Here is a 56689-nt window from a genome sequence, read left to right as displayed (position 1 = left end):
CTGCTCGGCCACCGCCCGGTAGGTGGGTAACGCGCCGAACAGTGTCAGCGCGACCAGCAGCAACGTGGCCACGGGACTGAGCGCGCCGGCGGCCAGGGCGGCGATGCCGGGCTGGTAGCCGAGGGTGGAGAAGTAGTCCACGCCCGTCAGGCACATCACCTGCCACCACGCGTGGCGATGGCCTGGGGTCTCCTCCCGCTGCGGATGGCTCATGAGGCCCTCGGGGCGTTGCAGGCCCTTCAGCAGCCACTGTCGAAGGGCTCCCGGCGCCGCCGCACGCCGGTCCACGTCGGCCACCGGGGCCACCTCCGTCAAAGAGAACATCAAGACGAGTGAACCCTAGTTAGGCATGCGCTCCGGTTACGTGATCATGCCGTCAAGAAAACGTCAATATTTCGACCGCCCGGGCCGGCCGCCGGCGGTCGTGCCGGCGGCGCCCGCCGGGCTGGAATGTGCCGGGAGGCGTGTTTGTGGCGCCGCTGCCAATGAGAGGCATTCTGGACAAACGGGGCAAAAGTTCCTTACCGGCCCTCAGTGACTGTTGTTCGTAAACATCAAAATCGTGGCTGAATAACACCTTTAGGTTTTGACAGGTTGTTTGGGCTTAAGGAGGTAGCTGAGACTATCTGTAGGGGTACGTCTGCTTCTGTCTGAGTGTCCGCAGAAATGGCGGATACCGGATTCCGAGCCGATCTATCCATGAACGGAAACGAGAGCACGTGAATACAGAGAATCGGCGAACGTCACGCCATGGGCGGTTCGCGGCACTAGCTCTTGCCGGCGTGGTCGCCGGTGGCATGTTCCTTCCACTCGCCCAGGGGATCGCCGGCGCGAGCGCCGGGTTCCCCGCCGTCCAGGCCGGTGGGCCGCCGGCGCCGAAGCCGGCACCGCGCGTGGTGCACGTCCCGCAGCCGGTCGTGAAGCACCACGTCAAGCGCCCCTGCGTCCGGTGCGTCCGCCCGCGCCACTTCAACCGCGAGGACGTCCAACTCAACGTCCACAACTTCAACCACAACTTCAACCGCGACGACCAACGGCGCCGTCACTTCGAACGCCACCACGACCACGACTTCTGGCGTGGCGATTTCAAGCAGGAGGAAGAAGATCACCAGAAGTGGTGGTGGCCGACTGGTGACGACGCAGAAGAGTGACACCCACGCCAGATGACAGCTTGGGAAACGGGGCCGTGAGAGCGCCCATCACCAATACCGCGGTCGGCACCGGGTGAAATCGCCCGCGTCTAACCAGTGATGGGGATGGTCGGCACTTCACTGCCTCACCTGGCGGGCGGCCGCCGCGTGCGAACGCGCAGCAGGCGGAGCGACCAGCGGACGCGCGGCTCGCGCCAGCGCCCGGCTGGCGTCCCGGCCTGGCCTGCCGACGGTCTGGGACACGCTGTTACGGCTGGTACGCGAGGCACCCGAACACACCTTTCCGGCGGGCTCGGGTGCCTCGCCGTCGACATCGGCCCGGCCTCCGGCGCGGGGCGGTCTCCGGCGCGGGGCGGTCTCCGGCGCGGGGCGGTCTCCGGCGCGGGGCGGTCTCCGGCGCGGGGCGGTCTCCGGCGCGGGGCGGTCTCCGGCTCAGTGCTCCACTCCCAGCATCATGTCCGACGCCTTGACCATGGCGACCACCTCGCTGCCCTCCCGCAGCCCGAGCTCGTCCGCGGCCTCCACCGTGATGGCCGCCACCAGCCGCACCCCGGCGGCATCCAGTTCCACGTTCGCCGTCGCCTCTCCCCTGGTGATCCCCACCACTCTGGCCGGAATCCTGTTGCGCGTGCTCACCAGCATCGCCGTCTCCTCCTTCGCCGTGGGGGCCCATCCACCCTCCTGCCCATCCCCGCCCGGTCCAAAGGCGATCCGGGCGACGGTTCCCGGCGTGCGGATGCGGGCCACGTACGTTGTGCTCCCCGGGCGTTCCTCACGATGGTGGATGGTCAATGCCGCATCGTTAGCAGGGTGAGCGCGGGTGCCGCCGCCACGATGGCCATCACGAGCACGGCCGGGCCGAGCATCCCCGCTGCGAGCAGGGGCGTGACAATGGCGGCGCCGATGGGAGGCGTTGCCTGCATGAGCGTCCTGAGGATGGCGAAGCCCCTGCCGCGCAGCGGTGCCGGGATGCGCGCCATGCGCAGTGACTGCGCCCAGATGGTCATCGGCGCGCTGAACATGCCGATGACGAAGAAGCCCGCGGCGACCCCCAGCGTGTACGGGACGCTGAGGAGCGCCAGGAACCCGGCGCCGGCGATGAGCTGGACCACGGCGATGGCCCGCACCGGGCGGCCCTGCGGGGACCGGGCACCGGCCGCCGCCGCGCCGGCCAGTTCGCCCGCGGACAGGGCGGCCATCAGCAGGCCCAGAATCTGCGGTCCGCCGCCGAGCTGGGTCTTGGCCAGCCAGGGCGCGACGACGATCAGCATGCCCATGGCGATGTTGAAGGCCATGAACGAGAGCGTGGTCATGACCAGCACGCGATCCTTGAGCAGTGTCAGAACCTTGCTCCTGGTGCCATCGCCCGGAACGTGGCTCGGCCCGGTCTCGTCCGCCGGCGCCTGGGGCGTGAGGGGGCGGCGGATGGCGAGAGCGGCCAGGGCGAACAGCGCGTACGAGAGCGCGTCGAAGGCGAGCACGGCCTCGCTGCCGAACTGCGCGATCAGGAGCCCGCCGAACGCGGGCCCGATCATCCCGGCGAGGCTGAAGCTCAGGCTCTCCAGCGCGTTGGCCGCGTCCCTGTCCTCCTCGGGGACCAGATCGGGGATCGCCGCCGGGAAGCCGGCCAGCGGCACCATCTTGAACAGCCCGTACACGACGGCCACGACGAACGGGAGCGCCTGGGGCACCTCCCCCACGGCCGACATGATCGGGATGGCCGCCATCGCCACCCCGCGGACCGCGCTGTCGACGGCCAGTACGTGCCGCTTGTCGAACCGGTCCAGGATCGGACCGGTCAGCAGCCCGCCCACGAACACCGGCAGCGTGTAGCAGACGGTCAGCAACCCCACCCGCTCGACGCCGCCCGGCTGGGACAGCACCAGCCACGTCAGGGCGACGAGCGTCATCCCGTCCCCCACCAGCGAGACGGATGAGCCGAGCCAGAGCAGGCGGAAGTCCCGCCGGGACAGCGCCCGGCGATAGGTGGCCGATCGGCCTTGAGCGAGTTGGTTGACCATCATGCGGCAAGCCTGGCCGCCGCCCGCGGCCGGCGCTGGCGGGCATCGGTCGGCAACGTCACCACCAGACACCCGCGCCGGGAGGCGGCGGCCGGGAAGGTCGGCGTCCGATGCCCGCCAGTCCGGGCCCGGGCCCGAGCGGCAGAATGTGCAGGGTGATCGAGGACGAGGTCGCGTTCGCGGCCATGGAGAGCCGTGACCCGCGCTTTGACGGGTGGTTCTACGTCGCCGTCACCACGACCGGCATCTACTGCCGCCCGAGCTGTCCTGCCGTCATGCCGAAGCCGGAGAACGTCCGGTTGTTCCCGAGCGCGGCGGCGGCGCAGGTGCACGGATTCCGGGCGTGCAAGCGCTGCCGCCCCGACGCCGCGCCGGGCTCGCCGGAGTGGAACACCCGCACGGACCTGGTCGGCAGGGCGATGCGGCTGATCGCGGAGGGCATCGTCGACCGCGAGGGCGTGGCCGGGCTGGCCGCGCGCCTCGGCTACAGCCAGCGCCAGGTGCACCGCCAGCTCGTCGCCGAGGTCGGCGCCGGACCGCAGGCCCTGGCCAGGACGCAGCGGGCGCAGACCGCCCGGATGCTGCTGGAGGCCGGCTCGCTGCCGGTCAGCGACGTGGCCTTCGCCGCCGGGTTCGCCAGTATCAGGCAGTTCAACGACACCATCAGGCAGGTGTACGCGACCACGCCGAGCCGGCTGCGCGGGGCCGTACGCGACGCCCACGTGCCAGGTGCCATCACCTTGCGGCTCGCCTACCGGCCGCCCATGGACGTCGCCGCCTCATTGGACTACCTCGGCGCCCGGGCCGTGCCCGGCATCGAGGACTATCGCGCGGGCGCCTACAGCCGGTCGCTGGCGCTGCCGCACGGCGCCGGCGTCGTCACGTTGCGGCCCGGGGCCGCCCATGTCTCGTGCGAGCTCCGGCTGGAGGATCTCAGGGACCTGGCGGTGGCCGTGCAGCGCTGCCGGCGGCTGCTCGACCTGGACGCCGATCAGCAGGCGATCGACGCCTTCCTCGGCGCGGATCCGCGGCTCGGGCCTCTGGTCGCGCGCCGTCCCGGCCTGCGGGTGCCCGGTTGCGCCGATCCCGGCGAGCTGGCGATCCGGGCCGTGCTCGGCCGCCGTGCGCGGGCCGGGGAGGTGCGCGACCGGCTCGCCGGTCTGGTCGCCACCCACGGCAGGCCGCTCGCCAGGCCCTTCGGGCCGATCACGCACCTGTTCCCCGACATGGCCGCCCTCGCCGGGGCCGCGGGCTGCCGTACGCAACTCGAACTCGCCCGCGCCCTCGCCGAGGGATCCATCAGCCTGGACGTCGGCTGCGACCCGCAGCACGTACGCAAGCAACTGCTCGACCTGCCGGGCATGAGCCAGTGGGCGGTCTCCTGCATCCGGATGAGAGCCCTCGGCGACCCCGACGTCCTCCTGCCGGACCCGTCCGTACGGCGCGCCGCCCACCTCCTGAGCGCCCAGCCCGGCCACTGGCGCCCCTGGCGCTCCTACGCCACCCAGCACCTGGTGCGAATGGACCGCACGGTCCCATGAGCCCACGGCCTCGCGGACCACCGCCCGCGTTCGCTGATCGCTTGTCTGCTTCGCCGGCGGCATCGCCTCGGTGATGGGGCCGAGGGCATCACCGCGGTCGCCCAGCCGGCGGCAGACCCGAACCCCGTCACCCGGGCGGCTGAGCGGCCCGCAGCCACGGCTTGAGCGCCACGTCGGTCGCCCGGCGGACGGCCGCCCGCACGGCGGCGGGGTCGCCGATCTGGTCGGGGTCGGCGAGCAGCACCTGCAGCGCGCCCGCCACCGCCCCGACGAACGCCCCGGTCAGCGCGACCGCGCTCACCTCGTCGAGCTCCTCGGGAAACGCGGCGGCCAACCGCCTGCCGATCTCGTGCTGCGCCTCGAACTGGATCTGCAGCGCCCGCCCGCGCACCGCCGGCACGGTCCGTATGAGACGCAGCCGCAGCGCCGCGAGCCGGCTCGCCATCTCGTCGCTGTCGTCACCGACCCTGCGCAGCGCGCGCAGGAGCACCTCGGCCGGCCCTTCGTCCGGACCGCGGGAGGCGATGGCGTCGAGCGCCGCCCGCACGCGCGCGTCGCTCTCGGGGAACAGCAACTCTTCCTTGCTGGCGAAATGGCCGAAGAACGTGCGCGTGCCGATCTCCGCCGCGGCGGCGATGTCGGCGATGGTCGTCTCGTCGTAGCCGTCGCGCTCGAACAACTCGGTGGCGGCGTCGATGAGGGCCTGGCGGGTGCGGGCCCGCTTGCGGTCACGTAGGGAAGGCACGCGGCCAGCATACCGGCAGTCGGCGCAAACAAGCAGTTGAGGCGATACGGCACCCTGAACATATTGGCACTTATGGCTAAATGGCACTGGGTGCGATTATGGTGGTGGCATGACCTCTCGGAGCGTCCTGATCTCCGGCGCCGGCGTGGCCGGCCCCACACTCGCCTACTGGCTGGCCCGCCACGGGTTCCAGCCCACCGTCGTGGAGCGGTCCCGGGACCTGCGCTCCAGTGGCAACCCCGTCGACGTACGCGGCCCGGCGCTGCCCGTGGCCGAGGAGATGGGCGTCATGCCCCGGCTGCGCGACGCCGCCACCCAGGCGACCGCGCTGCGCGTCGTCGATGCCTCCGGCCGGCAGGTCGCCCGCGTCAGCATGCCCGCCGCCCGCGGCACCGCCGGCTACCGGGAGGTCGAGCTCCCGCGCGGCGACCTGGCCATCGCCCTCCACGAGGCCGCTCGCGACGGCGCCGAGTTCCTGTTCGACGACACGATCGCGACGCTGCGGCAGGACGCGGACGGCGTGGACGTGACGTTCGAGCGCGCCGAGGCCCGCCGCTTCGACCTGGTGATCGGCACCGACGGGCTGCACTCCACGGTGCGGCGGCTGGCGTTCGGCCCGGAGAGCGACTTCGTGACGCACATGGGCCTCTACGTCGCGACCCTGCCGCTCGACGGCCCGGCCGATCCCCCGCACGACGTGGTCCTCTACAACTCCCCCGGCAGGCTGGTCGCCCTGCACCCGTCGCGGGGTCAGGCGGGGGCCGCCTTCATCTTCCGCAGCCCGGCGATCGCCGGCTTCGACCACCGCGACACCGGGCAGCACAAGCGGATCGTCACCGAGGCGTACGCGGGTGCGGGCTGGCGGGTGCCGGAGCTGCTGGAGCGGTTGGGCGAGGCCGGGGACCTGTATTTCGACTCGGTCAGCAGGGTCCGCCTGCCCGCCTGGGCGCGCGGCCGGATCGCGCTGCTCGGCGACGCGGCGTCGTGCGTGTCCCTGTTCGGCGACGGGTCCAGCCTCGCCATGGCCGGCGCCCGGACCCTCGCCAGGGCGCTCGCCGAGGAGTCCGGCCACGCCGGGGCGTTCCGCCGCTATGAGAGCGAGCACCGCGCCCTGGCCGGCCCGAAGCAGCGCAACGCCGGGCGGAGCACCGCGCTGCTCGTCCCCAGGACACGGCTCGGGATAGCCGCCCGCAACCTCGCGGCGCGACTCTGGCCCAGCGGGCAGGCCGGATGAGCCGGTAGAAGGGGGCGCCGCCACCTCTCCGCCGGGGAGCCGCGGGACGTGGGCGAACACCGACAGGTCGATCACCCACCGGCTCAGCGCCAGCTCCTCGCCGAGCGCGAGGCCGACCACGGCGAAGCAGGGGTCAACGCGGAGCCCGCGAACGCCGTCCTCACGGCAGGACGGACCCGGCCGAGTCGGTCGGCGGCTACGCGCTGTCGGAGTGATCAATCCTGGCCCACGAACCGTTCCGGGGGATGATGGGATTGGGTAAAGGGTGCGTCGAGCGGGGGTAAGGTCTCGGCCATTTCTTGGTGCCGCATTGGGCCATACGCGTACCGTGCCTTATTTGGCCATTACCTTCGGAAGGAGAGCTGACCTGGACTTTTACCGGAGGGACGAGTCGCCGTGGGGGGCGGACGGGCATCACGACTTCCGCAGTCGCTCCGCGCCCGCACCACGCTGGCCGTCGGGGCGCTGGCTCTGATCTTCCTGTCCCTGATCGGGACCGCCGTCAACTACCTGGTCCTCGACCGGGTCCAGCAGCACCTCTCCCAGGAGTCGCTGCGAGCCGCCGCCGTCTACATGCAGTCCCTCCAGCCCGGCCGCCCGCAGCCGCCGGCCCCGACGACGCGGATCGACCTGCTCCAGCTCGTCGACTCCCGGGGCCGGGTGGTGGCGGCCAGCGCCGCGGCGGCGGGCAGGCCGGCTCTGACCACGATGAAGCCCCCGGCCGACGACCCCGAGCAAGATCGCGTCGAGTGCTCCGCGCGGGACGGGTGCGTCATGGTGACCGCCCTCCGGGTCCCGTCGCTGGTGACGGCGCAGCTCTGGCAGGGCGAGCCGCACTTCGTCTATGCCGGGATGGTGGAGCCGGCCGTCCTGGCCACCGACAACCTGGAGCTCTTCACCGCCGCCGGAATCGTGGCCATCACCGGTCTCGTGGCGTGGGGGAACTGGTGGGTGGCGGGCCGGACGCTGCGTCCGATGGCGACCATAAGGGAGCGGATGTCGGAGATCACCGTGAGCGATCTGAGCCTGCGGGTCCCCACCCCGCCGGGGCGCACCGAGTACGCGCTGCTCGTCGGCACCATCAACCGGACGCTGGCCCGGCTGGAGGAGGCCGTACGGCAGCAACGCCGGTTCGCGGCCACCACCTCTCACGAGCTCAGGACGCCGATCGCGGGACTGCGTACGAGCCTGGAGGAGGCGGTGCTCTACCCCGACGACGTCGATCCCCGCCAGACCATCCGCGAGGCGCTGTCCACCACCCAGCGCCTGGAAATGATCGTCGACGACCTGCTGGTGCTGGCCCGCCTGCGGGCCGGCGAGCACGCGGTGCGCGAGCGGATCGACCTCGGCGCGCTCGTCCGGGAGGAGGCGGCGAACCGGTCCGGCCGGGTGCCGATCCGCGTGCGCGCCGCCCAGGACGTGCGCGTTCTGGGGAGCCGGATCCAGCTCATCCGGGTGCTGGACAACCTGCTGGCCAACGCCCTGCGCCATGCCGACCACGAGGTCGTGGTCACCGCCGAGCGGATCGGCGGCCTGGCCGTCGTCACGGTGACCGACGACGGTGACGGCATCGCGCCGCCGGACCGCGAGCGGGTCTTCGAGCGCTTCGTCCGCCTGGAGGCCGGCCGGCGCCGCGAGCAGGGCGGCAGCGGGCTCGGCCTGACCATCTCCCGGGACATCGCGCACGCCCACGACGGCACCCTGCTGATCGAGGACTCGCCGCGCGGCGCGCGGTTCGTGCTCCGGCTCCCGGGCGTGCACGATCTGCAGGGGGAGCCGAGCCCGAGCCAGCGATCGGCCGCCCCGAAGGCCCCGCCCTCGCGCCCTCAGGCGCCTGCGCGGCACGGCGCCAAGGCCCCGCGCCGCGACCAGGCCCGTGTCAGGTGCAAGAACCCCCCGGCCGACGGGGAGTAGAGCCGCCCCGCCGCCTCGGGTCACGACCGCTGTGGTTGACGACGATCACCGAGGGGCGCGAGCAGGCCCGGCGGTTCCCCGACGCCCACCGAGCTCGGGCCCGCCCCCGCCTGGTATGTGCCCGGCGACGGCGCCACCTGGGTCGTCGCCGTTCACGGGCAGAACGGGCGGCGCAAGGCGGAGCTGAAGATCCTGCCCGTCGTGCACGAGCTCGGGCTGCCCTTCCCGGACATCAGCCACCGCAACGACGAGGGGGCGCCGCCCGAGGTCAGGCCGCCCCTCCTGCTGATCCACACCGAGCCCGACGCCGAGCACCACATCCAGGAGGCACGCGACCTCGCCACCGCCGGCGCCCGGCTCGGGTGGAAGATCCGGTTCGAGTCGTTCGCACGGGGCGAGCACACGGAGGCGTGGAACGTGGACCGCGCCCGCTACGACCGGCTCGTACGCGACTTCCTGGCCGCGGACGATCGTTCCGGCTAGCCGCCGAAGGCGAGGCCGGCGTCGCTCGCCCGGCCAGGACCCGCCCGGCGACCTGGACGATGCCGCCGGCCGGCGATGACTTACGCCCCCGTCGCTGATTTTGGTCGTCCCCATATGTCAGGATGATCGTCATAAGCAGAGAGTGGGAGCGCTCCCATATGGCACGGTGCCCGCTGGTGACCGCGCGGGGCCGGATCTCCCGGCTCGGGAGACCCCCGCCCTCCCGCACGGACAGAAAGGGAGACTTTGTCCCCACGCCGTCACCACCGCCTCCTGGCGGGTTTATCCGGCCTCGCCCTCGCCCTCACCACCGGCGTCGCCCCCGGCCACGCCGCCCAGACCAGTGGCGACGCGACCCCCGCCGGCGCGACCCCCACCGGCGCGCCCCCCGCCAGTGCGACCGCGGAACCCCGGCAGGCCGGCTCCACGACCGTCACGCTCATCACCGGCGACGTCGTCGACTACCGGCCGACCGGCGGCGGCCCGCCCTCGCTCGGCATCCGCCCCGCGCCCCGGCCCGGCAACGCGCCCGTCACGTTCGCCACCCTCCCGGACGCGGACGGCGGCTACCTGGTCATGCCGTCGGACGCGGCCGGCCTGGTCTCCGCCGGGACCCTCGACGACGAGCTGTTCGACGTCGAGACCCTGGTACGCGAGCAGCGCACCGAGACGATCCCGCTCATCGTCACCTACTCGGGTAAGCGGCCCCTGGCGCAGACCGCGGACGCCCTGCCCGCCACCGAGGACGCCCGCCCGCTGAACGCCGTCAACGGCGCGGCCGTCAGGGTCGAGGCGGGCGGCACGGCCGCGTTCTGGGCCGGCCTCCAGCAGGACCGGCGGACACTCGGCAGGTCCGCGACCGGCATCGCCAAGATCTGGCTGGACCGCAAGGTCACGATGTCGCTCGACCAGAGCGTCCCGCTCATCGGCGCCCCCACCGGCTGGGAACGCGGCCTCGACGGCACGGGCACCAAGGTCGCCGTGCTCGACACCGGCATCGACCCGAAGCACCCCGACTTCGCCGGCCGCATCATCGCCGCCGAGAACTTCACGAACACCGAGAGCGTGATCGACCGGAAGGGCCACGGCACCCACGTGGCCTCCACGATCGCGGGCTCTGGCGCCGCCTCCGGCGGCAAGTACAAGGGCGTCGCCCCCGGCGCCTCGCTGATGATCGGCAAGGTGCTCGACGACAGTGGCAACGGCGAGTGGTCGTGGACCATCACCGGCATGGAATGGGCCGCCCAGCAGGGCGCCGACGTGGTCAACATGAGCCTCGGCGGCACCCTCAGCGACGGCACCGACCCGCAGAGCCAGGCCCTCAACACCCTCAGCAAGCAGTACGGCACCCTCTTCGTGGCGGCCGCGGGCAACGGGGGCGACCCGCTCGAGATCGAGTCCCCCGGCGCGGCGGACGAGGCGCTCGCCGTGGGCGCGGTCGACAAGGTCACCGGCACGACCCTGGCCGACTTCTCCAGCCGGGGCCCGCGCGCCAACGACGCGGCGGTCAAACCGAACATCGTCGCCCCCGGTGTCGACATCGTCGCCGCCCGCGCGGCCGGCTCCGGTCTCACGCCGGCCCCGGACAACGACCAGTACACCGCCGAGAGCGGCACCTCCATGGCGACACCGCACGTGGCGGGGGCGGCCGCGATCCTGGCCCAGCAGCATCCCGGCTGGAACGCGACCGAGCTGCGCGACGCCCTGGTCTCGACGTCCCGGCGCGACGACGAGCACAACTGGTTCGAGCAGGGCGGCGGCCGGGTGGACGTCGCCAGGGCCGTCACCCAGCAGGTGTTCGCGACCTCGGTCGTCGACTTCCACCTGCTCGATGGGAAGGCCGTCACCAGGCAGGTCACCTACCGCAACACCGGGACGGCGGACGTGACGCTCGACGTCGCGACCGTCACCCGCGGCTGGAGCGGCAGGCCCGCGCCAGAGGGCGCGATCAGGCTCGGCGCCGGCACCGTCACCGTCCCGGCGGGCGGCACCGCCGCGGTCGACCTGACGGTGGACCCGTCCGTGGGGGACGTCGGCGCCTACGGCGGCTGGGTCACCGCGGCCGCGGGCGACGTCCGGCTCGTGACCCCGTTCAGCTACTACACGGGCCCGGCGGCGCACCAGCTCAAGATCTCGATGAACAACTCCTACGGCACCAAGGAGTTCTACCACGGCTACCACGCCGAGCCGCTGGTCTACATGATTCCGCTGCGCCGGGGCAACAGCCCGGAGGACCCGTTCAACCCCGCCGGCTACTACACCGTGCACACCGACTACTCCGGCGACGCGGAGGTCACCCTCCCCGCCGGCGACTACGAGGTGATCGGGCTGCCCAACGACAGCCGGGTCAGCAACCGCAGCGGCATCGTGGTCGAGAACGTGCACCTGGACGGGGACCGGACGGTCACGCTGGACGCGCGGAAGACCGTACCGGTCAATCCGGTCGCCCCCGAGGCCGCCCAGGGGCGCGGCGACCTCTACTACGTGCGGACGTTCTCCGACCGGGAGAACCCCATCGGCATCTGGCGCTCCGTCGTGGACGGCGGGGAGCTCTACGTCACCCCCGGCGCGCCGGAGGCGGGCGAGCTGCGCCTGACGCACCAGTGGGAGCTGGAGCAGCCCGCGGTGGCCACCGCCACGGCCGGCCGGCTCCGGCTGCATCCCGTCTACTCGATCGAGGAGATGCGCGCGTTCCTGACGGCGCCCCAGAGCCATCCCGTCGTCTCGGTGGGGCGGGGCCGGGCCGAGGACTTCGACGGCATCGACGTGACGGGCAGGTTCGTGCTGGCCGGGATCCCGGTCGGCGGCGGCGAGAGCCCCTATCTCGACGCGGTGCGCGCGATGGACGAGGCGGGCAGGCTCGCGGCCGAGCGCGGCGCGGCGGGCATGCTCGGCTACCTCGACGTCGAGCACGGCATGGCGCGGATTCCCGCGCTCGACGACCCGCGCTTCCCCGGGCTCGGGCTGACCGCCGCCGAGGGGCGGGACCTTCGCTCCGCGCTCGACCGGGGGCCGGTCACGCTGCGGCTGGAGCCGTACGGGCAGCGGCCCTTCGTCTACCACCTGCGCTACGACCGGAAGGGCCGGGTGCCCGGCAAGCCGGAGAAGGTGGACAGGCGGGAGCTGGCGCGGATCGACGCCGACTACCACGCCGCCCTGCCCGACACGGCGGGCCGCGTGTACGGGGAGTCCAGCACCGGTGAGGAGCCGGGCGGCCACATCACGTTCGGCGGGCCGGTACGGATGCCGGTCTCCAGGACCGAGTACTACGGGCCGGTCAGCGACCGGGTGGTCTGGTCGCGCACGGTGGACGACGGCGACCTGCTGCTGCACGCCGACGACCGGTTCACCCGGCACGACCGCACCCGGTCCGAGCAGTGGTTCAAGGCTCCCGTGGTGCCGGGTGCCGCCGATCTGCCGGACGGGCAGCCCGTCCCCATCCCGTGCGCGCTGTGCCGGGACGGCTCCGAGTTCGTCCCCGCGGCCCAGTGGCGTGACTCCGATCCCGGTCACTACGGCACGCTGATCAATCCGGTGAGCTCCTCCACGCCGGTGCTGTCGGTGGACGGCGCCCCGGTGCCGCCGAACGGCAGGTCGCTGCAGACCTTCACCGTCCCCGCGGACGGGAAGGACTACCGGCTGGACACCGTGGACCACCGGCAGCGTCCGCTGTCGCCGCAGGTGGTCACCTCTTCGCGGTTCACCTCCGCGCCGCCGTCGTCGGGGACGCCCGAGGGGTACGCCTGCTCGTTCGGGCCGCCCTGCGCCTTCCAGCCGGCCCTCCAGGTCACCTACGACCTGCCGCTCGACCTGCTCAACCGGGCGCGGGCCGGGCACCGGTTCGCCTTCGACCTGCGGGCGGCCCCGCACTCCGGCCTCCGGCGGGCGCCCGAGGTGCGGGATCTCCGGGTGGAGTACTCGGTGGACGACGGCACCACGTGGCGCGCGGCCTCCCGGGTCAAGCGGCAGGGCGAAGGCCGGTTCCAGGCCGAGGTGTCGCACCCGCCGCTCGACCGGACCAGCGGGTACGTCTCGCTGCGGGTCACCGCGACGGACACCGAGGGCGGCTCGGTCACCCAGACCGTCACCCGCGCCTACGCCCTGAAGTGATCGAGGCGGCCACGGGACGCCCAGTCCCGTGGCCGCCACGAGAAAGCCACCGCCACAAGAACACGCCCGCCGCACAGGCGTGTGCCCCGGGGGCGGTCAGGGGAGGCTGGGCCCCGGGCTTGGCTGGCGTGGGCCGTGCCCGGGGCGGGGGCCTGGTCCGGCCGGGGGGCGCCATTCCCGCCGGCCAGGCCGTGGCCCGCGGCCCTTTCCTTTCAGGGCCGCCGTCCGAGTGGCAGGACTCGAACCTGCGGTGCTCCTGCTCCCAACGCAGGCGGGCTGACCAATCTGCCCCACACTCGGTCCTGCCGGGGGACGGAGAAGGCGCCGCGCACATACCCCGGACGGTTTCCGGGAAATGCCGCGCGAAATCAACCGCTAATGCCGTCACCCTGCTTTTTTCGTGGTCGGACGCTGTCCACGGTAAACCCCGGATATCCGCGGGTGCCACTTTATTTCGGCGGCTGCGCGCGGGATTCCGGGGTCTCGACACGGAATCGGGGCAGGGCCTCCGGGTGCTTCTCCCGGACGTAGTCGACCAGGAACTCGCGCACGTCGCACTTGAGGTCCCAGGCGGACGGCGAGTCGGCGGCGCTCATGAGGGCGCGCAGCTCGACCAGGCCGTTCGGCAGCACGTCGGTCACCTGGAGAATCCAGTCCTTCTGGTCCCACAGCGGATTTCCCTGCAGGAACTCGTAGAGGGCCTGGCGTATTTGGTGGACCGGGACCGACCAGTCCACCCGGAGAAACACGGCGGCGACCACCTGGCTGCCGTGCCGGGTCCAGTTCTCGAACGGATTCTGCGTGAAATAGGAGACGGGCAGCACCAGGCGGCGTTCGTCCCAGAGCCGGAGCACCACGTACGTGAGGGTGAGTTCTTCGATGCGGCCCCATTCGTCCTCCACCACGACGACGTCGTCGAGGCGGAGGGCGTCGCTGAAGGCGAGTTGCAGCCCGGCGAGGGCGTTGCCGATGGTCGGCTGGGCGGCGATACCGACGATGGCGCCCACGATGCCCGCCGAGGCGAGCAGCCCGGCACCGAGCGCCCGGACCTGCGGGAAGGAGAAGAGCATCGCCCCGATCGCGAGCAGGATGATGACCGCGGCGGCGACTCGGCGGACCAGCCCGATCTGCGTCATGATCCGCCGCGCGCGGCGGTTGCGGTCGCCCTCGACCAGCACCAGCCGGTCGTGGGCGACGTCCGTCAGCGCGTACGCGGCCTGAATGATCAGCCAGGTGACGACGCCGATCGTCACCAGGCCGAGCACCCGCTCCACCGAGGCCGCCACGGCCCGCTCGCCCGGCGAGTCGCCGAACATTCCCGGCCCGAACACCAGGTGGAAGGCGACCACGGCGGCCGTCGCGAACGCGGGCCACGTGCAGTGCTCCACCAGGTGCCGGGCGAACGCGTACTTGCGCCCCGCCCTGTTCAGCGCCCGCCGGGCCAGCTCCACCAGAAGAATGGCACCGACCACCGAGATCACGAGAACCGGCCAGTTCGCCGGAGACTGCACGCCTATACCCCCTTATGAGCTAAAAGGTCTCGTCAAAGGTCACACTGCCCTCTACCGCCACTTGGTAAGCGGACACACGCCGTTCGAAGAAGTTGGCCAACTCCTGTACATCCTGCAACTCCATGAACGCGAACGGGTTCGCCGAGCCGTACCGTCTGGGCAGCCCGAGCCGGACCAGCCGCTGGTCCGCGACATACTCCAGATACCGGCGCATCTGCTCGGCCCCCATGCCGGGCATGCCCTCGCCGCACAGGTCCTCGGCGAAGGCCAGTTCGGCCGCCACGGCCTCCTCCATCATGAGGGTGACCTGCTTGCCCAGGTCGTCGTCGAACAGCGCGGGCTCCTCGGCCCGGACTGTGTCCACCACGCTGAACGCGAACTCCATGTGCATGGACTCGTCCCTGAAAACCCAGTTCGTCCCGGTGGCCAGGCCACCGAGCAGGCCGCGGGAGCGGAACCAGTACACGTAGGCGAAGGCGCCGTAGAAGAACAGGCCCTCGATGCAGGCGGCGAAGCAGATGAGGTTGAGCAGGAACTGGCGGCGTTCCCCGGCCGTCTCCAGCCGTCGCAGGCCGCCGATGGAGTCGATCCACTTGAAGCAGAACTCCGCCTTGTCGCGGATCGAGGGGATGTGCTCGATCGCGGCGAAGGCCTTGACCCGCTCGTCGGGGTCGGGCAGGTAGGTGTCCAGCAGGGTCAGGTAGAACTGCACGTGCACGGCCTCCTCGAAGAGCTGCCTGCTCAGGTACAGGCGCGCCTCGGGGGCGTTGACGTGCTGGTAGAGGTTGAGTACGAGGTTGTTGGCCACGATGGAGTCGCCGGTGGCGAAGAAGGCCACCAGGCGGTTGATCAGGTGGCGCTCCTGCGCCGTCATCTTGCCCAGGTCGGCGAGGTCGGTGTGCAGGTCCACCTCCTCGACCGTCCACGTGTTGCGGATGGCGGCGCGGAAGCGGTCGTAGAAGTCCGGATAGCGCATCGGACGCAGGGTGAGGTCCATGCCGGGGTCGAGCAGCATCGGGCGGGGGCTCCTTACTGGCAGGCTTCGCAGATCTCGGGGTTCTCCAGCGAGCAGGCGACCGCCGCCTCGACGGGCACGTCCTGCGCGGGGACGGCCGCCGCCGGGGGCCCGGCCACGGTGGTCTGGGCGATCCGGGTGGCGGGGCGGGAGCGCAGGTAGTAGGTGGTCTTCAGGCCCCGCTTCCACGCGTAGGCGTACATCGAGGAGAGCTTGCCGATCGTGGGGGCGGCCATGAAGAGGTTCAGGGACTGCGACTGGTCGATGTACGGCTGGCGCGCGGCCGCCAGGTCGATGAGCGCCTTCTGCGGCAGCTCCCAGGCCGTGCGGTAGAGGGCCTTGAGGTCGTCCGGGATGCCGGGGACCGCCTGGACCGAGCCGTCGGCGCGCTTGACGTCGTCGCGCATCTGCCGCGTCCACAGCCCGCGCTCCTGCAGGTCGGCCACCAGATAGCGGTTGACCTGCAAGAACTCGCCCGACAGCGTCTCACGCTTGAACACGTTGGACACCTGCGGCTCGATGCACTCGTAGCAGCCGGCGATGGAGGCGATCGTCGCGGTCGGCGCGATGGCGATCATGAGCGAGTTGCGCAGGCCGGTGCCCGCGATCTTCTCCCGCAGGGCGTCCCAGCGAGGCGTGCCCGGCAGGTAGTGGTCGGGGTGCAGCACTCCCCCGGCGGCCCGGGTGTCGGCGAACGACGGATGCCTGCCACGCTCGGCGGCCAGGTCGGCCGAGGTGTCGTAGGCGGCCAGGGCGATCTCCTCGGCGATCCGGGTGGACAGCTCCAGCGCCCGCGGCGAGTCGAACGGCAGCCGCAGCGAGAAGAACACGTCGGCCAGCCCCATCACGCCGAGCCCGATCGGCCGCCAGCGCTTGTTGGCCGCCTCGGCCTCGGCCGTCGGGTAGAAGCCGAGGTCGATGGTGCGGTCCAGGAAGCGCACGGCGGTGCGGACGGTGCCGCGCAGCCGCTCCCAGTCCATGTCCCCATCCACCAGGTGCGCGGCCAGGTTGATCGAGCCGAGGTTGCAGACCGCGGTCTCGCCGTCGCTGGTGACCTCGAGGATCTCGGTGCACAGGTTGGACAGGTGGATGACGTTCTCGGGGCGGGCGGTCTGGTTGGAGGCGCGGTTGGCGGCGTCCTTGAACGTCATCCAGCCGTTGCCGGTCTGCGCGAGCGTGCGCATCATCCGGCCGTACAGGGTCCTGGCGGGAATCTGGCGGACGAACCGCCCCGCCGCCTCGTGGGCCCGGTACGCGGCCGTGAACGCATCCCCGTACAGGTCCGGCAGATCGGGCACCTCCTTCGGGTCGAACAGCGACCAGACCTCGTCCGCCTCCACCCGGCGCATGAACTCGTCCGGCACCCAGTTCGCCAGGTTCAGGTTGTGGGTGCGGCGGGCGTCCTCGCCGGTGTTGTCCCGCAGCTCCAGGAACTCCTCGATGTCGGCGTGCCAGGTCTCCAGGTAGACGCAGGCCGCCCCCTTGCGCCGCCCGCCCTGGTTGACCGCCGCCACGGAGGAGTCGAGCGTACGCAGCCAGGGCACGATGCCGTTGGAGTGGCCGTTCGTGCCCCTGATGAGGGAGCCGCGCGAGCGCACCCGGGTCCAGGAGATGCCGATGCCGCCGGCGTACTTCGACAGCCGCGCCACCTGCCCGTACCTGTCGTAGATCGACTCCAGCTCGTCGCGCGGCGAGTCGAGCAGGAAGCACGAGGAGAGCTGCGGCCGGCGCGCGCCCGCGTTGAACAGCGTGGGTGAGCTGGGCAGATACGACAGCGTGCACATCAGGCCGTAGAGCTCGGCCGCCTCCGCGACCGACTCGGCCACACCGCACGCCACGCGCAGGAAGAAATGCTGCGGTCGCTCCAGGACCGCCCGGGTCTCGGGATGGCGCAACAAGTAACGGTCGTAAACGGTTCTCAAGCCGAAGTACTCGAACCTGTCGTCCGCGTCGTCGGAGATCAGCGCGTCCAGCTCGGCGGCGTGCGCGGCGACGAACTCCGCCAGCCCGTCCTGGAGCAGCCCGGCCGCGTGGGTGGCGGCGACGGACTCGGAGAACGACCGCACCCCGTGCCCCGCCGCCTCGTCGGCGATCTCCTCGGCCAGCAGCCGGGCGGCGACCCGGGAGTTGGCCGGGTCGGCGATCACCCGGGCGGCGGCCTCCTCGATGGCCAGGCGGCGGTCAACCTCAACGATCTGCGTCACGTGCTCTCTCTCCTCGCGAGCGAATCCTCGTGAGGGCACGCCAGAGCACGGCGGCACGGTTTTCCGTCCGCGTACGCTCCGGCCCTCCCTCGAGGCCCTGGACACTTCCGCCGGGCACGCGGCCCGGCGCATCGCCGGCAGGTCTTCGGGCTCGCGGGCGCGCCTACGTGCTCCTACTGGCCGTTGCTTCCCGGATCTCTCCAGTGCTCATGACGGCGGTCGTTCCCGCTCACCGCTGCGGGGCAGCCCCGGTTTCGCACCGGGTTCCCTTTTGCTCCGCCTCCGGGGAGGCGAACCAGCGACGAGCAGGATCCTACATCTAGTGGCCATTCTCGCAACCACCACAGCATCTTGTGTCACTAGCGGGTGTCGAGCAGGCCAAGATCCCGCAGTACGCCGCGGGTGCGCGTGACCTCCGAGGCCAGCCACATCACGAAGTCGTCGCCGCTGAGCGGGATCGAGATCCACCCGTTCGTCCGGCAGGCCGCCGCCCACCCCGGCGAGCCGGTCACCTCGTCGCACATGCGCAGCGCCGCCTCGCGCTTCTCGTCGGACATGCCATAGGGGCCGACGGCGGCCACCCAGTCCGTGAAGTCCACCCGCACGCCGCACTCCAGCAGCGTCGGCACGTCGAGGTCCGGCGCCCGGCCGGCCGAGGACACCGCGAGCGCCCTGACCCGGCCGGCCCGGATGCTCGGCCGCCAGTCGGAGAGCAGACCGGCGGCGGTCGCGGCCTTGCCGGACAGCAGCGCGGTGACGGCCTCCTGGCTGCTGGGGTAGCCGGTGTAGTCGACCTGCCGGGTGTCCGCGCCGAGCCCCTTGGCGATCAGACCGAACAGCAGATGGTCGGGCTCGCCCTGCGGCCCGCCGGCCAGCAGTGTCCGGCCGGGTTCGGCGAGCAGGTGGGCGCCGAAGTCGTCGAAGTTCTTGAAACGCGAGTTGGCGGGCACGACCACCACCTCGACGTCGCCGGCGAGCCTGGACAGCGGGGTGGCGGTGTCGGCCAGCGGCTGGCTCCTGTTCAGCTCGGATGCGGCCAGCGCGGGCAGGCCGGTCACGGTGATCCTGGTGCCGGTGCCCGTCTCGTATCCGGCCGTACGGGCCAGGCCGGCGAACGTCCGGCAGACGCGGGACCAGCGGCTCGCGTCCGGGTTGATCGAGAATCGGGTGCGTGGCCGTACGAGGTCACTGGTGGCGCGCTCGGTGCCGCAACCGGCCGCGCACGTCACGGCGCCCAGCCCCCACGCGAGAAATCGCCTCCGGCGCATGCGCCTCTCCCCCCGAAACCGCTCCCCTTACTTTCAGTTATTCACGCAATACGGACGGCTACACCTGGGGGTTATGTGTTTACGAAATTTCGGACCTTATTCCACTTCGGTAGAGGCGTCAGGCTTTCGCGCGACCCCCGCCATCAGGGACGAGGGCAACGACCAGTCGCCCACCAGCTTGGGCCGCTCGGGACGCCAGTCCACGGCCTGCACCAGCCCCGGCGGCTCCAGCGGGAAGTCGCCGAAGAACTCGCGGATCTCCGCCGGCGTGCGGTCGGCGCCGCCGCCGGACGAGCCACGCCGCCGCACCGGCCTGCCCTCCTCCAGCCGTCCCATCGTGGTGGCGTGGGTGATCACCAGGTGACTGCCCGGCGCCACTCTCTCGCGCAGCGCCGCCACCGCGCGCTGCGGCCGCGCCGAGTCGGGCAGGAAGTGCAGGATCGACACCATCAGCACCCCGACCGGCCGGGCCAGGTCGAGGAAGGCACCCGCCCTGGCCAGCACCTCGTCCGGATCGAGCAGATCGGCCTGGACGAACGCCGCCCGGCCCCGCTCCCCGGGCCCGGCGGGCCGCAGCAGCACCCTCGCGTGCGCGCCCACCACCGGGTCGTGGTCGACGTAGACGACCCGGGCATCGGGCACGATCTCGTGCGCGCTGCCCTGGGTCGGCAACCCGCTGCCCAGGTCGAGGAACTGCCGCACGCCGGCGGCGGCCACATAGCGGACGGCACGCTGGAGGAAGGCCCGGTTCGCGCGGGCCAGCGGGACCGCCTCCGGGATCAGCTCGGCGAGCTGATCGATGGCCTGGCGGTCGACCGCGAAGTTGTCCCTCCCGCCGAGCATGTAATCGTACATGCGTGCGAGATTGGGCCTCTCATGGTCGAAGCGCCGCACAGTATCGAATTTATGTCGTCTCAAGCCAGATAACACTACCTTGAGGCGATTGTGGCTGAATTGGCGTTACTTATTCGACCGTTACGCTCTTCGCAAGGTTGCGTGGCTTGTCCACGTCGCGGCCGAGCGCCACGGCGGCATGGTAGGCGAGCAGCTGCAACGGGACCGTGAGCAGGATCGGGTCGAGCTCGAGCTCGTTCTTCGGGATCACGATCACGTCGTCGGCCAGCTTGGCGTCGGGCTCGCGATGACCCACCATGAGCACCTGGCCGCCCCGGGCACGGATCTCGCCGAGCGTGGTGAGGTTCTTGTCGAGCAGCTCGTCGTCGGGCACGATCGCGACGGTCGGCATGTCGGGGCCGATCAGCGCGAGCGGACCGTGCTTGAGCTCGCTGGCCGGGTAGGCCTCGGCGTGCACGTACGAGATCTCCTTGAGCTTCTGCGCGCCCTCGCGGGCCACCGGGTAGCCGCGCACCCGGCCGACGAACATCATGCTCGGGTGCTTGGCGTACTTCTGCGCCAGCTCGGCGATCTTGTCGCCCTGGGTGAGGATCTCCTCGATCTGCCCGGGCAGCCTGCGCAGGCCCTCCACGACGCGCCGCCCGTCGGCGGGCGACAGGTCGCGCACCCGGCCCAGGTGCAGCGCGAGCAGCGCGAACGCCAGCGACGTCGAGGTGAACGCCTTGGTCGAGGCCACGGAGACCTCCGGTCCCGCGTGCAGGTAGATGCCGCCGTCCACCTCGCGGGCGATGGCGCTGCCCACCGCGTTGACGATGCCGATGACCCGGCCGCCCTTGCGCTTGAGCTCCTGCACGGCGGCGAGCGTGTCGTAGGTCTCTCCCGACTGGCTGATCGCGACATAGAGCGTGTCGGGGTCCACGACCGGATTGCGGTAGCGGAACTCGCTGGCCGGCTCGGCGTCGGACGGGATGCGGGCCAGCTCCTCGATGAGCTGCGCGCCGATCTGCCCCGAGTAGTACGCCGACCCGCACCCGATGATCTTCACCCGCCGGAAGGAGCGGGTCTCGCGGGCGTCCATGTTGAGCCCGCCCAGGTGCGCCACGTGGAAACGTTCGTCCAGCCGCCCGCTCATCGTCCGGGTGATCGTCTCGGGCTGCTCGGAGATCTCCTTGAGCAGGTAGTGCTCATAGCCGCCGGTGTCGTAGTGGCCGGCGTCCCAGTCGACCGTCAGCGGCTCCTTGGCCGTCTCGCGGGCGTCGCTGGCGAACGTGTGGAAACCGTCGGCCTTGAGCACGGCCAGCTCGCCGTCCTCCAGGTGCACGACCTGGCGCGTGTAGCGGACCAGGGCGGCCACGTCGGACGCGGCGAACATCTCCTTCTCGCCGATGCCGAGCACGATCGGGCTGCCGTTGCGCGCCACGACCACCTCGCCGGGCCGCTCGGCGTCGATCACGGCGATGCCGTACGTGCCGACGACGCTCTTGAGCGCCTTCCTGACGGCCTCCTCCAGGGTGTCGTTCTCGTCGGCGGCGCGGGCGATCAGGTGCGCGAGCACCTCGGTGTCGGTCTCAGAGGCGAACACCACGCCGTCGGCCTCCAGCTTGGCCCGCAGGTCGGAGGCGTTTTCGATGATGCCGTTGTGCACGACGGCGATGCGCTCGTCGGACGACAGGTGCGGGTGCGCGTTGATGTCACTGGGGACGCCGTGCGTGGCCCACCTGGTGTGCCCGATGCCGAGCCCGCCCTTGAACCGCACCGGGACGACCTTGGCCAGATCGGCCACCCTGCCCTTGACCTTACGTACCTTCAGCCCTCTGTTGGACACGACGACCCCGGCCGAGTCATAGCCCCGGTATTCCAGCCGTTGCAGGCCCTCCAGGAGGATGGGCGCGGCGTCCTTGGGGCCGACGTAGGCCACGATTCCGCACATCGAGGTCTCTCCCTAATCCGACTGTCCGGCCTCCGGTTGTCCGGCGGCCGGGCGTCCGTTTATCCGTAGACGATCCTGCGTAGCTGCCGCAGGGACAGCTCCGGCGCGGCCACCCGGCGGCCGCGTAAATCGGCGGCGATCCTGGGGAAGATCTCGTCGTTGGTGAAACCACTCGCCTTCAGCTCGCCGTGACGACGGCGGACGAACTCCTCGACGGACTCGGAGAAGTACGCCAGCACGTCGGCGACCACGCGGGCGGCCTCACCCGGGCCCAGGGGACTGCTCCTGGTCAGGTGGGCGATGAGATCTTCGTAGGGATGCCGCGCCGGAGACACAGACGAGGACACTACGTCTCTGGAACGAGACATGCCAACATCCTGCCCGATATCGGGCAGGAATTAACTCCGAGGCGCGTCGATCGGGTGCGATCCTTGCCATGGAAGCCGTGGCGCGGGCAAGTTCGACAGGTTCCATCCCTCGAAGAACCTTGAGGCGGCTTGCGGGGGCGAGGCCGCCCGCCTGTGCCCGCCCAAACGCGTCCAACGGCCGATGCGGACTTCGCCGGGGATACACGGCTAATCACATGCGTATCATCCGACCCGTCTGACACATCCCTTTCCTGGGAATGGTCACGCTTAGTAGTCGCACCGTGACGTTCCATGGGAGATGTTCATGCAGCTCTGGCTCGCCGTCGTCCTGACCGCCGGAACCCTCACCGCACCCGCCGGCTTCACCCAGGCGGCCGCGCCTGGCCGCCAGGCCGAGCGGCCCTCCACGGGGCGGCAGGGCGACTTCGCCGCCGCCGCAAGGGAGTACGGGGTGCCGGAAAGCGTGCTGCTCGGCGTCGCGTACCTGGAGTCGCGCTGGGACGCGAACGCGGGACAACCGAGCACCGCCGGCGGCTACGGGCCCATGCACCTGGTGGACGCCTTCCAGCCGGGCACGCTGTCGGCGGGCCTGGTGGCGGGCGAGGCGTCCGGGGAGATGATCGGCGACGCCCTGGGCGACGGCAGGGGCGACCCGGCCCACCCGATGCGGCAGCAGTACACGGACCACACCCCCACCTCGGCGCTGCGCGTGGCCCAACCGCCGCCGCAGAAACCGACGCTGCCCGAGGCGGGACGGCTGATCGGCGTCGACGCGGCCCGGCTGCGGCACGATCCCACGGCGAACATCCGGGCCGGTGCCGCCCTGCTCGCCTCCTACCAGGAGCGCCCCAGCGCCAACCCCGCCGACTGGTACGGGGCCGTCGCGCGGTACTCGGGGGCGGAGGACGTACAGGGCTCCCATGAATTCGCCGACGAGGTGTTCTCGGTGATGAGGCAGGGGATGGAGCGCACGACCGATGACGGCCACCTGGTCCGCCTGCGCCCGGTGGCCGGCCTGCCGGTCCCGGGCGCGGCCCGGCAGGCCACCGCCGTTCCCGGCTCGCGGCCCGTCCCCGACGAGCAGTTCGACACCGACCGACCGCCGGCCAACGGCCCGGAGATCTACACCGACGACCAGACCGACATCGAGGAGCCGCCGCGATCGCGCTGGAAGCCGAGGGCGAAGAAGCGCCGGTTTCCCGGCTACGGGCGGCCGGGAGAGTTCGGCGCCACCGGGGGGCCGGGCACGACCGGCCAGTCGGGGCCGTCCGGTGAGCCGGGATCCTCGGACGGGTTCACGCCCGACGAGTCCTACGACACCGACGATCCGGGCACGTCCGGCTATCCCGGAACCTACGGCCAACCCGAAGCCCCCGACGAGTTCAGCGCGCTCGGCGCGGCCGAATCGCCCGACCGCTCACCGTCCGGCGACCGGACGGAGTGCCCGGAATCCCTCACCTGCGAATGGATGCCCGCCGCCCACAAGCGTTTCGGCAAGAAGGAGCACCGGGGGTACGGCAACCACGACCGCATGAGCCGGACCCGGGCCGTCGACTACATCGTCATCCACGACACCGAGGGCACCTACCAGGGCATTCCTTCCATGATCCGCAACCCGAGGTACGTGAGCTGGCACTACACGATCCGCTCACGTGACGGACATGTCGCCCAGCACGTCTCGACCAGGCACATCGCCTGGCACGCCGGCAACTGGGACGTCAACACCCGCTCGATCGGCATCGAGCACGAGGGATACCTGGCCAAGGGCGGCACCTGGTACACGGAGGCGATGTACCGCGCGTCGGCCAAGCTCGTGAAATATCTGGCCGCCAAATACGACATTCCCCTCAACCGAGCCCATATCCTCGGTCACGACAACGTGCCCGGCACGACTCCGGAAATGGTCGCCGGAATGCACGAGGATCCCGGCCCGTACTGGGACTGGGCCCACTACTTCGCCCTCATGGGCAAACCTTTCAAGCCCGCCAAGAACGGCGATTCCATCATCATCCGGCCGTCGTACAACGATCACCATCCGCACTTCACCGGATGCGTGAGCACCAAGCCCACCCAGGCGTGCCCGCGCCACGGCGCCGCCACCGTCTGGCTGCACAAGGAGCCCAGGGAGGACTCCCCCCTGATCCTGGACGTGGGCAAGCACGGGGGCAAGCCGAGCACGTACAGCGTGTACGACCACTCCGCCCGCGCCTCCACCGGCCAGCGCTACGCGGTCGCGGGCACGGAGGGCGACTGGACGGCCATCTGGTATCTGGGCCAGAAGGCCTGGTTCCACAACCCGCCCGCCAACCCCACCGCCATCCCGGCCAGGGGTCCGGTGGTCACGCCTCTGACGTCCAAGGTCAGGGTGTACGGGCGCGCCTACCCCGAGAGGTCGGCGTACAGGCTCGCGTCGTACCAGGCCCTGACGCCCCTCCGGTACAGGATCGCGCCTGGTCAGGAGTACACGGTGGGCGACACGATCACCGGTTCCTACTACTCGGCCCACGCCCCCGATCCGTCCAGGCACGTCACCACCACCGGCGCGCTGCGCTATCACCAGATTCAGCTCGGACACCGGGTGATGTTCGTCATGGCCAAGGATGTCCGCCTGATCCGCTGAATTTGGCCCCACCCGCCTCCCGTTGCGCACGGGCACTCCGGGAAGACGATATGGTTTTCCCGTGGCCCGGCGCACGTTGTGTGGGGTTCACGCGGAAGTGGCTCAGTGGTAGAGCATCACCTTGCCAAGGTGAGGGTCGCGGGTTCGAATCCCGTCTTCCGCTCGGAGCAAGACTCCTGGTGGAGTGGCCGAGAGGCGAGGCAGCGGCCTGCAAAGCCGTCTACACGGGTTCAAATCCCGTCTCCACCTCGGTGATCAGCGGGCCCTTTGGGATCCACTAAAGTAAGTCAACGCCATGCGGAAGTGGCTCAGTGGTAGAGCATCACCTTGCCAAGGTGAGGGTCGCGGGTTCGAATCCCGTCTTCCGCTCTGAGTTACGACAACTCAATAGGGACGATTAGCTCAGCGGGAGAGCGCTTCCCTGACACGGAAGAGGTCACTGGTTCAATCCCAGTATCGTCCACCATAGTTTCTCACCAGAGCTTGGCCGCCGAAGGCCGGGGCTGATGAGGCCGTGTGGTTATCTGTGGCGCCGTACCCGGGGTTCCGGGTGCGGCGTTGTTGTGTTGTGAGGTCTGTGCTCCGGTGAGTGGGTCTCGGCGTGGTCGGGTGATGCTGTTCCGTTCGGTTCGGATGGCGTCGACCAAGAGTGGCAAGCGTACGGCCACCACTCCAACGCGCCAGGCTCCGGGAGTTCGCCGCCGGGCGGCAGGTCTTGCGGTCGTGCGGGCGCGGTGCGAGGCTTCGACTCGTGTCGATCTTGATCAGGGCCGCCGGGCGTGAGGACGTGCCCGCGCTCGTCCGCCTGCGTCTCGCGAACGCCGAGACGCATGTCCGGCTCGCTCCGGCCATCTACCGCTTGCCCGACCCCGAGGCCGTGCGCAGGCACTTCGAGGACGCCCTTTCGGCGGAGACGAAGGCACTGATCTCGGTCGCCGAGGTGGGCGGCGAAGTGGTGGGCATGGTGGAGGTGGTCCTGCTGGCGGATCCCCCGGACCATCAGATCCTGATTCCCCGCCGTGCCGCCGAGGTCCACACCGTCGTCCTGGACGGGCATCGCGGCGAGGGCATCGGGGCTGCCCTGCTGAGGGCGGCGGAGCGAACGGCCGCGGAGCACGGCGTCTCGATCATCTATGCCGGCATCTTCACGCCGAACGAGCAGGCCGTCGGCTTCTACTCTTCGGCCGGCTTCGGACCACGGGGGACCTTGCTCAGCAAGGAGCTCGGCGTACGCGTTCAGCCACCCGCCCGCTTCGGGGAGAGCTTCGGGGAGAAGGACAAGGAGATGCGTCAGGGGCGCTCTTGAGCTCGGCACCGTCCGCCGCTCGCGGGAGCGCTCAGTCGCTCGGCTTCTTGGCGGTCGAGGAGGCCATGAGCACCTTCTCCACTTCGTCCGCCGCCGCTGGGGCCCCGCCCGCCGCGGCCAGTTCGTCCCGCATCCAGCTCAGCCGCTCGCGTATGCGCGGGTCGGCGGCCACCTGCTCCACCGCCTCCCACAGCCCGGAGTCGCTGAGCCCGCCGGCCGGCAACGTCTGGCCCAAGCCCAACTCGGCGATGCGGTCGGCGTTGGCGCGCTGCTCGGCCATCTGTGGCACCGCCACCATCGGCACCCCGAAGTGCAGGCTCTCCATCGTGCTGCCCATCCCGGCGTGGGTGACGAATGCGCGCGCGTGACGTAACACGGCCAGTTGCGGCGCGCTGCCATGCACCTCCACGTTGGGCGGGATCGGGCCGAGGTCGCCCGGATGCACACCGCCGATGGCCAGCACGACGTGCCATGGCCGGCCCTCGGCCGCGCGCAGCACCGTACGGTAGAAGTCGGGCCGGTCGTTGTACCCGGTGCCCAGCGAGACCAGCACCACCGGAAGGTCGTCGCCGGGCGGCTTCCATTCGCCCTGGTAGACCCGCTCGGTCAGGCCCGGCCCCACGAACGCGTAGCCGTCGCCGAACGTCTCCCCCGCGTGCTGGAACGACCGCGGCAGCAGCACCAGCCTGACCGCGGCCCGGTCGCCCCGCATGAACGCCTGCACGTCGCCGAGCCCCTCCTGACGCAGCAGCCGGCCGAGCCGCCAGGCCATGCGCAGGAAGCCGAAACTCAGGGGATTGAAGGTCGTGTACTGGCGATGCATCGACCAGTGCTCGTTGCTGACCAGGTTCGGCCAGGTCTCGACGGAGGGGACCTGCCAGCGGGCGGCCAGGATCCGGCCCCACCAGCACATCGGGCCGTCGTGGACGACCAGGTCGGGGCGTTCGCCATCGGCGAGCTGGGCCAGCGCCGACCTGGTCTCGTCGAGCAGCAGGCCCATGGCCCTGATCAGCTCCTTTCCGTGCATCTGCGGCACCGCGCTCCGGTCGAGCGCGTCCCAGGACGAGGTCCACGGGACGATCTCGGCGCCGGTTTCCGCCACGCGCTCCGCGTTCGCCTCGGTGGTGGCGTACGTGACGCGGTGGCCGCGCCGGACGAGCTCGGCGGCCAGGCCCAGCGTGGGGTTGACGTGGCCTGCTCCGATGGGAGCGAAGAACGCTATGGTTGCCATACCGCTGTATTATAATACGACGGTATGAAAAAGGAGGCGGATGCCGAAACAGGTCGATCACGATGAGCGTCGTCGGCACATCGCGGAGGCGGTGCTGCGGATCGCCGGCCGTGACGGGCTCGACGGAGCCAGGTTGCGTGACGTCGCCGTCGAGGCGGGCATGTCGCTCGGCTCCGTGCAGCACTACTTCGCGAGCAAGGACGAGATGCTCCGCTACGTGGTGCACTACCTGGGCGAGCACGTCACCGAGCGGATCGTGGCGGGGATGTGCGCGCCCGCGGTGGCCTCGGTGCCGCCGGTGCGGTCGTTCCTGCTGTCGATGGCCTCCGAGATGCTGCCGCTGGACGCCCGCCGCCGGGCCGAGCGTCGCGCGGGGCAGGCGTTCACCGCGCTGGCCGTGGGCGTGCCCGAGCTGATGGAGGACCTGGGTGAGGGCGACCGGTGGCTGCGCGAGCGGGTCGCCGAGCTGATCGTCCGCGGGCAGCGGGACGGCGAGTTGCGCGCCGGGCTGGATCCCCGGCTTGAGTCCGCCGTGTTGCTCTCCATGATCGACGGGCTCGGCTCCGAGCTGCTCCTGGGCGTACGCGATCCCGAGGAGGCCCTCGCCGCCGTCCGCTACCACCTGAACCGGCTGGCCCCCGACTGAGTTCTCGCCACCGTGTCCGTGATCTCCGCCCATGGGCGCCCCAGGCGAGTTCGGCGATGAGCCGGTCGCGCGACGTGATGGAGATCCTCAGCGGGCGCGTGCCGCGAGGACGACCGCCGGCACGATGGCCAGCGCCAGGATGCCGCCGCCGACGGCCAGGAACGGGTAGCCGACGGCAGCGACGACCAGGCCCGAGACCAGGGCGCCCAGGGCACCCGCGATGGCGATGGAGACGTCGACCAGGCCCTGGATCCTGGCACGGCCGGCCAGCGGTACGGCGTCGGTGACGATCGCGGTGCCACTGACGAGCCCGAGACTCCAGCCCACACCCAGCAACGCGAGCGCCACCACGAACCCGGCGACGGAGCCGGCGGGAGCGCCGGCCGCGACGATCCCGGCGGCCGGCAGGACCAGCGCGGAGGCGGCGGCGACCGCGAGCCGGCCGTACCGGTCGACGAGCCAGCCGGACAGCGGCGAGGGCAGGTACATCGCGCCGATGTGGATCGCGATGACCAGCCCGGAGGCGGCGGCACCGTGACCGTGGGCCTGCATGTGGACCGGTGTCATCGTCATGATCGCAACCATGACCAGTTGGCCGAGCGCCATGATCAACGCCCCCGCCAACACACCGGACCGGCGTCCGCCCCCTGCCCCCGGCCCGCCCTCGCCACTCCCCGAAGCCGCGCCCCCCGTCCGCGACCTACCCTCGGCACCTTCCGAAGCGGCGGCCCCCGACCCACCACCGGAACCAGCCAGGGACGCGATCCCCGGCCCCGACCCACCACCGGCACCACCCGGAGGTGCCAAGGCCGTGGTGGCGTGCTCGGCCTCCAGCGTGCGGGCCAGTTGCAGCGGGTCGGGACGCAGCCAGATGGCCAGCACCAGAGCGGCGAACCCGTAGGCGGCACCCGAGACGAGGAAGAGCCCCGCCAGGCGGGGGACGCCGAGGGCGTGGGCGAGGTCACCGGCGGGGGCGGCCAGGTTGGGGCCGACCAGGCCGCCCAGGGTGGTGGCGACCAGCACGGTGGACACGGCACGGGCGCGACGCTCGGGGGCCGCCAGGTCCGCCCCGGCGTAGCGGGCCAGCAGGTTCGTGGCCGCACCGGCGCCGTACACGAACATCGCGACGAAGAGCAGCACGGGGCTGCGGGCGACGGCGGCGGCGATGACGCCCGCACTGCCGAGAGCACCGGCCAGGTAGCCGGTGGCAAGACCTGGGCGGCGGCCGCGCGCCTGAGAGATACGCCCGACCACGACCGCCGCCGACGCGGAACCGGCGGTGCCCAGGGCACCGAGCAGACCGGCAAGGCCGGTGGAGCCGAGCATGTCCTGCGCGAGCAGGGCACCGACGGTCACACCTGCTGCCAACCCGGCGCCACTGAGGATCTGGGCGGCGGTCAGAACGATCAGGACGCGACGCTGCGCCCGAGGCCGCGGGACATCGTCGATCCGAGCAGGGACAGTAGTCGTCACAGGAAGCTCTTTCGCTAAGGGAAGGCCCGGCTGGACACCACCACCGGCAAGTCCGACAGCTCCGGCGCCCCCGCAGGCTGGGGCCGATCCAGGCACCCGGACCGATCCAGCGGTCCCGGCAAGCCAAGCCAGGCGACAGGACCAGTCCGGCGGTCCCGGCAGGCCAACCAGGCCAGGACACAACGTGCCACCGAACCCGAGACGCACGACGCCGCCCGAAGCCCCAACGTGCCAGGCGGCCACCCGAGCCCGGGACGCGAGGCGTCGCCCGAGTCTGGGACGTGAGGTGCCGCCGGGTGCGGCTCGCGAAGCGCCATTCCTCAATGAGGGCAAGGTGCGGTCCGCGTGGCGGGTTCTGGCTCCGGGGGGCGGGTGATGGTCAGGGGTGGGTGCCCAGGTCCAGGTGGGTGAGCAGGCCGGCGGCGGTGAAGGCGGTGGTGAGGTCGGCGCGGCCCTCGGTGAAGTGGGTCCAGCCGTCGTAGTGGACGGGGACCACCTGGCGGGCGCCGAGGATCTCGGCGGCTTCGGCGGCCTGGGCGCTGTCGAGGACGATCGGCGCGCCGTCGAAGAGGACGGGGATGCGGGGAGCCCCGGCGAACAGGATGGCGGTGTCCACCGGGCCGAACCGTTCGGCGATCTCCCTGACCAGGTCGAGGGAGGCGTTGTCGCCGCTGACGTAGACCGTGGGCAGGCCCTCCCCGGTCAGGACGAATCCGACGACCTGGCCGGTGATCGGCTCGACCTCCTCGCGCGGGCCCGGCCCGTGGAGGGCGGGTACGCCCGTGACGGTGATCGTGCCGCCACCCGGCCGGTCCAGCTCGACCGGCTCCCAGTCGGCCAGCCCCCGCGCCCCCGCCCCCAGTCGTCGCCCGCCTCCGGGCGTGGTCAGGGTCAGCGGGACGTCGGCGAGCAGTGCCCTGCCGGATTCATCCAGGTTGTCGGGGTGCTCGTCATGGGAGAGCAGGACCACGTCGATGGGGCCGAGGTCGGCGGGTGCGGCGGAGGAGGGCGCCGCCTTGGTCAGCAGACCCCCCGGTACGTGGTAGTCGCGGGGCGCGTCGAAGGTCGGGTCGGTCAGGAAGCGCAGCCCACCGTATTCGAACACGGCGGTCGGGCCGCCGAGGACGCGGACGGGAATGCGCTGAGCGATCGTGTCAGACATGTGAACCTCACGGATAGGAAGCGGTTCATCCGTGAATGGAAGGTAGCGCTTCTCACGGATGATGGCAACCCGTACCATGAGGGGCATGAGTGAGCCCCCGACCGCTCCTCCGCCCGCGCCCGGGGCGGAGGAGTACCTCGCCCTCGACTTCGTCAACAGCGCCATCGCGCTGCCCGCGGGGCACTTCATCGATCTCCTCGGCACCCCCGAGGCCACGAATCGCTGGCTCACCGAGCACGGCCTCGCGCCGTCCGACGCCGGGGTCCAGGAGATGTGCGCGGCACAGCTCCGCTCCCTGCGCGAACACCTCAGGTCGTTGTTCGCCGCCCGGGTCGCCGGGGCGCCCGCCCTGCCGGCGGCGCTGTCCGCCGTCAACGACGCGCTGAGCCGGGCCCCCTCGGCCGCCCTGCTGTACTGGGACGAGAGGAACGGTCCCTACCGCGCGGCGCCGTGCCCCACCAACGAGATCCTCGACCGCGCCCTCGCGGCCCTCGCGGCCAACGCGGCCGAACTCCTCACGAGCCCCGACGCCGACCGCCTCACCGGTTGCGGCTCAGCTCCCTGCAACCGCTACCTGCTGCGCCATGGCCGCCGCCACTGGTGCTCCACCCGCTGCGGCGACCGCGCCCGCGCCGCCCGCGCCTACACCCGGCGCGCCCAGGCCCAACCGGGCTGAGGGGCGAAGGGGTCCCGTCAGCTCGTACCGGCGTCCTGCTCGTTCGCGGGGCCGGTCACGACGGTGTGCACGCCCTTGGCCGTGAACGGCGCGAGGGAGTCCGGGGTGGCCGACGCGTCCGTGACCAGGGTCCAGGTTTCCGGCATGCGGGCCCAGGCGTGGAAGGGGCGACGGCCCAGCTTCGCGGCGTGCGCGAGCACGTAGACGTGACGGGAGCGGCTCATCATCAGCTCCTTGAGGTGGGTCTGCTGGAGGCTCGCCTCGCAGATGCCCTCCTCCGCCGTCACGCCGTCGGCCCCCAGGAAGACCCGGTCGAAGGTCATCCGGGCCAGGGCCGCCTCGGCGAGCGGGCCGATGAAACCCTGGCTCACATGGCGCAGCGTGCCGCCCAGGCACTCCACGTGCACTCCCGGCGCGCCCACCAGCTCCTGCAGGGCGTTCAGGCCGGTGGTGGCGACCGTCAGGTCCGCGGCCTGTCTCAGCTCGTGGGCCAGGGTCCCGGTGGTCGAGCCGGCGTCCAGCAGGATGGTCTCGCCGGGGCGGATCCGGCCGGCGGCCCAGGCGGCTATGGCGCGTTTCGCCTCGAACGCCTCGCCTATGCGCTGCCGCAGCGACGCCTCCGGGTGGGTGACCACCGCCATCGCGCCGCCGTACGTACGGGCCAGCAGCCCCGCGGCCTTCAGGTGGGCCAGGTCGCGGCGGATGGTGGAGGCCGTCACGCCCAGCTGGGCCGACAGCTCCTCGACGCTGGCCAGACCGGTCGTCGTGGCCAGGCGGACGATCTCCTCGCGGCGAGCCCGCGCTGCGTGGCGCATCGATGGCCCCCTCCCGTCATGTGCGCTGCGCCGAGGACAGCTCAGCCGCCTGGCGCAGGGCCTCGATCATGCTACCGGCGTCCGCCACACCCTTCCCCGCGATGTCGAACGCCGTGCCATGGTCCACCGACGTACGGATCACGGGCAGGCCCACGGTGATGTTGACCCCGGCCTCCAAGCCGAGGATCTTGACCGGGCCGTGGCCCTGGTCGTGGTACATGGCCACGATCAGGTCGTAGTCACCCCTGCCCGCGAGGAAGAAGGCGGTGTCGGCGGGGAGCGGGCCGTGCACGTCCATGCCCTCCGCGCGGAGGCGTTCCAGCGCGGGGACGATCTTCTCCTCCTCCTCGCCGTACCCGAACAGGCCGTTCTCGCCCGCGTGCGGGTTGATGCCGCAGACGCCGATCTTGGGACGGGCGATCCCGGAGCCGCGTACGGCCGCCTCGCCGCGGCGGACGGTGCGCTCGACCAGGCCGGGCTCGATGCGGGCGACCGCGTCGATCAGGCCGACGTGGGTGGTGACGTGGATGACCCTGACCTTGGCGGTGGAGAGCATCATCGACACCTCGGCCGTCCCGGTGAGGTGGGCGAGCAGCTCCGTGTGGCCGGGGTAGAGGTGGCCGGCGGCGTGCAGGGCCTCCTTGTTCAGGGGGGCCGTGCAGATCGCCGGTACGGCTCCGGACATCGCGAGGTCTGCGGCGATCCGTACGTACTCGTACGCGGCGTTCCCCGCCACCGGCGACACCTGGCCCCAGGGCAGGTCGCCGGGGAGCAGGCCGGGGTCGATGACGTTGATCCGGCCCGGCTCGAACACCGCCTCGCCCACCTCACCGACGGTGACCACCTCCGGTTGGACGCCGAGGACCCGGGCGGCCGCGCGCAGCCGTCCGGCGTCACCGATGACGACCGGGCGGCAGAACGTGGCGGTCTCGGGGGCGAGCAGCGCGCCGACGATGACCTCCGGGCCCACGCCGGAGCCGTCCCCCATGGTGAGGGCGATGAGAGGAGTGCTCATTTCGTTCCTTCGATGCGGCGTTTCCGAGGGTCTGCGGGGGCTTGCTCCGCGGGGAACCGGTGGGGTTTGAGGTGGGCGGCGATGCGGAGCAGGCTGTCGGGCTCGCCGAAGCTGCCCGGTCTGGTGACCACCGAACGGCCCTGGGGGGTGCGGCTGTGGACGGCGCCGTGGTGGATCTGGGCCACGGGGATCAACTCGCGCACGTCCAGTGCCTCCAGGACCCTCCTGGCGGTCTCGCCGCCGGTGAGCACCAGGTCGGAGGTGGGGCCCGGGGCCGGCCCGTGCAACGCCTCCCGGACGATCCCGGCGAGCCGCGCGGCGACGAGGGCGGGCGGTGCCGCGCCCTTGATGGTCAGCACGGCGGCGGGGCCGGTGGCGAGGGCTTGCCGTACACGTCGCGCGGCCGTGGGTGGCGGTGGGGTCGTCGCGAGGTCCGTGGCGTCGAGGGTGACGGGGATGGTGCCGTGGTCGAGAAGGAGCTCGACCTGCTCGATCGCGGCCGGCGCCGCTGTGCCGACGACGATGAGGAGGGAGGGGTCGGGGCACGGAGGCACGGGCGTGATGGCTGCCGGGCCGGTGGTGGGCGGGCCGGTGGTGGGCGGCGTTGTCCCCGGGTCGGTGGCGGGTGCGGCCGCCGGTGAGGAGGCGGCCCCGTCCAACGCGCGGCCGAGGGCGGCGGCGAGGCCGCCCGCGCCGATGAAGCAGGCGCTTCCACCGCCCGCGCCGCGCAGGGTGGCGGCCACGATGGCGTCCAGGTCCGCGTCCGTTTCGGTGTCGCACACCGCCACCCGGTTCCCCGCGGCGCCCAGCGCGTCCGACAGTGCCTGGTGACCGGCTCGGATGACGGCCAGGGGGACGGGGAACCACGGGGTTCCGTCCAGGAGGTCCGTCACGGAGGCGGGAGCGAGGGCGGGGCCGGGCTCGGCATGCCAGGCGCGCGTTTCGCGCAACCGCACTCCCCGGACATAGGGCACGCCGCCGACCACCGTGCGCCCGGCGGATGGCAGGGCGGGCGCGAGCACGACGACAGCGGCGGACGCGACCGCGGTGGTGGCGGCGGCGCGAGAATCAGCAGCGGCAGTAGCGGCGGCAGCACCGGGAACGGCAGCGGCAGCGGTGACAGCGGCGGCGGACACGGTGGCTGGGACGTTGCCGCGGAGCAGGGAGTCGATCTTGACGAAGACGTGGCGGCCTGCCGCGTGGCCGAGCGCCTCTCGTACCAGGTCGAAGGTCTGCGGGTGGTGGCGGCAGTCGAGGTCGGTCACGTGTACGGGCTCCGGCCCCGGCGAGGAGGCGGAGAGCGTGATTCGCGCGGGTCGCTCCGGAGACATGAGGACGGCGGCCACCTCCGCCGCGCCCGACAGGTCGTCGGCCAGGGCGAACACCCTGATGCCGCCCATCTCACACCCCCGCGCGACGCCGTACTGCGTGAATCACGCTCCAAGCATTGCACGAAATGCGCAATACATGCCAGAGTTGCCGGCAGACGTTCCCCGTACCCCCTCCGAGTCGTGGTAAGAGCGGGCTCGCGGCAGTGAGAGAAGCCGTTCGCATGAACCCCGAGCCGATTCTCGGCACGATGACGTTCGGCGACACCGTGGACGCCGCGACGGCGGGGCGATGCCCGCCTACAACCGTTGAACACCCGTCAGGCACCTCCGTCATCGCCGCGAAGGAGATCGATCCCGCATGACCGCCGCCGAGTTCGCCAGGAAGATCCGCAACCGGGAGAAGTGCGTCGGCTACTGGGTGGTGCTCGACGCGCCCGTCGCCACCGAGCGCCTGGCCCGGCTGGGGTACGACTACGTCGCGCTGGACGGCCAGCACGGGCTGATCGGTAACGCGGGGCTGCTGTCCAACCTGATGGCCGTCGACGCGGGCGGCCGATCGGTGGGCCTGGTACGCGTCGAGTCCGGCGACCCGGCGGTGATCGGCCGGGCGCTGGACTTCGGCGCGGGCGGCGTGTACGTCGGCCCGTCCGACCTGTGCCTGGCCGTGGGCGGGCGGTTCCCGAACGACCCCGAGGTCGCCGGCGTGTTCGAGGCGGCGCTGGAGAGGATCCGGGTGACCGCCGAGAAGGCGGGGATCGCCGCCGGGATCCACAACGCCTCGGGCGAGCAGGCCGCCCGCCGCCTGGCCGAGGGGTACACGTTCGCCACCGTCTCCTCCGACCTCCTCCACCTGGAACAGGCCGCGGCCGCCCACCTCAGGGCCGCCCGGGGCCAGTGAGAGGCCCGATTCCCGCGGCCCGGGGTCAGTCGGCGCGGGCCGCCTCGGCGCTCCGGCAGGCCAGGCAGTAGCGGTAGAGGTCCACCCGGCTCAGCGTGCGCGGCGGCAGGGCATTGCCTGGACTTTCACCGGTCACGTCCGTCCGCCGTCCCCGGCCTCTCCGTGGACGGCGGCGAGGGTGGCCGTGCCGGAGCCGTTCTCGCGGACGAGAGCGAACTGGGAGAAATGTAGCTTTGTGCGAAGTTTCGGTGGCTCTACGTGCATAGACCGGTTTAGCCCGGGTAGCGCCGTTGCATCGGCTTCTCGGGGAGGAACACGTGGACATCAACATAGGCCAGGGCATTACGGACGCCTGGCGGCAGATAGCGACGTTCGTTCCGAGGCTGATCGCCTTCCTGGTGATTCTCATCATCGGATACATCGTGGCCAAGGCACTGGAGAAGATCGTCGACAAGATCCTCGCCCGGGTCGGCTTCGACCGGGCCGTGGAGCGCAGCGGCGTGCGGCGGGTGCTGGAACGCAGCAAGTACGACGCCAGCAGCCTGCTCGCCCGGATCGTCTTCTACGCGATCGCGCTGGTCACCCTGCAGATAGCCTTCAGCGTCTTCGGGCCCAACCCGATTTCCAACATGCTGAACAGCGTGGTCGGATGGTTGCCCAAGGCCATCGTCGCCATCGTGATCATCGTGGTCGCCGGCGCCGTGGCCAGGGCCGTCAGGGACGTCATCGAGGGCATGCTGGGCGGGCTGTCCTACGGCCGCTGGCTGGCCGCCGCCGCGTCGGTGTTCATCTGGGCGCTGGGTATCATCGCCGCGCTCAACCAGATCGGCGTGGCCACGGCGGTCACCACTCCGGTGCTGATCACGGTGCTCGCCACCCTCGGGGCGATCGCGGCGATCGGCTTCGGCGGCGGGCTCATCCGGCCGATGCAGCAGCGCTGGGAGCGCTGGCTGGGCCGGATCGAGACGGAGGCGCCGCAGGCCAGGGCGCACGCGGAGGCGTACCAGCGGGGGCGCGCGGACGCCCGGACGATGTCCGAGACGACGCAGCCCATCCAGACGACTCCCGAGGGCGGTGGCGCCCACCGCTCGGACCTGCCACCCGGCTGACCGGCGCCGGGTCAGGCGGGGCGGGTCAGACGGGGCGGGTCAGACGGGGCAGGTCAGGCAGGGCGGGTCAGGCAGGGCGGCCGTCTTCGAGGTAGCCCAGCTCGCGGGCGACCCAGCAGACCGCCGTCAGCCGCAGCGCGGGGGCGTCGAGCCGCCCGTCGAAGACCCAGCCGCGATCGCGCAGCTCGTCGAGGAAGCCCAGCAGGTAGTCGCGCAGCGTCTCCTTGTCGAGCGGAACCGTGTCACGCAGCTCCGCGGCGTGCTGGTCGATCGCGGCCACCAGTCCCGGCTCGTCGCCCATCCTGGCCAGCTGGGCTTCGCCCAGCTCGTCCATCAACCAGCGCAGGGGCGTGACCGCCCATCCCTCCTCGAAGACCATCTGCCAACCCTATGACATCAACCAGCTCACGGGCCCTCGCCGTCGATCTCCGCGAGCGTACGCCGGGCCACCGCGAAGGCCGCGTTGGCCGCCGGAACACCGCAGTACACGGCGGTCTGGAGCAGTATCTCTTTGATCTCGTCCCGGGTGAGCCCGTTGCGTAAAGCCGCGCGTACGTGCATCGCCAGCTCCTCCAGGTGCCCGCGGGCCACGAGCGCGGTCAGCGTGACGCAGCTACGGGTGCGCCGGTCCAGGCCCGGCCGGTTCCAGATCTCGTCCCAGGCGTAGCGGGTGATGAGCTCCTGGAAGTCGCGGGTGAAGTCGGTGGTGGCCGCGACCGCCCGGTCCACGTGGGCGTCGCCCAGCACCTCCCGCCTGGTACGCATCCCGGCCGCGAGCCCGCCTGAGCCGGGTGAGGCATCCGCCGCGCCGGAGCCGGGTGCGGTGTCCGGCGCGGGCCCGCCGGGGGACGCCGTACGGTGGTCGCCCGTCAGATGGCCGGCGATCGCGGTGGTGACGGCGTCGGGCCGTTCCACATTGGCCAGGTGGGACGCCCGGGGCACCACCGTGAGGAACGCCCCCGGGATGCCGCCGGCCAGCGTGAGCGCGTGGTCCAGCGGCGTGGCCGGGTCCTCGGCACCGGCCACCACGAGGGTGGGCGCGGTGATCTCCGCCAGCCGGCGCGTCAGGTCGAAGGCGGCGATGGCCTCGCAGCAGGCGGCGTACGACCTGGCGTCGACCTCCGTCGCCATGTCCACCACCCACTGGCCGTCGAAGCCGGGGGTGAACCAGCGGTCTCGCAGGATCGGCACGAGCGCCGCCAGCCCCTTGCCGCGTACCAGCGCCGCCCGTCCCAGCCACGGTCCCGGCTCGCCGAACCTGGCCGACGTGCAGACCAGCACCAGCTTGCGGACCCGGTGGCGTTCGCGGATGGCGATCGTGCCGGCCACCGCGCCTCCGAGCGAGATGCCGCCGGCGACGAACCGCTCGTCCTCGACGAGATCCAGCACGGCCGCCGCCAGGTCGTCGACCGTGAATCCGGCCGCGGCGGGCGGGGAACCGCCGTGGCCCGGCAGGTCGTACCGCAGGACGCGCCAGGAGCTCGTGAGGGCGGGGAGCTGGGGCCGCCAGATCTCCATCGTGGTGCCCAGCGAGGGCCCCAGCACCAGCAGCGGCGCATCGGCGGGGCCATCGATCCGGTGGTGCAGTTTCACGGTTGCTCCCGATAGGTGGCGAGAATGCGATCGACGAGCTCCGGCGCCGCCCCCAGATATCCCTCAAGATCGAGCAACTCGTCGAGAGCCGCCCGCGCCCCTTCCGCGGCGGCCACGGAGGACTCCGGCGACCCCTCCCGCGGCTTCCCCACGGCGGGCTCCGGTGGCCCGTCCTGCGACCTCCCCACGGCGGGCGGCAGGGTTTCGCGGAGCGGGCCGTCGGCGGACAGTGCGCCGGTCAGGGTGTCGCGGCCGAAGTGGGCGCCCAGGCGCTCGGCGACCAGGCGGCCGCCGGTCAGCTCGGCGTTGGCGCGCATCCGCGCCGGGAACACCCGCAGCCCCGCCACCACCTCGGCGGCGGTCTCGGCCGCGCCTCCGGTCAGGCGCAGTGTCTCGCGCAGCGGCAGCCACTCCGCCTGCCACGCCCCGGCCGCCCGCTCGTGCTCGCCCACCTGCCCGAGCAACTGCGCGTACACGGGCACCTGCAGCGCGGCCGAGCGCACGAGGACGGACAGGGCGGGATTGCGTTTCTGCGGCATGGCCGACGAGTCGCCGGTGGACGACTCGGCCACCTCGCCTACCTCGGTCTGGGCCATCAGGATGATGTCGGTGGCCGTCTTGCCGAGCGCGCGGGCCGTACCGGCGAGCGCGGCGCCCAGCTCAGTGACGGCGGAGCGCTCCGCGTGCCACGGGACCGCCGGCGCCGCCAGCCCGATCTCCTCGGCGAACAGCTCCACCAGCTCCAGCGCGACGCGCGGCCCCGCGCCCAAGGCCGGTTCGGTGGCGGCCGGTTCGGTGGCGGCCAGTTCGGAGAAGGCCGCGAGGGTGCCGGCGGCGCCACCGAGCTGGGCGGGGAGCCGCAGGTCGCGCAGCCGGGCGCGGGCCCGCATGAGGCCGGCCAGCCACCCCGCCGCCTTCAGCCCGAACGTGGTCGGCACCGCCTGCTGCCCCAGCGTCCGCGCCGCCATCACGGTGTCCCGGTGCTGCTCGGCCAGCTCGGACAGATCACGCATGATCACGCCCAGCTCGCCCACGACGCAGCGGACCGCCCGGGTCGCCACCAGCATCGCGGCGCTGTCCATGATGTCCTGGCTGGTGGTCCCCCGGTGCACGTACTGGGACGCCCCCGGCACGGCCCGCCGCAGGTCCGCCACCAGCGGGACGACCAGGCTGGCCGACTGCCTGGAGCGCCGCGCCAGGTCGGCGGGGTCGATGGCGAGCGCGGCGGCCGCCCGGTCGATGGCCGCCGCGGCCCCGGCGGGGATCAGCCCCAGCCGGCCCTGCGCGCGGGCGAGCGCCGCCTCCGCCTCCAGCATGGCCCGCACCCACGCCTCGTCCGAGGTGATCCGCTCGGCGCTGGTGCCCGCCCAGACCGGGGCGAGCAGCCCTCCGTCGCCGCTCACGGCAGGCCCACGTAGTTCTCGGCGAGCGTGGTGGCCGCCGCCTCCGAGGAGGTCACGTATTCCAGGTAGGACATCTGCAGCCGGCGCCCGTACGGGTCGTCGTCCTCGAACGTGTGCAGGAGCGTCGTCATCCACCACGAGAAGTGCTGCGCCCGCCACACCCGCCGCAGGCACGCCTCGGAGTAGCCGTCGAGCAGTTCGGCCGAGCCGTGCCCGAAGTAGGCGGCCAGCGCCTCGGTGAGCACCCGGACGTCGGCCACGGCCAGGTTGAGCCCCTTGGCGCCGGTGGGCGGCACGATGTGGGCGGCGTCGCCGGCCAGGTAGAGCCGGCCGTACTGCATGGGCTCCGCGACGAAGGCGCGCATCGGCGTGACGCCCTTCTCCGTGATCTCGCCGGTGCCGAGCGTGAAGCCGGGCACGCTCTCCAGCCTGGCCCTCAGCTCGGCCCAGATCCGCTCGTCCGGCCAGTCCTCGACGCGGGCATCGGCCGGGACCTGGAGGTAGAAGCGGCTGACGGTGGGCGAGCGCATGCTGTGCAGCGCGAAACCACGCTCGGTCCTGGTGTAGATCAGCTCTTCCGACGAGGGTGCCACCTTGGCCAGGATGCCCAGCCAGGCGAAGGGATATTCCCGCTCGAAAACGCTCAGTACGCCCTCCGGGATCGACGGCCTGGACACGCCGTGGAAGCCGTCGCAGCCGGCGATCACCTCGCAGTCGAGCCGCTCACCGCCGAACGTCACGTACGGTTCGGACTCCAGCCCGTGCACCGCCACGTCCTCGATCTCGAACCGCACGTCGCCGCCCGCCGCGAGCCGGGCCGCGATGAGGTCCTTGACCACTTCCTGCTGGCCGTACACGGTGATGGATCTGCCGGGAACCAGCTTCTCGAAGGGGATCCGATGGCCCGCGCCGCCGTATCTGAGCTCGATGCCGTGGTGCGGCAGTCCCTCGCGGCGCAGCCGCTCCCCCACGCCCGCCTCGACCAGCGTGTCCACCGTGCCCTGCTCCAGCACCCCGGCCCGCACCCGCCGCTCGACGTAGTCGCGGCCGCGCTTCTCCAGCACCACGGAGGAGATGCCGCGCAGGTGGAGCAAGTGGGAAAGGAGCAGCCCAGCGGGGCCCGCGCCGATGATCCCGACTTGAGTTCGCATGAGGGAAGCATCCTGCCTGAAGCGGGAATAAGCCGATAGCCCCCTTCCACTGAGCGGAAGAACTGTGCAGGATGGCCGCATGGCAGGGGGATCACGCGAACACGGGCGCTCGGTGACGTCCAAGGTGCTGTCGATCCTGGGGGCGTTCGACACAGCTCATCCGCAATTGTCCTTGACCGATCTGGCCAGGCGCAGCGGGCTGCCGCTGAGCACGGCGCACCGGCTGGTCAGCGAGCTGGAGCGGTGGCAGGCGCTGAGCCGCGCGCCGGACGGGCGGCTCCGGGTCGGGCTGCGGCTGTGGGAGCTGGGCCAGCTCGCCCCGGGCCGGCTGCGGGAGCTGGCGCATCCATGGCTGCAGGAGCTGTTCGTCACCACGGGCGAGAACGTCCACCTGGCGGTCCGCGACGGCCTGGAGGTCCTGTACGTGGACAAGGTGCACGGCAGGCACGCCGTCCCCATCGTCTCCAGGACCGGCGGCCGGCTGCCGATGCACCCGACCGGCGTGGGCAAGGCGCTGCTGGCCCACGAGCCGGACTGGTTCGTCAAGTCGTACCTGGCGCGCAAGCTCGAACGCCCGACCGCGCACACCATCACAGAGCCGGGGCGGCTGGCCAGGGAGCTGGCGGGGGTACGGTCACAGGGCTACGCGCTGACGTACGAGGAGATGACGCTCGGCTCGTGCTCGGCGGCGGCCCCGATCCTGGTGGACGGGCGGGCCGTGGCGGCGCTGGGCGTCGTGCTGTCCTCCCGGCGCGCCCGGGAGCTGACCCGGCTGGTGGAGCCGCTGCTGAGCGCGACCGCCGGGATCTCCAAGGCGTGCGCTAGTCCCCCAGCCGCTGGATACGGTCCTTGAACAACGTCGTGGCGATGGCGGCCCTGTGCGGCTGCCCCTTGAGGAACGCCTGGGCGAAGTGCTTGGCCTGGTCGTAGGAGACCTTGCCGGGCATGGGCGGCTCGTGGGGGTTCACGTCCACGTCGACCAGCGCGGGCCCGTCGTGCTCCAGCGCCTGCCGGATCGCCGGGGCCACGTCGCCGGACTTGGTGACCTTGGCCCCGAAACCACCGCACGACCGCGCCCAGACCGAGAAGTCGGCCTCGGGCTGGTCGAAGCGCACGCCGTGCTCCGGGTAGCCGAGCACCATCTGCTCCCAGAGGATCTGGCCGAGTGAGTTGTTGTTGTTGACGATCACCTTGATCGGCAGCCGGTGCTGCGCCGCGGTCAGGAACTCGGCCATCAGCATGGCGAAGCCGCCGTCGCCGACGTACGCGATGACCTGCCGATCAGGGAAGGCGTGCTGCATCGCGATGGCGTACGGGAGGCCCGGCGCCATCGTGGCCAGCGTGCCCGACAGGTAGAACTCGCGCTCGCCGCGGATGGTCCAGTGCCGGGCCGCCCAGGTGGCGATGGTGCCGCTGTCGCAGGTCAGGATGGCGTCGTCGGCCGCGAGGTCGTCGATGACGGACATGGCGTACTGCGGCGCGATGGGATCCCGGTCCGGGTTCTCCAGGGAATCCATGTCCGAGCGCCATTTGGCCATCATCTTCTGATATTTCGCCAGATGAGCTTGATCGTCCCGGCGGAACAGCAGCGGCAGCAGCGCCCGCAGCCCCTCTTTGGCGTCGCACACCACCGGCACGTCGGTCGCGATCCGCGCCCCGGCCCTGGTCGGCTCCGCCTCGAACTGCACCACCCGCACCCTGTTGTCACCCGAGCCCGGCTCCGGGAGGAACGCGGAGTAGGGGAAGTTCGTCCCCACCATGAAGAGCACGTCGGCGTCGTCCATCAACTCCTCGCTCGGCCGGGTGCCGAGCAGCCCGATCCCCCCGGTCGTGTACGGCGAGTCGTCCGGCACGACCGCCTTGCCGGGCAGCGTCTTGACCACGGGCGCGCCGAGGACCTCGGCCACGGCCAGCACCTCCTGCCGGGCGCCCAGCGCCCCGGCCCCGACCAACATGGCGGGGCGCTCGGCGTGGTTGAGCACCTCGGCCGCCCATTCGACGTCCTCCTGCCGGGGGATCCCGGGCTGCGGCAGGTAGACGGGCATGGTGTGCGGCACCCTGGCCGGGGCCACGTGCCGGTACGGGTCCGACCCGGCCTCGGCCACCTGGATGTCGTTGGGCAGCGTGAGGTGGGCGACGCCGCGCCGCGCGTACGCGGTCCTGATCGCCAGGTCCACCAGCGAGGGGAGCTGGGACGGGTTGCTGATCAGCATGTTGTACTCGGCCACGTCGGCGAACAGCCGGTCCAGGTGGACCTCCTGCTGGTAGGCGGTGCCGAGCACGGAGGTCTCCTGCATGCCCGTGATCGCCAGCACGGGGGCGTGGTCCAGTTTGGCGTCGTAGAGCCCGTTGAGCAGGTGGATGCCGCCCGGCCCCGAGGTGGCCAGGCACACCCCGATCCGGCCGGTGGCCTTGGCGTAGGCCGTGGCCATGAACGCGGCGGCCTCCTCGTGGTGGACCAGAACGAAGCGCACGCGGTCACGATGCCGGCGCAGAGCCTCCATGATCCCGTTGATGCCGTCGCCCGGCAGGCCGAAGACGGTGTCCACGCCCCACTCCGCGAGCCGTTCTATCAGGGATTCCGATGCGATACGAGCAGCCATGGGGGGCGACTACCCCGCTCGGCCACGTGCAGACACGCGCGGGAGATCTCAGGCGGGCTCCCGGCGTCGGGCCCGGTGTCATGGAAGGAGATCCGCCGGGTAATCGAAGGGGATTCGCGGGGTAGAGGAGCGGCATGCGCATTCTGGTCACCGGAGCCACCGGGACGCTGGGCGGGGCGGTGCTGCCCGCGCTGGTCAAGGCCGGTCATCAGGTGCGGGCGCTGAGCCGTGCCGGGAGGGATGGCCGGGGGAACGTCGAGTGGGTGCGGGGCGACCTCATCTCGGACGGCGGCATCCGCGACGCGGTACGCGGTGTCGAGGCGATCGTCCACCTGGCCACGAGCGGCCGCAGGGGGCGCGGCGCCGTGGACGTGCCGGGCACCCACATGCTGCTCGCCGCGGCCCGCGCGGCGGGGGTCTCGCACCTGCTGTTCACCTCGGTGGTCGGCGCCGACCGGGCTCCGGTCGGCTATCTGAAGGACAAACTGGCGGCCGAGCACCTGGTCGCGGAGAGCGGCCTCGGCTGGACGGTGCTCCGCGCCACCCCGTTCCACCAGTGGCTCGACCGGCGGCTCGGCGATTTCGGGTCGTACCCGGCGCTGCCGGTGGACCGCTCGCTGCCCTGGCAGCCGGTCCACACGGGCGAGGTCGCCGCGCGGGTGGCCGCGCTGCTCGCCGCGGGCCCCGCCGGCGGCGCGCTCGATTTCGGCGGTCCGCAGGTGCTCGGCATGGAGGACCTGGTCAGGACCTGGCAGAGCGCCCACGGCCGGAGCCGCCCCCTGCTGCCCGTACACTTCCCCGGCAGGCTTTACGCGGCCCAGCGCGCCGGCGACTTCCTCACCGACGCCACCCCCAAGGGTGAGATCACCTGGCACGCCTACCTGTTCCCGCCGCCGCCCGAGCCGTCGGACGACTTCGCCTCCGAGCACACCGCCTCACCCACCAGCCCGGCGACCCAGCCGGAGCACGATCCCGACCTGCGCGTCTACGGCGGGGACGAGGGCTACCAGCGCCCGACCCGCGGCTGACCTCCCTTTACGCACTCGTTATTCCACTTCCCCTTGCTGGGAATTGTCCTGCCTCTGTACGGTCCTTTCATTGTCACTTAACAACTTGTTCAGTGCAGCCAATCGAGAGGTTCGATGACGGAGTCGGAGAACGCCCGCTTGGGTGCGCGGATCCGCGCCTACCGCAACATGCGCCACATGACCGTGCGTGCCCTCGCGGCCCAGGCGCAGGCGAGCGCGAGCTTCATCAGCCAGCTGGAGCGCGGGCAGACCAGCTCCAGCATCGGGATGCTGCGGCGGATCTCCTCGGCGCTGGGCCTCACGGTCGCGGACCTGTTCAACGAGGAGGACCACGTCGGGCACCGTGTGGTCCGCCGCGAGGCACGTCCGGAGCTGCGGACCGCCCCCGGCACCCGCAAGTTCCTGATCTCCCAGCGCCCGCTGCGGAACGTCGAGGTGTACGCCGGGGAGTTCGAGCCCGGCTCCTCCACCGGGGCCGAACCCTACGCCCACGGTGACTCCCAGGAGATCCTCCTGGTGCTCCGCGGGCGGATCACGCTCTGGCTCGGCCCCCGCGGAACCGCCGACGTCCACGTGCTGGACCCGGGAGACAGCGTGGAGTACCGGACCTCGGTCCCGCACCGGATCGTCAACGAGAGCGACGGGCCCGCCGAGGCGCTCTGGGTGATCGCCCCGCCCAGCACGTCCTCCTGAACCCGGCAAGGAGGGACGGCGCGCCTCCGACTTCATCCCGCTGCCTGACTTCCTCGATGTGGAGGCTGTACGTATATGAGAGGCATCCCGCTGACCAAGGACTTCGCCAACGGCGAGGTCTCCTTCTGGTATCGGCAGATCGGCCTGCCGGACCGGCGGGCCGCGCTGCCGGGGCCGCGTCCGTACGACGTGGCCATCGTCGGCGGCGGCTACACCGGCCTGTGGACCGCGTACTACCTGAAGAAGGCCGACCCGGGACTGCGCATCGCGATCCTGGAGAAGGAGTTCGCCGGGTTCGGCGCCTCCGGGCGCAACGGCGGGTGGCTGTCGGCGGAGTTCGCCGGCTCGCGCAAGCGGCACGCCAAGGCGCGCGGGCGGCAGGCGATGATCGACCTGCAGCACGCGATGTTCCGCGCCGTGGACGAGGTCATCTCGGTGACGCGCGAAGAGGGCATCGACGCCGACATCCACAAGGGCGGCCTCATCCACGTGGCGACCAACCCGGCCCAGCGGCGGCGGTTGCACGATGAGCTGAAGGACCTGCGTACCTGGGGTTACGGCGAGACGGACCTGCGCCTGCTGGACCGCGACGAGCAGCGTGAGCGCGTGCAGGCGGCGGGTACGCTGGCGGCCGCCTACTCCCCGCACTGCGCCCGCATCCAGCCCGCCAAGCTGGCCGTCGGGCTGGCCGCCGCGGTGGCCCGGCTCGGGGTGGACATCTTCGAGAACACGCCGGTGACCGAGATCCTGCCGCGGCGGGACGGCGGCCAGGCCACGGCGATCACCCCGCGCGGGGCGGTCACGGCGGACTACGTCATCCGCGCCACCGAGGGCTTCACCGCGTCGCTGGCCGGGCAGCACCGGCAGTGGCTGCCGATGAACAGCTCCATGATCGTCACCGAGCCTCTGCCTCCCGAGGTGTGGAAGCACATCGGGTGGCCGGGCAACGAGCTGCTCGGGGACGAGGCGCACGCCTACATCTACGCGCAGCGGACCGCCGACGACCGGATCGCGATCGGGGGACGGGGGGTGCCCTACCGGTTCGGCTCGCGTACCGACAACCGGGGGGCCACGCAGCCGCAGACCGTGGCGCTGCTGTGGCGGATGCTGATCAAGCTGTTCCCCGCGGCGGCGGACGCGCGGATCCAGCACGCGTGGTGCGGCGTGCTGGGCGTGCCGCGCGACTGGTGCTCGACGGTCCACCTGGACCACGCGACGGGTCTCGGCTGGGCGGGCGGCTATGTGGGCAGCGGCGTCACGACCACGAATCTGGCCGGGCGCACCCTGCGCGACCTGGTGCTGCGGCGGGACACCGAGCTGACCAGGCTGCCATGGGTGGGCCGCCAGGTGCGCCAGTGGGAGCCGGAGCCGCTGCGGTGGGCCGGCGTGCAGCTCATCTACGCGCTGTTCCGCACGGCCGACCGGCGCGAGAACGGACACGGCACCACGACCTCGCCCTACGCCCGGCTGGCCAACCTGATCTCAGGCCGCTGACCCGGCACCCGGTCCTCGGCTCGCGGTCAGCCCGGGGAGGCGCCGTGCCAGGGGTCGTAGTCGACCTCCAGCGGCTCCTGCGGCGGGCGCTCGTCCTCCGGGACGTGCTGAAGGTTGACACGGATGCGATACCAGACGCTGCTGCGCCCCCGCATGGCGTCCACCAGCACGTCAGCGGGCTCCAGCTTGGCGGCGGCCGCCGGGTGGCGGGCCTTCCACCGCTCGAACCCCGCCAGCGCCTCCTCCTTGTGCTCCGCCTTGGCGATCTCGAGGAGGGGCATGGTCTGCTGCCTGCGCCCGCTGCCCTTGGGCGCCTTGGGCGCGGGCCCGAGCTCCTCGGCCAGCGCGAGCAGCCCGTCGAGCGAGCCCGCGTGCAGGTCCATGTCCGCCCACGGGTCGCCGACCTCGGCCAGCCGCTTGGGCACGGTGTCGATGGTGAAGCTCCCGGGCCGGCAGCCGGGCACCTCGTCCCAGCTCAGCGGGGTGGACACGCGGGCGTCCTGCACGGCGCGCACGGAATAGGCGGAGGCCACCGTGCGGTCATAGGCGTTCTGGTTGAAGTCGACGAACACCCCGTGCCGCTCCTCCTTCCACCACCGGCTGGTGGCCAGGTCGGGGGCCCGCCGCTCGACCTCCCTGGCCACCGTCTCGGCCGCCTTGCGGACCTTGGCGAACGGCCAGCGCCGCTCGATCCTGGCGTAGACGTGGAACCCCCGCGAGCCCGACGTCTTCGGCCACGCCACCAATCCGTGGTCGGCCAGCACCTCGCGGGCCACCTGGGCCGTCCTCAGCACGTCGGCCCACTCCACCCCCGGCACCGGGTCGAGGTCGATGCGCAGCTCGTCGGGCCTGGCCAGGTCGTCGGACCGCACCGGGTGCGGGTTGAGGTCGACGCACCCCAGATTGACCACCCACAGGAGCTGCGCCAGATCGGTGCACACCACCTCTTCGGCGCTCAGCCCCGACCGGTATTTCAGCTCGGCGACCTCGACCCACTCGGGCCGCTTGGCCGGGGCCCGTTTCTGGAAGAACGCCTCCTCTTCGATCCCGTGCACGTACCGCTTGAGCACCATCGGCCGCCCGTGCACCCCCCGCAACGCCCCCTCGCCCACGGCCTGGTAGAACCGCAGCAGGTCGAGCTTGGTGTGCCCCGACCGCGGGAAGACGACCTTGTCGGGACTGGTGATGCGCACCTCACGGCCCGCGACCTCGATGTCAGGCATACGGGTCACCATACGCGGCCCCACCGACAACAGCCGGACCGAAACCACACTGACACTCACGGTCAGAACCGGCCGACGACATCGCCCATCACAGCCGGTCGAAGCACGCACTGGGCCGGCGACCACGACAGTGCGGACTCCGCCGGCCACAGCTTGCCGAAGTCGCCGTAGCGGCCGTTGCGGCCGCCGGCTACAGCTTGCCGAAGTCGCCGTGGCGGCCGGCACCGGCGGCGAACCTTGCCGCGCCCCCGCTGGCCTCCGGCAGCGAGACGAGCCCGTGCCGCAGCTCGTTGCGCATCGCCTCCCGCTCCCCCAGCCCGTCCTGCTCCAGCAGGGACAGCCGGTCCCCGCGCAGACAGGCCTGCGGGAAGCGGGCGAGGTCCCGGGCCAGCGCCTCGGCGTGCCGCCGCGCGGTGCCGGTGGGGACGAGGCGGTTGACCAGCCCCCACTCGTACGCCTCCCGCGCCGCCACCGGCCGCCCGGTGAGGATCATGTCCATGGCCCGCGACGAGCCGATGAGCCGGGGCAGCCGTACGGTGCCGCCGTCGACGAGCGGCACGCCCCACCGCCGGCTGAACACCCCGAACACCGCTCCCTCCTCGGCCACCCGCAGGTCGCACCAGAGGGCGAGCTCCAGCCCGCCGGCCACGGCATGCCCGGCGACGGCGGCCACGACCGGCTTGGTGAGGACCATCCTGGTCGGCCCCATGGGCCCGTCGCCCTCCTCGCCGACGTGGTTGTCGAGCGCCTTGAGGTCGGCTCCGGCGCAGAACGTCCCGCCCTCGCCGCACAGCACCGCCACGGCGGCATCGGACCCCTCGAAGTAACGGAACGCGTCCGTGAGCGCGTCGGCGGTCTTGCGATCGACGGCGTTACGCGCCTCCGGCCTGCTGATCACCACGGTGGTGACGAGTCCGTCCCGCTCCACACGTACGGTCATGCGGCCCTCCTCGGAATGCGATCATGCGGCCTTCCTCGGGAAACGTGCCGAGCGTACGCCTCCCCCGGAGCTCGGGCCAGAGCCACCGCCCACGGGCCGAGACACCTCGCGGGCAAGCCCCACCGCACCACAGTACGACGTGGGGCGGCAGGACCTCCGATCGAAGCATGCGAACAACCGTCACGTTCCGCGCTCGCATGATTACAATGAGCGCCATGCCGTCTCCCCCGCACGACGCCCTCGTAAAGATGTTCCAGGACCGCCCCCAACTGGCCGTGGACATCCTGCGCGACCGCATGGGCGTGCAACTGCCCGCCACTCCGCTTCTCCACTTGGAGAAGAACACCTTCAACACCCGGCCCTCCGACGACTTCGAGGCCGACGTGGTCATCTCCATGGGGCCGCCGAAGGACCTGGCGCACGCGATCATCGTCGAGGTCCAGAACGACCAGTCCAAGGAGCCCCGCCAGCTCGCCCGCTACGCCGCGGCGCTCTGGTTGCTGACCCGATGCGACGTCACAGTCCTGGTCGTCTGCCCCGATCGTGCGGCCGCCAACTACTACTCACCACCGATCGAGACCGGGCTGACCGGCTATCGGCCGCAGGCCCACGTGCTGGGTCCGGACGACATCCCGGCCATCACCGACCCGCAGGACGCCGCCGCCGACCTGGCATTCGCGGTCATGTCCGTCATGGTGCACGGCCGCAACCGCAAGGTCGTCGAGGCGTTCAACGAGGCGCTGCCGTACGCGCCCGCCGAACACGCTACGCAGTACACTGAATACGCATACAGCATGGCCGCGCCAGATATCCGGCGCATCATGGAGGAGATCATGACGTCCACCGACTGGCCGGTCTACAGCCCCTTCGCTCGCGAACACTTCGGTCGCGGACGCGAAGAGGGCAAAGCGGAAGGAAAAACGGAAGGGAAGGCTGAGGGGAAGGCCGAGGGGAAGGCCGAGGGGAAGGCCGAGGAAGCGGCCGGGTCGGTGCTGCTCGTGCTGGCCGCTCGCGGCTTCGACGTCCCCGACGACACCCGCACGCGGATCACCACCTGCACGGATCTCACCCAGCTCCATGCCTGGCTCACCCGCGCGGCCACTGTCCCGGCCCTCGAAGACCTGTTCAACCCACCGAGCTGACAGCGCCCTCCGAGACCCGATCCCGCACCGCTCACCTCTCACGCCCCCGCGCTCCGAGACCCGATCCCGCACCGCTCACCTCTCACGCCCCCGCGCTCCGAGACCCGATCGCACACCCCCTCACAACCCCACCGCCCCGCCCGAGCGGGCCAGTGGTTTGCAGGTGGCGCGTCCGTACGGGTTCCTGTTGCCGATGGGCTGACGGCGTTCGAAAACCGCGACACGGGTCAGAGCTCGATCGCTCCGGCGAGGAGGTCGTCGAAGCGTTCCAGGTCCTCGGCCGGGCGGTCGAGGCAGCGGAGCGGTCCCTGGTCGGCGAGATGAGACTCGCAGTACAGGCGGGCCACCAGGGCCTTGCGGTCACCGGCGCCGGCGCGCTCCTCCCAGCCCGCCTGCTCCACCAGCAGGGCCGCCGCGTAGATGTCGGCCATGAGCTGGGCCAGCGGATACAGGCGGGCCTCGGCGACGTCGGCGCTCAGCCCGGACCAGGCGGTGATCGCCTTGCGGAGGTCCTCGATCCGGGTCCGGACGAGGCCGGCGGTCGCGGAGTCGCTGGCGGGCGCCTCGGACACGGCGGCCGCCAGGCGCTCCAGGAAGGGCTCGTGGGCGCTCTCGCGCACCATGGCCCGGCGCACGTCGAGGCAGAGGATGTTGTCGCCGCCCTCCCAGATCGGGTTGACCTGGGCGTCCCGCAGCAGCCGGGCCACCGGCCACTGCTCGATGTAGCCGTTGCCGCCGTGCACCTCGATCGCGTCGCTGGCCGCCGTGACGCCGAGCCGGGCCGCACGCAGCTTGGTCAGCGCGGGGGCGAGCCGCAGCCGGGGCCCCACCATACCGTCGAACACCATCGCCTGAGCGGCCTCGACCTCGACGATCAGCTCGCTCAGCTTGCGGCGCATCAGCGGCTGTTCGATGAGCGGCCGGCCGAACGCCTCGCGTGCCCGCGCGTAGCAGACCGACTCCACCAGCGCCCGCCGGGCCACGCCGACGCCCATCATGGCCACGCCCAGCCGGGAGGCGTTGGTGAGCTTCATCATCGTCCCGAGCCCGGACCCCGACCCCTGGCCGGCCAGCAGGAACGCCTCCGCCGCGGCGAACTCGACCTCGGCCGAGGCGACCGACCGCGTGCCGAGCTTGTCCTTGAGCCGCCTGATCCGCACCCCGTTGCGCGTACCGTCCCGCCGCTCCCACAGCACCAGGAACGGCGCCACCGCGCCCTCCGGCAGCCGGGCCAGCACCACGAACGCCGAGCCGTTCGCGTTGGAGGCGAACCACTTGAACCCGGACAGCGACCACGCCTCCCCATCGGGCGCCGCCGCGGCCTCGAGCGCCGCCAGGTCGGAGCCGCCGGTCCGCTCGGTGAACATCTGAGCGGCCTCGCCGGAGTAGTAGCCATTGGCGAAGATCTCCCGCACCCGATCGCGTACGTCCGGCGGCGCGTACTTCTCCGCCAGGGACACCACCATGTCCCCGCCCGTGCCGAGCGCGCACCCCATCCCGATGTCGGCCTGGTCGAGCAGGTACATCCAGGCGGCGGCGAGCGCGGCGGGGTCCGCCCCGTTGGCGCGGGCCTCCTCCGCGAAGGTGGGCGCGGTGAAGTTGTCCGCCATGAGCGCCCGCCGGGCGGCCTGGAACGACGGCGGCATGACGACTTCGCTGACGTCCCTGCCCCACTTGTCGTACTTCTCCAGCCGCGGCGGGTTGCGGTCGGTCTCCTCGGCGCACTCGGCGACCAGCCCGCCCATCAGCGCGCCGAGCCGGTCCAGGCGCGGCTCGGCCCAGGTGTGGCCGGCGCCGAGGTGACGCCGCATGAGCAGCCGCAACGCCGGGTCGCAGCGCCACCAGTTGCGCCCGGTCGCGCCCTGGTAGTGCTCGGTGGCGTAACGGTCACTGTGGTCGAAGGGTTCGACGAGATAGCGCCCCATACTCGCGAGTGTTACATATACTCGACATGCGATGGAAGAGCGTAATAACCTCAGTGCCCGATCGGCCGTGCTGAGCGCGTTGCTGGGCATCCATCCGCCTCGCCTCCCGGCCCGTCACCTGGTGCGTCTCGGCGGGGTGTTCGGCATCGCCGAGGGCACGGTCCGGGTGGCCCTGTCGCGCATGGTGGCCGCGGGCGACCTGGTGCTGTCGGACGGCCACTACACGCTGTCGGAGCGGCTGATCGAGCGCCAGGCCCGGCAGGACGAGAGCCGCGACCCGCACACCAGGCCCTGGGACGGCACGTGGGAGGTGGCCGTCGTGACCGCCGAGCGGCGCGCGCCCGCCGACCGGGCCGCGCTCAGGCACGCCATGACCGCGCTGCGCCTGGCCGAGCTGCGCGAGGGCACCTGGATGCGCCCGGCCAACCTGGTGCGGGCGTGGCCGGGGATCGTCACCGGCCAGTGCACGCTCATCGACGGCCGCCCGCACGGCGACCCCACTCCCCTGCTGTGGGACCTCGACGGCTGGGCGGCCGAGGCCCGGCGGCTGCGGCGGGCGCTCGATGACGCGGAGGGCCTGGCCAGGGGCTTCCTGGTGTCGGCCGCCGTGCTGCGCCACCTGCTGGCCGACCCGCTGCTCCCCGCGGAGCTGCTGCCGGCCGGCTGGCCCGGCGCCGCGCTGCGGGCCAGGTACGACGACTTCGACCGCCACTACCGCCAGGCCCTGCTCGCGCACCTGGAGGAGTGACGGCCCGCCCGTGCCGGGCCGCCCGGGGCGTCCGGAGCCGGGCGGCCCGGCGGCACGGGATCAGATCCAGCCGGACTCCCTGGCGATGCGGATGGCATCGATCCGGCTGCGCGCCCCGAGCTTGGCCGTGGTCCGGCACAGGTAGTTCCGTACGGTTCCCTCGGCGAGGTAGAGAGAGGCGGCGATCTCCCCGATGGAGGCCCCGCCCGCCGCGGCCCCGATCACGTCCAGCTCACGCTGGGTCAGCGGCGTCTCCGACGGGCGCATCGCGGCGATGGCCAGCTCCGAGTCGATGACCCGCTCTCCCTCGGCCACCCGGCGGATCCCGTCGGCCAGCCGCCCCGGCGGCGCGTCCTTGGCCATGAAGCCCTTGACGTGCGCGTCGAGCGCCCGCTTGAGCAACCCGGGCGTGCCGACGCCGGTGAGGATGAGCACCCCGCACTCGGGGAGCTTGTCGTGCAGCTCCTTGGCGGCGGCGAGCCCATCCTTGCCGGGTAACGCGATGTCGATCACGGCGACGTCGGGACGGCTGGCATTCGCCGCGGCCAGGATACGGTCGCCTCTCTCGACCTCGGCCACGACCTCGATGTCCTCCTCGTAGGCCAGTAGCGCCACGAGCGCTCCCCGTACCAAGTGCATGTCCTCAGCGAGCAACGTTCGAATCACCAGGCGGTCCTTGTGGTCGACAGGCTTGCAACGGCTGGGGGCCCCTCAATCCTGGCCCATTGACCTGATCGTGCAAAGTCCTTCTGTTTGACGGTCAATCATTTCCCCGTGCCTTGCCACGCTAACAAGCGATCGCTCGATTTTGGGAATGTTCACGACCATGGATCCCCGAGTGCGCCCCCTTCCCCCCGATGAGTGGGACGATTTCACGAAGACCAACCCCTACAACGTGTTCGCCACGCTGGCCCGTCATCCCGAGCTCTACCAGGGCTGGTTGCGGTTCGGCGGCGCGCTGCTCAACGGCAGGCTCCCGGCACGCGACCGGGAGCTGGCCATCCTGCGCACCGCGTACCACGCTGACAGCGCCTATGAGTGGGCCCACCACAGCCGCGCGGCCCTGGCGGCCGGCCTGACCGCCCAGGAGGTCGAGTCGGTACGCCAACTGGACGCCCTGTGGTCCGTCGAGGACCAGTTAGTGCTCCAGGTGGCCGACGACCTCCACTACGCGGGAGACCTCACCGACGCCACCTGGCGGGCGCTCTGCGACCGCTACGACGAGGCACGCAGGATCGAGCTGGTCATGCTCGTGGCCCACTACGGCATGCTGGCGCTGGTGCTCAGGACCCTCCGAGTGGCGATCGAGGAGTGATCATCGTGACCCCCGGCACCGACCCGATCGACGCCAGCGCCTTGCCGGCGTCGGCCAGCCCGATCGTGCGGGTGACGAGCTGGTCGGGGTGCAGGATCCCGGCCCTGATCATCTCCAGCATCGGCGGATAGGCGTGCGCGGCCATGCCGTGGCTACCGAGCAGCCGCAGCTCCTGGCTGATCACCCGGTCCATCGGCACCGGCGTGGGCCCGCCGGGCAGGAGCCCCACCTGCACGTGGCGGCCGCGCCGGCGCAGGCTCTCGATGCTGGCGGCACAGGTCGCGGGATTGCCCAGCGCGTCGATCGACACGTGCGCGCCGCCCCTGGTCAGCTCCCTGACCTGGGCCGCGGCGTCACCGGCCGAGCCGTTGACGAAGTGCGTGGCCCCCGCCAGCTCGGCCAGGGCCAGCGCGTCGCTGCTGATGTCCACCGCCACCACCCTGGCACCGGCCGCCGTGGCGATCATCACCGCCGACAGGCCCACGCCGCCGCAGCCGTGCACCGCCACCCACTCGCCGGGGCGTACCTCGCCCACCTGCGACACGGCCCGGAACGCGGTCGCGAACCGGCAGCCGAGCCCGGCCGCCGTGGCGTAGGCCATGTCCTCGGGGACCGCGATGAGGTTGACGTCGGCGTGGTGGACGGCCACGTACTCGGCGAACGAGCCCCAGTGCGTGAAGCCCGGCTGGGTCTGCCGCTCGCACACCTGCTGGTCGCCGCTGGCGCAGGACGGGCAGGAGCCGCAGGCGCAGATGAACGGGACGGTCACCCGCGCGCCGGGCAGCCAGCCGCGCACGTCGGAGCCGACCGACTCCACCACGCCTGCCAGCTCGTGCCCGGGAACGTGCGGCAGGACCGCGATGTCGGGATCGTGCCCCTGCCAGCCGTGCCAGTCGGAACGGCACAGCCCCGTCGCCTCGACCCTGATCACCGCGCCGTGCCGGGCGGGGGTGGGATCGGGCAGCTCACGCACGTCGAGCTCGCCACCGAAAATGTCAAACGCTACCGCTCGCATCTCATGAGCTTATGGTCAATTGCCGCAGCTCGCGCAAGGCCTGGTGCGAGGGAGAACCGGGTTCGGTCGTGTAGAGGACGAGGCGGAGGTCGTCCCGGTCGGGCACCGGCATGACCTGGCAGATCGCCTCGATCACGCCCACCCGCGGATGGTGCACGCACTTGCGCTGCTCCCTGCGGACCTCGACCTCGTGCCGGGCCCACAGCTCGGCGAACTCCGGGCTGAGCGCGAGCATCTCGGCGACCAGCGCCTGCAGCGGCGCGTCGTCCGGGTAGCGGCCCAGCGCCACGCGCAGGTCGGCGACCGAGGCGCGGGCGAAGCGGCTCTTCTCCTCGTCCTCCAGGTACTCGGCGATGTCGGGCGACTTGAAGACCCAGCGGATGACGTTGCGCTGGTCGGGCGACTGGCTGTCGAGGTCGTGCATGAGGAGGTTGGCCATCGGGTTCCAGGCGCGGATGTCGCACCTGGCGTCGAGGACGTAGGCGGGCACGTCCTCCAGGAACGCCAGCAGGTGCAGCAGGCTGTCCGGCACGTCCTCCCTGATCCTGGGCGCCTCCAGCGCCTGGCCCGCCAGGTCGAACAGGTGGGCGCGCTCGTCCTGGGTCATCATGAGCGCCCGGGACAGCGCGTTGAGCACCTGCCTGGACGGGTGCGGGCCGCGGCCCTGCTCCAGCCGGATGTAGTAGTCGATCGACATGCCCGCGAGCTGCGCGACCTCCTGCCTGCGCAGGCCCGGCGTGCGGCGACGCTCACCGCTCGGCAGCCCCACTTCCGTCGGGGTCACGCGGGCGCGCCTGTTGCGCAGGAAATCGGCCAGCTCGTCGCGGTTCATGCCTCCATACTCGGCCATGGCGGGCGGAGCGTGGGTGGTACCGCCGATCCCAGCCTTCGCACGTCTCTCCCGCACCCCCACCACCAGCGCGAACGTCGAGACATGACAAAGATCGCCCTCGTCACAGGGGCCAACAAGGGAATCGGCTACGAGATCGCGCGGCTGCTGGCCGGGCAGGGCGTCACATCGATCGTGGGGGCGCGCGACGAGGAGCGCGGGCGGGCCGCCGCCGAGCGGCTGGGCCAGCCGTACGCGCGGATCGACGTGACCGACGAGGACAGCGTGGCCGCCGCCGCGAAGTGGATCGAGCGCGCGTACGGCACGCTCGACATCCTGGTCAACAACGCCGGGATCTCCGGCGACCTCGCGCGGGCCGTGCCCAGCGCCACCCCGGTCGCGGAGCTCAGGCAGGTCTACGAGACGAACGTGTTCGGCGTCGTCACCGTGACCAACGCCATGCTGCCGCTGCTGCGCAGGTCGCCGGCCGGCCGGATCGTGAACATGTCGAGCGAGCTGGGCTCGCTGGCCATGGCGACGGCCCCGGACAGCCCCTTCGCGGACGCGAACTTCATCGCCTACAACTCCTCCAAGACCGCGCTCAACATGGTCACCGTCTGCTATGCCAACGAGCTGAAGGACACCCCGATCAAGGTGAACGCCGCCAACCCCGGCTACTGCGCCACCGACCTCAACGGGCACTCCGGGTTCCGTACCGCGCAGGAGGGCGCGGCCATCGCCGTACGGCTGGCGAACCTGGGCGCGGACGGCCCCAGCGGGGCCTGCCTACAGGATTCCGGCGTCGTTCGCTGGTGAGGTGTCGAACCTAGCAATTCGGACAGAAGGGGGGCATGGGAAGAGATCTGGATAAGGAGCGATTTACCGAAGCGGAGTATGCCCGCTTCGGGGAGCGCATCCAGGAGCAGCTCACCGTGCTGCGCGAGCTGCTCGACAC

At 71.7% G+C, this 56689-nt stretch carries 50 protein-coding genes, 5 tRNA genes and 1 riboswitch (2 of these 56 only partly in view); of the genes, 25 read left to right on the top strand and 30 right to left on the bottom strand.

The window, feature by feature from the left end:
- The 4 genes from ABGB18_RS14205 to ABGB18_RS14190 all read right to left on the bottom strand — a co-directional run.
- A protein-coding gene (locus tag ABGB18_RS14205) for an amino acid transporter (RefSeq protein ID WP_347695939.1) crosses the window boundary here: on the bottom strand, nt 1-324 show its 5' end (the start). The gene continues 1629 nt to the left of window position 1, outside the view; the window shows 324 of its 1953 coding nt (coding positions 1-324); the start codon lies at nt 322-324; its stop codon lies off the left edge, out of view.
- 443 nt (nt 325-767) lie between these two features.
- On the bottom strand, nt 768-1109 hold the full coding sequence (locus ABGB18_RS14200; RefSeq protein WP_347695938.1) for a hypothetical protein: 342 nt from the start codon (nt 1107-1109) through the stop codon (nt 768-770).
- Nucleotides 1110-1583: 474 nt separating this feature from the next.
- Complete coding sequence (locus tag ABGB18_RS14195) at nt 1584-1793, bottom strand: TOBE domain-containing protein (protein WP_347695937.1); 210 nt, start codon at nt 1791-1793, stop codon at nt 1584-1586.
- A gap of 146 nt (nt 1794-1939) precedes the next feature.
- Complete coding sequence (locus ABGB18_RS14190; RefSeq protein ID WP_347695936.1) at nt 1940-3175, bottom strand: MFS transporter; 1236 nt, start codon at nt 3173-3175, stop codon at nt 1940-1942.
- Nucleotides 3176-3318: 143 nt separating this feature from the next.
- Here ABGB18_RS14190 and ABGB18_RS14185 point away from each other — a divergent pair, with 143 nt between their 5' ends.
- Nucleotides 3319-4713 carry an AlkA N-terminal domain-containing protein gene (locus ABGB18_RS14185; protein WP_347695935.1) on the top strand — a complete coding sequence of 465 codons (1395 nt, stop codon included), beginning with the start codon at nt 3319-3321 and terminating at the stop codon, nt 4711-4713.
- A gap of 127 nt (nt 4714-4840) precedes the next feature.
- On the opposite strand, the gene ABGB18_RS14180 is transcribed toward ABGB18_RS14185, so the two are convergent.
- Nucleotides 4841-5458, bottom strand: coding sequence for a helix-turn-helix domain-containing protein (locus ABGB18_RS14180; RefSeq protein ID WP_347695934.1), 618 nt, complete (start codon nt 5456-5458; stop codon nt 4841-4843).
- A gap of 109 nt (nt 5459-5567) precedes the next feature.
- Between ABGB18_RS14180 and ABGB18_RS14175 the strand changes: the two genes are divergently transcribed.
- From ABGB18_RS14175 to ABGB18_RS14160, 4 genes are all read left to right on the top strand, one after another.
- Nucleotides 5568-6692 carry an FAD-dependent monooxygenase gene (locus ABGB18_RS14175; protein WP_347695933.1) on the top strand — a complete coding sequence of 375 codons (1125 nt, stop codon included), beginning with the start codon at nt 5568-5570 and terminating at the stop codon, nt 6690-6692.
- A gap of 396 nt (nt 6693-7088) precedes the next feature.
- Entirely contained in the window at nt 7089-8606 is a 1518-nt protein-coding gene (locus ABGB18_RS14170) for an ATP-binding protein (protein WP_347695932.1), read from the top strand.
- 117 nt (nt 8607-8723) lie between these two features.
- Nucleotides 8724-9089 carry a hypothetical protein gene (locus tag ABGB18_RS14165; RefSeq protein ID WP_347695931.1) on the top strand — a complete coding sequence of 122 codons (366 nt, stop codon included), beginning with the start codon at nt 8724-8726 and terminating at the stop codon, nt 9087-9089.
- Between the two features lie 246 nt (nt 9090-9335).
- The gene (locus ABGB18_RS14160) at nt 9336-13199 is read left to right on the top strand and encodes a S8 family serine peptidase (RefSeq protein ID WP_347695930.1); all 3864 of its coding nucleotides are present in this window, start codon (nt 9336-9338) and stop codon (nt 13197-13199) included.
- Between the two features lie 224 nt (nt 13200-13423).
- On the opposite strand, the gene ABGB18_RS14155 is transcribed toward ABGB18_RS14160, so the two are convergent.
- The 8 genes from ABGB18_RS14155 to ABGB18_RS14120 form a co-directional block, all read right to left on the bottom strand.
- Nucleotides 13424-13499 (bottom strand) — tRNA-Pro (locus ABGB18_RS14155).
- A gap of 149 nt (nt 13500-13648) precedes the next feature.
- Entirely contained in the window at nt 13649-14710 is a 1062-nt protein-coding gene (locus tag ABGB18_RS14150) for a mechanosensitive ion channel domain-containing protein (RefSeq protein ID WP_347695929.1), read from the bottom strand.
- Nucleotides 14711-14729: 19 nt separating this feature from the next.
- Nucleotides 14730-15725 carry a ribonucleotide-diphosphate reductase subunit beta gene (locus ABGB18_RS14145; RefSeq protein ID WP_347695928.1) on the bottom strand — a complete coding sequence of 332 codons (996 nt, stop codon included), beginning with the start codon at nt 15723-15725 and terminating at the stop codon, nt 14730-14732.
- Nucleotides 15726-15739: 14 nt separating this feature from the next.
- The gene (locus tag ABGB18_RS14140; protein ID WP_347695927.1) at nt 15740-17929 is read right to left on the bottom strand and encodes a ribonucleoside-diphosphate reductase subunit alpha; all 2190 of its coding nucleotides are present in this window, start codon (nt 17927-17929) and stop codon (nt 15740-15742) included.
- A 118-nt stretch (nt 17930-18047) separates the two neighbouring features.
- Nucleotides 18048-18244: riboswitch (cobalamin riboswitch) on the bottom strand.
- Between the two features lie 44 nt (nt 18245-18288).
- Nucleotides 18289-19197 (bottom strand): tripartite tricarboxylate transporter substrate-binding protein, encoded by a 909-nt coding sequence (locus tag ABGB18_RS14135; RefSeq protein WP_347695926.1) that lies wholly within the window; start codon nt 19195-19197, stop codon nt 18289-18291.
- A 96-nt stretch (nt 19198-19293) separates the two neighbouring features.
- Nucleotides 19294-20091 carry an SAM-dependent methyltransferase gene (locus tag ABGB18_RS14130; RefSeq protein ID WP_347695925.1) on the bottom strand — a complete coding sequence of 266 codons (798 nt, stop codon included), beginning with the start codon at nt 20089-20091 and terminating at the stop codon, nt 19294-19296.
- 70 nt (nt 20092-20161) lie between these two features.
- Nucleotides 20162-21982, bottom strand: coding sequence for a glutamine--fructose-6-phosphate transaminase (isomerizing) (glmS, locus tag ABGB18_RS14125; protein WP_347695924.1), 1821 nt, complete (start codon nt 21980-21982; stop codon nt 20162-20164).
- A gap of 59 nt (nt 21983-22041) precedes the next feature.
- Nucleotides 22042-22350 carry a hypothetical protein gene (locus tag ABGB18_RS14120; RefSeq protein ID WP_347695923.1) on the bottom strand — a complete coding sequence of 103 codons (309 nt, stop codon included), beginning with the start codon at nt 22348-22350 and terminating at the stop codon, nt 22042-22044.
- Nucleotides 22351-22654: 304 nt separating this feature from the next.
- Here ABGB18_RS14120 and ABGB18_RS14115 point away from each other — a divergent pair, with 304 nt between their 5' ends.
- The 6 genes from ABGB18_RS14115 (at nt 22655) to ABGB18_RS14090 (ending at nt 26276) form a co-directional block, all read left to right on the top strand.
- Entirely contained in the window at nt 22655-24970 is a 2316-nt protein-coding gene (locus ABGB18_RS14115) for an N-acetylmuramoyl-L-alanine amidase (protein WP_347695922.1), read from the top strand.
- 91 nt (nt 24971-25061) lie between these two features.
- A tRNA-Gly gene (locus ABGB18_RS14110) sits at nt 25062-25133 on the top strand.
- Between the two features lie 15 nt (nt 25134-25148).
- Nucleotides 25149-25219 (top strand) — tRNA-Cys (locus ABGB18_RS14105).
- A gap of 48 nt (nt 25220-25267) precedes the next feature.
- Nucleotides 25268-25339 (top strand) — tRNA-Gly (locus ABGB18_RS14100).
- Between the two features lie 22 nt (nt 25340-25361).
- Nucleotides 25362-25436 (top strand) — tRNA-Val (locus ABGB18_RS14095).
- A gap of 285 nt (nt 25437-25721) precedes the next feature.
- Nucleotides 25722-26276 (top strand): GNAT family N-acetyltransferase, encoded by a 555-nt coding sequence (locus ABGB18_RS14090; RefSeq protein WP_347695921.1) that lies wholly within the window; start codon nt 25722-25724, stop codon nt 26274-26276.
- Nucleotides 26277-26307: 31 nt separating this feature from the next.
- Here the strand turns inward: ABGB18_RS14090 and ABGB18_RS14085 are convergent, their stop codons facing one another.
- Nucleotides 26308-27507, bottom strand: coding sequence for a macrolide family glycosyltransferase (locus ABGB18_RS14085; RefSeq protein WP_347695920.1), 1200 nt, complete (start codon nt 27505-27507; stop codon nt 26308-26310).
- 40 nt (nt 27508-27547) lie between these two features.
- Between ABGB18_RS14085 and ABGB18_RS14080 the strand changes: the two genes are divergently transcribed.
- A complete protein-coding gene (locus ABGB18_RS14080) occupies nt 27548-28153 on the top strand; it encodes a TetR/AcrR family transcriptional regulator (RefSeq protein ID WP_347695919.1) in 606 nt (201 codons plus the stop codon).
- 87 nt (nt 28154-28240) lie between these two features.
- On the opposite strand, the gene ABGB18_RS14075 is transcribed toward ABGB18_RS14080, so the two are convergent.
- Both ABGB18_RS14075 and ABGB18_RS14070 read right to left on the bottom strand, forming a co-directional pair.
- On the bottom strand, nt 28241-29626 hold the full coding sequence (locus ABGB18_RS14075) for an MFS transporter (protein WP_347695918.1): 1386 nt from the start codon (nt 29624-29626) through the stop codon (nt 28241-28243).
- A 379-nt stretch (nt 29627-30005) separates the two neighbouring features.
- Nucleotides 30006-30788, bottom strand: coding sequence for an MBL fold metallo-hydrolase (locus ABGB18_RS14070; protein ID WP_347695917.1), 783 nt, complete (start codon nt 30786-30788; stop codon nt 30006-30008).
- A gap of 85 nt (nt 30789-30873) precedes the next feature.
- Between ABGB18_RS14070 and ABGB18_RS14065 the strand changes: the two genes are divergently transcribed.
- Nucleotides 30874-31464, top strand: coding sequence for an ABATE domain-containing protein (locus ABGB18_RS14065; RefSeq protein WP_347695916.1), 591 nt, complete (start codon nt 30874-30876; stop codon nt 31462-31464).
- A 17-nt stretch (nt 31465-31481) separates the two neighbouring features.
- On the opposite strand, the gene ABGB18_RS14060 is transcribed toward ABGB18_RS14065, so the two are convergent.
- The 3 genes from ABGB18_RS14060 to ABGB18_RS14050 are packed head-to-tail and all read right to left on the bottom strand — an operon-like array spanning nt 31482 to nt 34694.
- Nucleotides 31482-32279, bottom strand: coding sequence for a DeoR/GlpR family DNA-binding transcription regulator (locus tag ABGB18_RS14060; protein ID WP_347695915.1), 798 nt, complete (start codon nt 32277-32279; stop codon nt 31482-31484).
- Between the two features lie 16 nt (nt 32280-32295).
- Nucleotides 32296-33294, bottom strand: a complete 999-nt coding sequence (gene pdxA, locus ABGB18_RS14055; protein WP_347695914.1) for a 4-hydroxythreonine-4-phosphate dehydrogenase PdxA — start codon at nt 33292-33294, stop codon at nt 32296-32298.
- Nucleotides 33291-34694: a four-carbon acid sugar kinase family protein gene (locus tag ABGB18_RS14050; RefSeq protein WP_347695913.1), complete on the bottom strand. Its 1404-nt coding sequence runs from the start codon at nt 34692-34694 to the stop codon at nt 33291-33293. The genes pdxA and ABGB18_RS14050 overlap by 4 nt, the downstream gene beginning before the upstream one ends.
- Nucleotides 34695-34846: 152 nt before the next feature.
- Here ABGB18_RS14050 and ABGB18_RS14045 point away from each other — a divergent pair, with 152 nt between their 5' ends.
- The 3 genes from ABGB18_RS14045 to ABGB18_RS14035 all read left to right on the top strand — a co-directional run bounded on the left by ABGB18_RS14045 (nt 34847) and on the right by ABGB18_RS14035 (nt 36632).
- Nucleotides 34847-34987, top strand: coding sequence for a hypothetical protein (locus ABGB18_RS14045; protein ID WP_347695912.1), 141 nt, complete (start codon nt 34847-34849; stop codon nt 34985-34987).
- Nucleotides 34984-35523: a hypothetical protein gene (locus ABGB18_RS14040; RefSeq protein WP_347695911.1), complete on the top strand. Its 540-nt coding sequence runs from the start codon at nt 34984-34986 to the stop codon at nt 35521-35523. Before ABGB18_RS14045 ends, ABGB18_RS14040 begins: the two co-directional genes overlap by 4 nt.
- A 317-nt stretch (nt 35524-35840) precedes the next feature.
- The gene (locus ABGB18_RS14035) at nt 35841-36632 is read left to right on the top strand and encodes a hypothetical protein (protein ID WP_347695910.1); all 792 of its coding nucleotides are present in this window, start codon (nt 35841-35843) and stop codon (nt 36630-36632) included.
- Nucleotides 36633-36699: 67 nt separating this feature from the next.
- On the opposite strand, the gene ABGB18_RS14030 is transcribed toward ABGB18_RS14035, so the two are convergent.
- From ABGB18_RS14030 to ABGB18_RS14015, 4 genes are read right to left on the bottom strand one after another with little or no spacing between them, the layout of a single operon-like run.
- Complete coding sequence (locus ABGB18_RS14030; protein WP_347695909.1) at nt 36700-37011, bottom strand: DUF6401 family natural product biosynthesis protein; 312 nt, start codon at nt 37009-37011, stop codon at nt 36700-36702.
- A gap of 26 nt (nt 37012-37037) precedes the next feature.
- Nucleotides 37038-38225, bottom strand: a complete 1188-nt coding sequence (gene pcaC / locus ABGB18_RS14025) for a 4-carboxymuconolactone decarboxylase (protein WP_347695908.1) — start codon at nt 38223-38225, stop codon at nt 37038-37040.
- Nucleotides 38222-39628, bottom strand: a complete 1407-nt coding sequence (locus tag ABGB18_RS14020; protein WP_347695907.1) for a lyase family protein — start codon at nt 39626-39628, stop codon at nt 38222-38224. Before ABGB18_RS14020 ends, pcaC begins: the two co-directional genes overlap by 4 nt.
- A complete protein-coding gene (locus ABGB18_RS14015) occupies nt 39625-40779 on the bottom strand; it encodes a 4-hydroxybenzoate 3-monooxygenase (RefSeq protein ID WP_347695906.1) in 1155 nt (384 codons plus the stop codon). The genes ABGB18_RS14020 and ABGB18_RS14015 overlap by 4 nt, the downstream gene beginning before the upstream one ends.
- A 79-nt stretch (nt 40780-40858) precedes the next feature.
- Here ABGB18_RS14015 and ABGB18_RS14010 point away from each other — a divergent pair, with 79 nt between their 5' ends.
- Nucleotides 40859-41632, top strand: coding sequence for an IclR family transcriptional regulator (locus tag ABGB18_RS14010; RefSeq protein WP_347695905.1), 774 nt, complete (start codon nt 40859-40861; stop codon nt 41630-41632).
- On the opposite strand, the gene ABGB18_RS14005 is transcribed toward ABGB18_RS14010, so the two are convergent.
- Nucleotides 41601-43382 (bottom strand): thiamine pyrophosphate-dependent enzyme, encoded by a 1782-nt coding sequence (locus ABGB18_RS14005; RefSeq protein ID WP_347695904.1) that lies wholly within the window; start codon nt 43380-43382, stop codon nt 41601-41603. The genes ABGB18_RS14010 and ABGB18_RS14005 overlap by 32 nt on opposite strands.
- A gap of 134 nt (nt 43383-43516) precedes the next feature.
- Between ABGB18_RS14005 and ABGB18_RS14000 the strand changes: the two genes are divergently transcribed.
- The 3 genes from ABGB18_RS14000 to ABGB18_RS13990 all read left to right on the top strand — a co-directional run bounded on the left by ABGB18_RS14000 (nt 43517) and on the right by ABGB18_RS13990 (nt 46597).
- The gene (locus tag ABGB18_RS14000) at nt 43517-44410 is read left to right on the top strand and encodes an NAD(P)H-binding protein (protein ID WP_347695903.1); all 894 of its coding nucleotides are present in this window, start codon (nt 43517-43519) and stop codon (nt 44408-44410) included.
- A 114-nt stretch (nt 44411-44524) separates the two neighbouring features.
- A complete protein-coding gene (locus tag ABGB18_RS13995; RefSeq protein ID WP_347695902.1) occupies nt 44525-45103 on the top strand; it encodes a cupin domain-containing protein in 579 nt (192 codons plus the stop codon).
- Between the two features lie 75 nt (nt 45104-45178).
- Nucleotides 45179-46597, top strand: coding sequence for an FAD-binding oxidoreductase (locus tag ABGB18_RS13990; RefSeq protein WP_347695901.1), 1419 nt, complete (start codon nt 45179-45181; stop codon nt 46595-46597).
- 26 nt (nt 46598-46623) lie between these two features.
- Here ABGB18_RS13990 and ligD read toward each other — a convergent pair whose 3' ends face one another.
- Nucleotides 46624-47820, bottom strand: a complete 1197-nt coding sequence (gene ligD / locus ABGB18_RS13985; protein WP_347695900.1) for a non-homologous end-joining DNA ligase — start codon at nt 47818-47820, stop codon at nt 46624-46626.
- A gap of 190 nt (nt 47821-48010) precedes the next feature.
- Nucleotides 48011-48760 carry a crotonase/enoyl-CoA hydratase family protein gene (locus ABGB18_RS13980; protein ID WP_347695899.1) on the bottom strand — a complete coding sequence of 250 codons (750 nt, stop codon included), beginning with the start codon at nt 48758-48760 and terminating at the stop codon, nt 48011-48013.
- A gap of 215 nt (nt 48761-48975) precedes the next feature.
- Here ABGB18_RS13980 and ABGB18_RS13975 point away from each other — a divergent pair, with 215 nt between their 5' ends.
- Nucleotides 48976-49902, top strand: a complete 927-nt coding sequence (locus ABGB18_RS13975; RefSeq protein ID WP_347695898.1) for a hypothetical protein — start codon at nt 48976-48978, stop codon at nt 49900-49902.
- Between the two features lie 227 nt (nt 49903-50129).
- Here the strand turns inward: ABGB18_RS13975 and ABGB18_RS13970 are convergent, their stop codons facing one another.
- A complete protein-coding gene (locus ABGB18_RS13970) occupies nt 50130-51827 on the bottom strand; it encodes an acyl-CoA dehydrogenase family protein (RefSeq protein WP_347695897.1) in 1698 nt (565 codons plus the stop codon).
- Nucleotides 51828-51858: 31 nt separating this feature from the next.
- On the opposite strand from ABGB18_RS13970, the gene ABGB18_RS13965 reads away from it, so the two are divergent.
- The gene (locus ABGB18_RS13965) at nt 51859-52575 is read left to right on the top strand and encodes a PaaX family transcriptional regulator C-terminal domain-containing protein (RefSeq protein WP_347695896.1); all 717 of its coding nucleotides are present in this window, start codon (nt 51859-51861) and stop codon (nt 52573-52575) included.
- Between the two features lie 60 nt (nt 52576-52635).
- On the opposite strand, the gene ABGB18_RS13960 is transcribed toward ABGB18_RS13965, so the two are convergent.
- Nucleotides 52636-53241, bottom strand: coding sequence for a response regulator transcription factor (locus tag ABGB18_RS13960; protein ID WP_347695895.1), 606 nt, complete (start codon nt 53239-53241; stop codon nt 52636-52638).
- Between the two features lie 172 nt (nt 53242-53413).
- Between ABGB18_RS13960 and ABGB18_RS13955 the strand changes: the two genes are divergently transcribed.
- On the top strand, nt 53414-53890 hold the full coding sequence (locus ABGB18_RS13955) for a carboxymuconolactone decarboxylase family protein (RefSeq protein WP_347695894.1): 477 nt from the start codon (nt 53414-53416) through the stop codon (nt 53888-53890).
- Here the strand turns inward: ABGB18_RS13955 and ABGB18_RS13950 are convergent.
- The gene (locus ABGB18_RS13950) at nt 53859-54905 is read right to left on the bottom strand and encodes a zinc-dependent alcohol dehydrogenase family protein (RefSeq protein ID WP_347695893.1); all 1047 of its coding nucleotides are present in this window, start codon (nt 54903-54905) and stop codon (nt 53859-53861) included. The genes ABGB18_RS13955 and ABGB18_RS13950 overlap by 32 nt on opposite strands.
- 1 nt (nt 54906) lies before the next feature.
- Nucleotides 54907-55737 carry a helix-turn-helix transcriptional regulator gene (locus tag ABGB18_RS13945; RefSeq protein ID WP_347695892.1) on the bottom strand — a complete coding sequence of 277 codons (831 nt, stop codon included), beginning with the start codon at nt 55735-55737 and terminating at the stop codon, nt 54907-54909.
- A 102-nt stretch (nt 55738-55839) separates the two neighbouring features.
- Here ABGB18_RS13945 and ABGB18_RS13940 point away from each other — a divergent pair, with 102 nt between their 5' ends.
- The gene (locus ABGB18_RS13940) at nt 55840-56550 is read left to right on the top strand and encodes an SDR family oxidoreductase (RefSeq protein ID WP_347695891.1); all 711 of its coding nucleotides are present in this window, start codon (nt 55840-55842) and stop codon (nt 56548-56550) included.
- 35 nt (nt 56551-56585) lie between these two features.
- On the top strand, nt 56586-56689 hold the start of the coding sequence (locus ABGB18_RS13935) for a glutamate--cysteine ligase (RefSeq protein WP_347695890.1). Its footprint extends 1294 nt past the window's final position; 104 of the gene's 1398 nt are visible here — the first part of the coding sequence; it begins with the start codon at nt 56586-56588; its stop codon lies beyond the right edge, outside the window.

The sequence above is a fragment of the Nonomuraea sp. B12E4 genome (assembly GCF_039871825.1).
GTDB lineage: Bacteria > Actinomycetota > Actinomycetes > Streptosporangiales > Streptosporangiaceae > Nonomuraea.
Note: the sequence above shows the minus strand (reverse complement) of the source record. Positions and strands in the feature narration are given on the sequence as shown.

Coding starts and splice junctions, on each gene's coding strand:
- ABGB18_RS14195 (WP_347695937.1), bottom strand. CDS start 1,793: ATGCTGGTGAGCACGCGCAACAGGATTCCGGCCAGAGTGGTGGGGATC.
- ABGB18_RS14190 (WP_347695936.1), bottom strand. CDS start 3,175: ATGATGGTCAACCAACTCGCTCAAGGCCGATCGGCCACCTATCGCCGG.
- ABGB18_RS14185 (WP_347695935.1), top strand. CDS start 3,319: ATGTGCAGGGTGATCGAGGACGAGGTCGCGTTCGCGGCCATGGAGAGC.
- ABGB18_RS14175 (WP_347695933.1), top strand. CDS start 5,568: ATGACCTCTCGGAGCGTCCTGATCTCCGGCGCCGGCGTGGCCGGCCCC.
- ABGB18_RS14145 (WP_347695928.1), bottom strand. CDS start 15,725: ATGCTGCTCGACCCCGGCATGGACCTCACCCTGCGTCCGATGCGCTAT.
- ABGB18_RS14135 (WP_347695926.1), bottom strand. CDS start 19,197: ATGCGCCGGAGGCGATTTCTCGCGTGGGGGCTGGGCGCCGTGACGTGC.
- glmS (WP_347695924.1), bottom strand. CDS start 21,982: ATGTGCGGAATCGTGGCCTACGTCGGCCCCAAGGACGCCGCGCCCATC.
- ABGB18_RS14120 (WP_347695923.1), bottom strand. CDS start 22,350: ATGTCTCGTTCCAGAGACGTAGTGTCCTCGTCTGTGTCTCCGGCGCGG.
- ABGB18_RS14115 (WP_347695922.1), top strand. CDS start 22,655: ATGCAGCTCTGGCTCGCCGTCGTCCTGACCGCCGGAACCCTCACCGCA.
- ABGB18_RS14085 (WP_347695920.1), bottom strand. CDS start 27,507: ATGGCAACCATAGCGTTCTTCGCTCCCATCGGAGCAGGCCACGTCAAC.
- ABGB18_RS14080 (WP_347695919.1), top strand. CDS start 27,548: ATGCCGAAACAGGTCGATCACGATGAGCGTCGTCGGCACATCGCGGAG.
- ABGB18_RS14070 (WP_347695917.1), bottom strand. CDS start 30,788: ATGTCTGACACGATCGCTCAGCGCATTCCCGTCCGCGTCCTCGGCGGC.
- ABGB18_RS14065 (WP_347695916.1), top strand. CDS start 30,874: ATGAGTGAGCCCCCGACCGCTCCTCCGCCCGCGCCCGGGGCGGAGGAG.
- ABGB18_RS14060 (WP_347695915.1), bottom strand. CDS start 32,279: ATGCGCCACGCAGCGCGGGCTCGCCGCGAGGAGATCGTCCGCCTGGCC.
- pdxA (WP_347695914.1), bottom strand. CDS start 33,294: ATGAGCACTCCTCTCATCGCCCTCACCATGGGGGACGGCTCCGGCGTG.
- ABGB18_RS14050 (WP_347695913.1), bottom strand. CDS start 34,694: ATGGGCGGCATCAGGGTGTTCGCCCTGGCCGACGACCTGTCGGGCGCG.
- ABGB18_RS14045 (WP_347695912.1), top strand. CDS start 34,847: ATGAACCCCGAGCCGATTCTCGGCACGATGACGTTCGGCGACACCGTG.
- ABGB18_RS14040 (WP_347695911.1), top strand. CDS start 34,984: ATGACCGCCGCCGAGTTCGCCAGGAAGATCCGCAACCGGGAGAAGTGC.
- ABGB18_RS14030 (WP_347695909.1), bottom strand. CDS start 37,011: ATGGTCTTCGAGGAGGGATGGGCGGTCACGCCCCTGCGCTGGTTGATG.
- ABGB18_RS14015 (WP_347695906.1), bottom strand. CDS start 40,779: ATGCGAACTCAAGTCGGGATCATCGGCGCGGGCCCCGCTGGGCTGCTC.
- ABGB18_RS14010 (WP_347695905.1), top strand. CDS start 40,859: ATGGCAGGGGGATCACGCGAACACGGGCGCTCGGTGACGTCCAAGGTG.
- ABGB18_RS14005 (WP_347695904.1), bottom strand. CDS start 43,382: ATGGCTGCTCGTATCGCATCGGAATCCCTGATAGAACGGCTCGCGGAG.
- ABGB18_RS14000 (WP_347695903.1), top strand. CDS start 43,517: ATGCGCATTCTGGTCACCGGAGCCACCGGGACGCTGGGCGGGGCGGTG.
- ABGB18_RS13995 (WP_347695902.1), top strand. CDS start 44,525: ATGACGGAGTCGGAGAACGCCCGCTTGGGTGCGCGGATCCGCGCCTAC.
- ABGB18_RS13990 (WP_347695901.1), top strand. CDS start 45,179: ATGAGAGGCATCCCGCTGACCAAGGACTTCGCCAACGGCGAGGTCTCC.
- ligD (WP_347695900.1), bottom strand. CDS start 47,820: ATGCCTGACATCGAGGTCGCGGGCCGTGAGGTGCGCATCACCAGTCCC.
- ABGB18_RS13980 (WP_347695899.1), bottom strand. CDS start 48,760: ATGACCGTACGTGTGGAGCGGGACGGACTCGTCACCACCGTGGTGATC.
- ABGB18_RS13975 (WP_347695898.1), top strand. CDS start 48,976: ATGCCGTCTCCCCCGCACGACGCCCTCGTAAAGATGTTCCAGGACCGC.
- ABGB18_RS13970 (WP_347695897.1), bottom strand. CDS start 51,827: ATGGGGCGCTATCTCGTCGAACCCTTCGACCACAGTGACCGTTACGCC.
- ABGB18_RS13965 (WP_347695896.1), top strand. CDS start 51,859: ATGGAAGAGCGTAATAACCTCAGTGCCCGATCGGCCGTGCTGAGCGCG.
- ABGB18_RS13950 (WP_347695893.1), bottom strand. CDS start 54,905: ATGCGAGCGGTAGCGTTTGACATTTTCGGTGGCGAGCTCGACGTGCGT.
- ABGB18_RS13945 (WP_347695892.1), bottom strand. CDS start 55,737: ATGAACCGCGACGAGCTGGCCGATTTCCTGCGCAACAGGCGCGCCCGC.
- ABGB18_RS13940 (WP_347695891.1), top strand. CDS start 55,840: ATGACAAAGATCGCCCTCGTCACAGGGGCCAACAAGGGAATCGGCTAC.